The organism is Nostoc sp. CALU 1950 (assembly GCF_051172895.1).
Taxonomy (GTDB): Bacteria; Cyanobacteriota; Cyanobacteriia; order Cyanobacteriales; family Nostocaceae; genus Nostoc; species Nostoc edaphicum_A.
The window spans coordinates 1-57,671 of record NZ_JBDNJQ010000031.1; the positions used below are offsets into that span (position 1 = coordinate 1).

At 41.1% G+C, this 57,671-nt stretch carries 42 protein-coding genes and 1 pseudogene (1 of these 43 running past the window's edge); 21 read left to right on the forward strand and 22 right to left on the reverse strand.

The genetic code is table 11. The annotated features are described in order from the left end of the window. Positions 1-1,139: 1,139 nt before the first annotated feature. Entirely contained in the window at positions 1,140-1,319 is a 180-nt protein-coding gene (locus ABF638_RS11280) for a CopG family transcriptional regulator (RefSeq protein WP_435022820.1), read from the reverse strand. A gap of 442 nt (positions 1,320-1,761) precedes the next feature. Between ABF638_RS11280 and ABF638_RS11285 the strand changes: the two genes are divergently transcribed. After that, entirely contained in the window at positions 1,762-5,304 is a 3,543-nt protein-coding gene (locus ABF638_RS11285; protein ID WP_435022821.1) for an NB-ARC domain-containing protein, read from the forward strand. Between the two features lie 36 nt (positions 5,305-5,340). Here the strand turns inward: ABF638_RS11285 and ABF638_RS11290 are convergent, their stop codons facing one another. Genes ABF638_RS11290 through ABF638_RS11300 form a run of 3 tightly spaced genes read right to left on the reverse strand, consistent with a single transcriptional unit; the run spans position 5,341 to position 9,283 of the window. Further along, on the reverse strand, positions 5,341-6,318 hold the full coding sequence (locus ABF638_RS11290) for an SGNH/GDSL hydrolase family protein (RefSeq protein WP_435022822.1): 978 nt from the start codon (positions 6,316-6,318) through the stop codon (positions 5,341-5,343). Between the two features lie 54 nt (positions 6,319-6,372). Continuing rightward, complete coding sequence (locus ABF638_RS11295) at positions 6,373-7,512, reverse strand: 3-oxoacyl-ACP synthase III family protein (protein ID WP_435022823.1); 1,140 nt, start codon at positions 7,510-7,512, stop codon at positions 6,373-6,375. A gap of 13 nt (positions 7,513-7,525) precedes the next feature. Further along, a complete protein-coding gene (locus ABF638_RS11300; protein ID WP_435022824.1) occupies positions 7,526-9,283 on the reverse strand; it encodes a ScyA-related TPP-binding enzyme in 1,758 nt (585 codons plus the stop codon). Between the two features lie 380 nt (positions 9,284-9,663). On the opposite strand from ABF638_RS11300, the gene ABF638_RS11305 reads away from it, so the two are divergent. After that, entirely contained in the window at positions 9,664-10,368 is a 705-nt protein-coding gene (locus tag ABF638_RS11305) for a haloacid dehalogenase type II (RefSeq protein WP_435022825.1), read from the forward strand. A gap of 255 nt (positions 10,369-10,623) precedes the next feature. Beyond that, a complete protein-coding gene (locus ABF638_RS11310; protein ID WP_181928190.1) occupies positions 10,624-11,493 on the forward strand; it encodes a DUF5895 domain-containing protein in 870 nt (289 codons plus the stop codon). Positions 11,494-11,623: 130 nt separating this feature from the next. Here ABF638_RS11310 and mltA read toward each other — a convergent pair whose 3' ends face one another. After that, a complete protein-coding gene (gene mltA / locus ABF638_RS11315) occupies positions 11,624-12,874 on the reverse strand; it encodes a murein transglycosylase A (protein ID WP_435022856.1) in 1,251 nt (416 codons plus the stop codon). Positions 12,875-12,877: 3 nt separating this feature from the next. Next, positions 12,878-13,132, reverse strand: coding sequence for a hypothetical protein (locus ABF638_RS11320; protein ID WP_181928189.1), 255 nt, complete (start codon positions 13,130-13,132; stop codon positions 12,878-12,880). Between the two features lie 334 nt (positions 13,133-13,466). Between ABF638_RS11320 and ABF638_RS11325 the strand changes: the two genes are divergently transcribed. Beyond that, entirely contained in the window at positions 13,467-13,793 is a 327-nt protein-coding gene (locus ABF638_RS11325; RefSeq protein WP_435022826.1) for a DUF4278 domain-containing protein, read from the forward strand. Between the two features lie 164 nt (positions 13,794-13,957). Then, entirely contained in the window at positions 13,958-15,337 is a 1,380-nt protein-coding gene (locus ABF638_RS11330) for a protein kinase domain-containing protein (protein ID WP_435022827.1), read from the forward strand. A 44-nt stretch (positions 15,338-15,381) separates the two neighbouring features. On the opposite strand, the gene ABF638_RS11335 is transcribed toward ABF638_RS11330, so the two are convergent. Continuing rightward, complete coding sequence (locus tag ABF638_RS11335; RefSeq protein WP_435022828.1) at positions 15,382-16,296, reverse strand: c-type heme family protein; 915 nt, start codon at positions 16,294-16,296, stop codon at positions 15,382-15,384. A gap of 180 nt (positions 16,297-16,476) precedes the next feature. Between ABF638_RS11335 and ABF638_RS11340 the strand changes: the two genes are divergently transcribed. Beyond that, positions 16,477-17,331 carry a phosphate/phosphite/phosphonate ABC transporter substrate-binding protein gene (locus ABF638_RS11340; protein WP_435022829.1) on the forward strand — a complete coding sequence of 285 codons (855 nt, stop codon included), beginning with the start codon at positions 16,477-16,479 and terminating at the stop codon, positions 17,329-17,331. Positions 17,332-17,448: 117 nt separating this feature from the next. On the opposite strand, the gene ABF638_RS11345 is transcribed toward ABF638_RS11340, so the two are convergent. Next, on the reverse strand, positions 17,449-18,219 hold the full coding sequence (locus ABF638_RS11345; RefSeq protein ID WP_435022830.1) for a hypothetical protein: 771 nt from the start codon (positions 18,217-18,219) through the stop codon (positions 17,449-17,451). Between the two features lie 1,046 nt (positions 18,220-19,265). Between ABF638_RS11345 and ABF638_RS11350 the strand changes: the two genes are divergently transcribed. The 4 genes from ABF638_RS11350 to ABF638_RS11365 all read left to right on the forward strand — a co-directional run bounded on the left by ABF638_RS11350 (position 19,266) and on the right by ABF638_RS11365 (position 24,390). Further along, positions 19,266-20,447 (forward strand): aldo/keto reductase, encoded by a 1,182-nt coding sequence (locus ABF638_RS11350; RefSeq protein ID WP_435022831.1) that lies wholly within the window; start codon positions 19,266-19,268, stop codon positions 20,445-20,447. Positions 20,448-20,779: 332 nt separating this feature from the next. Further along, positions 20,780-22,381, forward strand: a complete 1,602-nt coding sequence (locus ABF638_RS11355; RefSeq protein ID WP_435022832.1) for an alkaline phosphatase D family protein — start codon at positions 20,780-20,782, stop codon at positions 22,379-22,381. A gap of 192 nt (positions 22,382-22,573) precedes the next feature. Continuing rightward, positions 22,574-23,857, forward strand: coding sequence for an AAA family ATPase (locus tag ABF638_RS11360; protein ID WP_435022833.1), 1,284 nt, complete (start codon positions 22,574-22,576; stop codon positions 23,855-23,857). 8 nt (positions 23,858-23,865) lie between these two features. Then, positions 23,866-24,390: a hypothetical protein gene (locus tag ABF638_RS11365; protein WP_435022834.1), complete on the forward strand. Its 525-nt coding sequence runs from the start codon at positions 23,866-23,868 to the stop codon at positions 24,388-24,390. Positions 24,391-24,473: 83 nt separating this feature from the next. On the opposite strand, the gene ABF638_RS11370 is transcribed toward ABF638_RS11365, so the two are convergent. Continuing rightward, positions 24,474-25,874, reverse strand: coding sequence for an ATP-binding protein (locus ABF638_RS11370; RefSeq protein ID WP_435022835.1), 1,401 nt, complete (start codon positions 25,872-25,874; stop codon positions 24,474-24,476). Between the two features lie 348 nt (positions 25,875-26,222). After that, complete coding sequence (locus ABF638_RS11375) at positions 26,223-27,446, reverse strand: sensor histidine kinase (RefSeq protein ID WP_435022836.1); 1,224 nt, start codon at positions 27,444-27,446, stop codon at positions 26,223-26,225. A 568-nt stretch (positions 27,447-28,014) separates the two neighbouring features. Between ABF638_RS11375 and mutS the strand changes: the two genes are divergently transcribed. Then, a complete protein-coding gene (mutS, locus tag ABF638_RS11380; RefSeq protein ID WP_435022837.1) occupies positions 28,015-30,609 on the forward strand; it encodes a DNA mismatch repair protein MutS in 2,595 nt (864 codons plus the stop codon). 72 nt (positions 30,610-30,681) lie between these two features. On the opposite strand, the gene ABF638_RS11385 is transcribed toward mutS, so the two are convergent. From ABF638_RS11385 to ABF638_RS11430, 10 genes are all read right to left on the reverse strand, one after another. Next, positions 30,682-31,251, reverse strand: a complete 570-nt coding sequence (locus ABF638_RS11385) for a peptidylprolyl isomerase (protein WP_435022838.1) — start codon at positions 31,249-31,251, stop codon at positions 30,682-30,684. Between the two features lie 119 nt (positions 31,252-31,370). Further along, positions 31,371-33,353: a primary-amine oxidase gene (locus ABF638_RS11390; protein WP_435022839.1), complete on the reverse strand. Its 1,983-nt coding sequence runs from the start codon at positions 33,351-33,353 to the stop codon at positions 31,371-31,373. A 161-nt stretch (positions 33,354-33,514) separates the two neighbouring features. Beyond that, positions 33,515-34,039 carry a tetratricopeptide repeat protein gene (locus tag ABF638_RS11395; protein ID WP_420760135.1) on the reverse strand — a complete coding sequence of 175 codons (525 nt, stop codon included), beginning with the start codon at positions 34,037-34,039 and terminating at the stop codon, positions 33,515-33,517. Between the two features lie 90 nt (positions 34,040-34,129). Further along, positions 34,130-34,945 (reverse strand): transporter substrate-binding domain-containing protein, encoded by an 816-nt coding sequence (locus ABF638_RS11400; RefSeq protein ID WP_435022840.1) that lies wholly within the window; start codon positions 34,943-34,945, stop codon positions 34,130-34,132. Positions 34,946-34,957: 12 nt separating this feature from the next. Then, the gene (rplT, locus tag ABF638_RS11405) at positions 34,958-35,314 is read right to left on the reverse strand and encodes a 50S ribosomal protein L20 (protein WP_069069781.1); all 357 of its coding nucleotides are present in this window, start codon (positions 35,312-35,314) and stop codon (positions 34,958-34,960) included. A 19-nt stretch (positions 35,315-35,333) separates the two neighbouring features. Continuing rightward, positions 35,334-35,531, reverse strand: a complete 198-nt coding sequence (gene rpmI, locus ABF638_RS11410) for a 50S ribosomal protein L35 (RefSeq protein ID WP_069069782.1) — start codon at positions 35,529-35,531, stop codon at positions 35,334-35,336. A gap of 348 nt (positions 35,532-35,879) precedes the next feature. Continuing rightward, positions 35,880-36,614, reverse strand: coding sequence for a hypothetical protein (locus ABF638_RS11415; protein ID WP_435022841.1), 735 nt, complete (start codon positions 36,612-36,614; stop codon positions 35,880-35,882). Positions 36,615-36,744: 130 nt separating this feature from the next. After that, positions 36,745-39,198, reverse strand: coding sequence for an ATP-dependent helicase (locus tag ABF638_RS11420; RefSeq protein WP_435022842.1), 2,454 nt, complete (start codon positions 39,196-39,198; stop codon positions 36,745-36,747). A gap of 258 nt (positions 39,199-39,456) precedes the next feature. Further along, complete coding sequence (gene aqpZ, locus ABF638_RS11425) at positions 39,457-40,230, reverse strand: aquaporin Z (protein ID WP_435022843.1); 774 nt, start codon at positions 40,228-40,230, stop codon at positions 39,457-39,459. 772 nt (positions 40,231-41,002) lie between these two features. Next, on the reverse strand, positions 41,003-42,091 hold the full coding sequence (locus ABF638_RS11430) for a RuBisCO accumulation factor 1 (protein WP_435022844.1): 1,089 nt from the start codon (positions 42,089-42,091) through the stop codon (positions 41,003-41,005). 341 nt (positions 42,092-42,432) lie between these two features. On the opposite strand from ABF638_RS11430, the gene ABF638_RS11435 reads away from it, so the two are divergent. The 4 genes and pseudogenes from ABF638_RS11435 to ABF638_RS11450 form a co-directional block, all read left to right on the forward strand. Further along, positions 42,433-43,389, forward strand: a complete 957-nt coding sequence (locus tag ABF638_RS11435) for a response regulator (RefSeq protein WP_435022845.1) — start codon at positions 42,433-42,435, stop codon at positions 43,387-43,389. Positions 43,390-43,473: 84 nt separating this feature from the next. Then, positions 43,474-44,166, forward strand: coding sequence for a bifunctional demethylmenaquinone methyltransferase/2-methoxy-6-polyprenyl-1,4-benzoquinol methylase UbiE (ubiE, locus tag ABF638_RS11440; RefSeq protein ID WP_435022846.1), 693 nt, complete (start codon positions 43,474-43,476; stop codon positions 44,164-44,166). 164 nt (positions 44,167-44,330) lie between these two features. After that, the gene (locus tag ABF638_RS11445) at positions 44,331-45,566 is read left to right on the forward strand and encodes a DUF445 domain-containing protein (RefSeq protein WP_435022847.1); all 1,236 of its coding nucleotides are present in this window, start codon (positions 44,331-44,333) and stop codon (positions 45,564-45,566) included. Between the two features lie 160 nt (positions 45,567-45,726). Then, positions 45,727-45,960, forward strand: a pseudogene (locus ABF638_RS11450) (transposase); the annotation flags it as partial. A gap of 86 nt (positions 45,961-46,046) precedes the next feature. Here the strand turns inward: ABF638_RS11450 and ABF638_RS11455 are convergent. Beyond that, entirely contained in the window at positions 46,047-47,048 is a 1,002-nt protein-coding gene (locus ABF638_RS11455) for a cyanophycin synthetase (protein WP_435022848.1), read from the reverse strand. 625 nt (positions 47,049-47,673) lie between these two features. Here ABF638_RS11455 and ABF638_RS11460 point away from each other — a divergent pair. The 3 genes from ABF638_RS11460 (at position 47,674) to ABF638_RS11470 (ending at position 53,908) form a co-directional block, all read left to right on the forward strand. After that, positions 47,674-47,910, forward strand: coding sequence for a hypothetical protein (locus ABF638_RS11460; protein ID WP_435022849.1), 237 nt, complete (start codon positions 47,674-47,676; stop codon positions 47,908-47,910). Between the two features lie 722 nt (positions 47,911-48,632). Further along, positions 48,633-52,943, forward strand: a complete 4,311-nt coding sequence (locus ABF638_RS11465; protein ID WP_435022850.1) for a PAS domain S-box protein — start codon at positions 48,633-48,635, stop codon at positions 52,941-52,943. Beyond that, on the forward strand, positions 52,940-53,908 hold the full coding sequence (locus tag ABF638_RS11470; protein ID WP_435022851.1) for a GGDEF domain-containing protein: 969 nt from the start codon (positions 52,940-52,942) through the stop codon (positions 53,906-53,908). Before ABF638_RS11465 ends, ABF638_RS11470 begins: the two co-directional genes overlap by 4 nt. A 41-nt stretch (positions 53,909-53,949) precedes the next feature. On the opposite strand, the gene ABF638_RS11475 is transcribed toward ABF638_RS11470, so the two are convergent. Further along, complete coding sequence (locus ABF638_RS11475; RefSeq protein WP_069068662.1) at positions 53,950-55,086, reverse strand: cob(I)yrinic acid a,c-diamide adenosyltransferase; 1,137 nt, start codon at positions 55,084-55,086, stop codon at positions 53,950-53,952. A gap of 236 nt (positions 55,087-55,322) precedes the next feature. Between ABF638_RS11475 and fraC the strand changes: the two genes are divergently transcribed. The 3 genes from fraC to ABF638_RS11490 form a co-directional block, all read left to right on the forward strand. Further along, complete coding sequence (gene fraC, locus ABF638_RS11480; RefSeq protein ID WP_435022852.1) at positions 55,323-55,865, forward strand: filament integrity protein FraC; 543 nt, start codon at positions 55,323-55,325, stop codon at positions 55,863-55,865. 63 nt (positions 55,866-55,928) lie between these two features. After that, positions 55,929-56,936 carry a septal junction protein FraD gene (fraD, locus tag ABF638_RS11485; protein ID WP_435022853.1) on the forward strand — a complete coding sequence of 336 codons (1,008 nt, stop codon included), beginning with the start codon at positions 55,929-55,931 and terminating at the stop codon, positions 56,934-56,936. Between the two features lie 150 nt (positions 56,937-57,086). Continuing rightward, on the forward strand, positions 57,087-57,671 hold the 5' portion of the coding sequence (locus ABF638_RS11490; RefSeq protein WP_435022854.1) for an ABC transporter permease. 195 nt of this gene lie beyond the right edge of the window; only the first 585 of its 780 coding nucleotides appear in the window; the start codon lies at positions 57,087-57,089; its stop codon lies beyond the right edge, outside the window.

Here is a 57,671-nt window from a genome sequence, read left to right on the forward strand (position 1 = left end):
GAGTTAGTGTAACTAGATATGTAAAGTTTTGTATTAGGATTCAACATTTCTGGTAATTAAGCTTCAATTATGAATTTAATCAGAAGGATATAAATGGGCAGTGGACTGAGCGATTGAAGTGAATAAAGCGGGATTCAATTAAATTAATAGGCAGTACAATTTGGAGTATCTAGAATTAACTAGATACCATTGGTACTTTTCGTTAATATAGCAAGAATGTAGATTTTCGCTTGATCATTTATTAACAAGTTAGGAACTTAGTAAAGCACATCTGCAATATTTACTTATAACGTATTCCAATACTTTTCTGTTAATGGGGAAAGGTTAAAGAGAAAGAGTTTGATTTTACCTTTATCTCTTACCCTTTAACCTTTAATTTGAGAACTCATTTGAGCCTTACCACCGACGAAATAAAAGTAGATTTGTGAACTATTTCACCTTTATTCATTCTCAATATCTAAAACATTGGTTTAATTAATGAAAACTTTTTCAGATAAAAGCCTTGCTGGATAAAGATTTTAGGCTCAGTATATTCTCACCATTCAAGTTGGATTCCTATACAAGCATTAGAATTTGATTGAATTGGAGGTGCTAAATTAACTGGTGATAATTGAGAGAGATATAGCAATCCGATTTGATTCCTGAACTTACTTGCTTAGGAAGGGAACAGGGAATAGAGTACAGGGTACAGAAAGAAGGGAATAGATGCGTACTGAGTTTTATTTAAAAATCAAATAGGAGTCTTATACCAGAATTTAGTGAAGGCGTGCTACGCCCCTAGTAAACGAGTGCAGCACGCCGGAAAAAGATGATATAATTACCTCTTATTGAGTTGCACAATAATGAGGAGTAAGAGACTATTTCTTTGGTTTGGCGACCATCCTTCTTCTGTCGCCACTTTGGTCAAAGATTAATTTCTAACCCTTGTTTTTTAGTATTTTCGCAACAAACAACAGTATAGAAATAGCAAATATCTAATCGTGACGATCTAATATATAGAGTCTAATCTATGATTACCACTCTGAAATTACTCTCGTCAAAGTAAAGTTGAAAACATTTGTCCAAATCTGCAATACTTTCTAATTTTAGCTATGACTCTTCCGGACTGATGCTTTTCACCCTTGGGAGGAAAAGTTAGGTCAAGGCAAGGCTTGAATGAGTTCCCGAATCACATCTATTGCTGGTCTGCCTGTCTGTTCACAATACTTTTCAAGGTTCTGAGCTTCATCTGATGTCAAGTTTAAAGTAATTCGCTTAAGCGCCCTTCTTTTACTGGAGGTTGCCAAACGAGGAAATTTAAGTGCAGCAGTTTTATTCATTGATTGATAGGCTAGATATATACAAACTTTCTTTATCAAGATTGCCAATTAATAACTGTCTTTACCAGTGAAAATCGAGATTTTAAGATTGAACTTAAGCTTTACACCCCAAATAGATTACTGAAATATTAAAGTATAAAATATACTAAGTTTTGCGTGATAGCTCTGCCATTACGTAAGTGCAAGAAGGTTGCGGCTAAAAAGATGATGTTAACAATGCTCTCACAGACCAGATTGTTTATTGAATAAGCGGTGTGGAATTACTGAGATGAGTAGATTGCCAAAGGTGGTTTTCATCTGTGAATATTTTGGTAATATACCTGCTTTAAATCCTTTGCAATATGAGATTATTCGTTTGTTATGGCTATCACCTCATATCTATAGCAACCTAGTAGATAATTCCTTTTAGTCAAAGGTGATTACACGAACAGTGAGTTAATACATGACTTTACAGAATTGGAGACGCAAGCGTGGCGTTGCACTTACTACCAAGGGTTTACAAAAAATTAAGGAAGCAAAGCATCAGTCAGAAGCAAAGGAAAATTTTGGAAACAGATACACTCTTGAAGACATGAGTGCACGCTCTGGTTTATATTCCGCTACTATCTCGAAAGTATTAAATCGAGAAGGTGGAGTTGACAAACAGACTATTGAAAAGCTTTTTTTAGCTTTTCACTTAAAAATAGATAAAAGTGACTATTCAAGCTCTAATACTCGTCTAAATTGGGGAGAAGCTATCTTTAACTCAGCTTTTTATGGACGTACAGAAGAAATTACTACCCTAGAGCAATGGATTCTCAATGAGCACTGCCAATTAGTCGCACTATTGGGAATAGGAGGTATTGGGAAAACGACACTGTCTGTAAAGCTTGCTCAAAAAATTCAGGACAACTTTGAGTATGTGATCTGGCGATCGCTACGAGAAGCTCCACCTGTTAAAATTATTCTAGGTAATCTAATCCAATTTTTATCTGACGAACAGGAAACAGAAGGTAACTTACCAGAAAGCTTTAGCGATCGGGTATCGCGACTACTCTATTATTTACAAAATTATCGCTGTTTAGTGATCCTTGATAATGCAGAATCAATTCTCCGTAGTGGTAGCCGCGCCGGACTTTATCGAGAAGGATATGAAGAATATGGTGAGCTTTTAAGACGGGTGGGAGAAGCAACTCACCAAAGCTGCTTAGTGCTCACCAGTCGTGAAAAACCTAAAGAAGTGGCATTACTGGAAGGACAAGCACTACCAGTTCGCTCATTACTACTGAGTGGTTTGAAGATGCTGGAAGGGCAAGAAATCTTGAAAATCAAAGGGTTATCAGCAGCACAGGATGAATGGAAAGTAATGATTGAGCGCTATGCAGGCAATCCTTTAGCCTTGAAGATAGTTGCTACGACCGTTCAAGATATCTTTGATGGTAATGTGACTGCTTTTTTGCAACAAGATACATCTGTTTTTGGAGACATTCGCGATATTTTAGAGCAGCAGTTTGAGCGCTTGTCAGATTTAGAAAAGGATATTATGTACTGGCTAGCGATTAATCGGGAGTCGATGACACTCTCAGAATTGCGAGATGATATTATATCACCAGTACCACAAGCGAAATTATTAGAGGCGATAGAATCGTTGGGGAGGCGATCGCTAATCGAGAAAGCTACCCCTACACTCATTGAGAAAACTGGATCACTTTTTACCCTCCAGCCTGTAGTTATGGAGTATGTAACTAGTAGCTTGATAGAATACGTCTGTGAAGAGATTGTCACTCAGAATATTTATTTATTCAGGTGTCATGCTCTGATCAAGGCGACGGGTAAAGACTATGTTAAAGATACTCAAGTTCGTCTCATCATCAAACCAGTTATAGATGGGTTACTTAATGTTTTAAGAAGTAAAAGAAACATTGAAAATCAATTAACTCAAATTCTAACAAAACTCCGAGAGACATCGCCCTTAGAACCAGGGTATACGGCTGGTAATATTCTGAATATGCTTTGTTATTTAGAAACAGATTTAAGTGGCTATGATTTTTCTCATATGACTGTGTGGCAAGGAGATATGCGGAGTATGAATTTGCACAATGCAAATTTTGCTCATGCTGATTTAGGTAAGTGTGTTTTTACTGAAACACTAGGAGGTATTCATTCAGTAGCATTTAGCCCAAATGGAAAATTAATAGCTACTGGGGATAGCTATGGTGAACTTCGCCTTTATCAGGTTGCAGATGGAAAGCAATTGCTTGTTTGCACTGGACACAGAGATTGGCTCTGGTCTGTTGCCTTCAGTCCTAATGGAAATATCCTTGCTAGTAGTGGTAAGGATCAAACAATCAAACTGTGGGACGTGAATACCGGGCAATGTCTGGCAAACTTACAGGGACATAGTGGTGGAATTTGGTCTGTTGCCTTTAGCCCTGAAGGCCACATTCTAGCCAGTGGAAGTGAAGACCAAACAGTAAAACTGTGGGATGCTAATACAGGTATTTGCCTCAACACTTTGCAGGGACATAATAGTCGAGTCTCATCAATTGTTTTTAGCCCAGATGGTCAAACTTTGGTTAGTAGCTGTCATGACCGAACATTGAAATTGTGGGCTATTAGCACTGGTGAATGCCTAAAGACTTTACAAGGGCATAACGGTGGTATTTGGTCAGTTAGCTTCAGCCCAGATAGTCAAACCTTGGCTAGTGGCAGCTATGACCAAACAGTTAAGTTGTGGGATATCAGCACTGGTGAATGCCTTAAAACTTTACAGGAGCACACTGACTGTGTGTATTCAGTTTTTTTCAGCCCAGATGGGAATACACTAGCAAGTAGTAGTGATGACAAAACAGTAAAGCTGTGGGATGTTACTACAGGTCTTTGTACAGCAACATTTTGGGGACATAGTAGCAGAGTATGGTCAGTTGTTTTTAATTCAAACAATCATATAGTTGCTAGCGGCAGTAGTGACCAAACGGTAAGGTTATGGGATGTCAGGACTGGTCAATGCCTTAAGACCTTGCAGGGTTACAGTAGTGGAATATGGTCAGTAACGTTCAGTGCTGATGGCAACATACTTGTGAGTGGGAGTGGCAATAAAATCGTTAAGCTGTGGGATACTAATACTGGTCAGTGCGTTAAGACTTTACGTGGGCATAGTCATAGAGTAACATCAGTAGCCCTGAGTTCAAATAATTCACTCCTTGCCAGTGGAAGTGAGGATCAAACAGCGAAACTGTGGGACGTTAATACTGGTCAATGTCTTAAAACTTTGCGAGGACATAGTAATTGGCTCACATCGGTTGCCTTTAGTCCAAACTGTCAGATAATTGCGAGTGGTAGTGATGACCATACAGTAAAACTGTGGGATGTGAACACTGGGCAATGCATTCAGACTTTGAAGGGGCATATTGATAAGGTATGGTCTGTTGCTTTCAATCTCAATGGTCAGACCCTGGCAAGTGGTAGTAGTGACCAAACGGTAAAGTTGTGGGATGTTAATACTGGTCAATGCATTCAGACCTTGACAGGACACGATGATTTAGTGTGGTCAATCACTTACAGTCCGAATGGTCGTATGCTAGCCAGTGCTAGCAGTGACCAAACAATAAAGCTATGGGATGCCAGTAGTGGGCAATGCATTCAGACCTTAAAAGGACATAGTAGTTCTGTATATTCAGCTACCTTTAGTCCTGATGGTTGTATACTTGCAAGTAGTAGTGAAGATAAAACGGTGAAGTTGTGGGATCTCAGCACTGGTCAATGCCTTAAAAGTTTGGAGGGACATACACAATTAGTTTGGTCTGTTGTCTTCAGTGCCAACGGTCAAACTTTAGCCAGTGGTAGTCAGGATGATACTATTAAAATCTGGGATATAAACATTGGTAAGTGCATCAAAACCTTGAGAAATGAAAGACCCTATGAAGGTGTAAATATCACAGGTGTTATAGGTATAACTCAGGCTCAGAGAGCTTCTTTGAAGGATTTAGGAGCACTTAACCTATAGAGAAAATTAAGCCCACAGTGTTGTCTTGCACCATACCTATAGCTTCTTACCTTTCATTAGTGAAACTTGACCTAATGCACCAAACAATAATACACCTAGTACAGTAGAAGATTCAGGAACAGATGCGGACTGTAGCGCTGAAAATGCTAATTCTCCAACTAGCTTATGAGTGGCGGTCGTTGGATGGATTTGATCCCAAAATAAAAACTGATCTGGAGTACAGGTGATTGACTGTGTGGGAAGATTTATGCGTATCACCGATAAGTCTCCAATACAAGAATTGGTCACATTTGTGAACCCAAATTCCTTTGGGTGGGCAATAACTCTATTGAATAGGGAATTAACATCAAGAGGAATAATATTTATATCGGGACTGAGTTGCTGCTTCAAAAAGCTCAGGTTGGCGGACAAGCTGGAGTTGTGTGTACTTGTAAAAGTGCTAAGTAAGCTGGAAATTTGACTACTGCCTTTTGTAACCGGAAATTTGCCCAAATCCGGCTGGTTAACCACCATAATATCTTTTGCGCCCACCGCAGCCAGTGATTTTACCACCACTAATAAATTTGTGACTACTTGGGTAGGTTCAGGAACGGCATTAAAAAAGTAATTGACATAATCATTAGTACCTGCCCATATGATGTAGAGGGAGTTTGGGTCGGCAGACCTATTGGCTGCCGTAAAGCTGTTAATCTGTTGTTGTAATCCTGGCAAACTACCTAATCCAATGTTTTCAAATCCAGTGGTTGCACCACCAAAGGCAAAGTTAGTTTTTGAATTGAAAGTTAATCCTAGATCAGATGCAAGATACTCCACCCAGACTGGACCGTTGGAAAAACGCCCATTAAAGTATGGTGGACTTGGGGGAATAACATTATTTGTCGCATTAAATACATTACTCGTATCGGAAAAGCTGTCTCCAAAGACATAAATCTTGTCATAATTCTTTGCCAAGACTTTGAGGGGAAGCATCAGAGATAAAATAAAAATTACTGCTGCTAGAATTTGTTTTTGCATCACCAGCTTTTACTTTTAAATATTATTGTCTTCAATCTATTTACATGGAGAATCTTAACAAGAAAGAAAGCTCCTGTTTTCACTACCTTTGATTGTTGAGTCGATTTCCTTGAGGGAATCAAGACCTAGCGCCACTTTGCCCCAGCGCATTACACTTGCAGAGGCAGCACCTGCTGCACCAAATCCATAGATCAGAACCAAGTTGTTTTCACTAATTTTGCCCAACTGTGCAGCATGGTACATATTAGCTACGGTGATTACTGGGCCAATGTTTGCATATTGTGGATAGAGGTTGATTGTGCGCTCTGCTTCAATGCCCAATACACGCGTACAGAAGCTTGCAAACCAAGCACTAGTTGTATGAAAAAGAAAAAAGTCAATTTGGTTAAGGGTTACATCAGCAGCAGCGACAGCACCCTGACAACAGGTACGGAGCAAATCCACGGATGTTTCGCGAAATAGCTTGTTTGCACTTTTGTCAATCTGCATACGAACCAGGAGATTGCCCCGCTCATCCTCTGTGATTTTAGAAAATAAAGTGTCACACAATATACTTGTATCGATTGTTTTGGTTCCGAGAACTCCTTGCTTAGGTTCAAGTGAGCCAACCACAAAAGCTCCTGCACCGTCGCTGATACACCACGACAGGGTGTCGTTTTCATCAAAAAAGCGAGAGTAAGTGCATGATATGACTACTAGCACGTTTTTGTACTCTCCCGATCGCACCAGAGCGCAGGCAGTTTGCAGTGCAACTGGAGTAACGCCGCACGCTGCATCAACATTCCAAGCAGCACCTTGCAAACCTAGTTTACGAGCAAGGAAGGCAGCATTGCCAAATCCGATTTGTTCAGGCCAGACTGAGGCAACAATCATGAGTTCAACTTCATTAGGAGAAAGATTTGCTGCTTTGAGGGCATCCCTTGCTGCCTGCTCTTCTAGGGTCAGCGACGACTCGTCTGTACCTAGAACTCGTCGCTCAACAGCACCGCGAAAAGGGTCTGAGAGGTAGGGCATCATCTCCAAGTCAAATTCGTTACTAGGAGCAGACCCAGCAAGGGAAAACAACTTTGCAAAACTTTTTTGTTCAGCCTGTGCAAACATCTCAGGATATTTTTCTATGTAATAGTCATTTGTGCGTCTGATACTTGGAAGACTCAAAGCAAGTGAGCGAATACCTACTGGAGAATAAACCATATATAATTCCCTCTTAATAATTTGTAGCGCCTTGTAAAATCAAACTCTGATTGCGACTCTCAGATGGTGGTATCTGGGTGGGGTCAATGATTACGTCAACCACAAATGGACCGTTTGCTGCGATCGCTTTTTCTAGTGCTGCCTGAACGTCAGACTCCCTTTCAACCCGAATCCCTTCTGCTCCCATCCCCTGAGCAATCTTGACGAAATCTGCCTGGGGAATCGTTGCATCCACCTGATTGAACCCTAGATACGCCATTCCCTGTTGGCATATGTTGTAGCGCCCATCATTGAGTACAATCCAGACGGCAGGAACTTGATATTTTACAGCCGTGTTTACCTCGCTGTTCATCAGCATGGCACCATCTCCGACAATGGCAACAGCCTTGCCATTCCGCGCCAAAGCAGCACCCACTACGCCTGTGACAAAATGCCCCATAGAACCAAATCCGTTGCTGATCCGATAACGATTTGGTGTGGTAAATCGCAGCAGGTGAATTACCCAAGCAAATGAGTTACCTGACTCTGCCATTACTACTGCATCGCTTCCATCAACAATTACTTGTTGAATCACATTCATGAGCAGTTCTGGTCGCACTCGACCGGCCGCGCGTGGCTTGATGACATCGCGTTCAAATCGAGGCAGCACTATTGTCCTGGAGCGACCAGTACTTTCTGTTAAGTTCTTCAGCAGGTTCTTCAGGAATATTTCCACGTCGGAATGGATAGCAAAAGTCTCAGTGGATGGATATGCAGTTCCCGGTATTTCCGGGTCGATGTCAACATGCAAAAAGCCCCGCGTGGGGATCATCGCAGGACTCCAGAATGAGGTAGGTTCGCCGAGGCGTGTTCCCAGCACTAGCACGCGTCTTGGGTGTTGCTCTTGCATATACTTGAAAACTGACTTATGTCCGCCAAAGCCAGTGACACCTACGAACTGAGGATGATTCTCAGGAAAAATACCTTTACCCCGTGGTGAACACATCACCGCAGCTCCTGTTCTCTCGGCAAGCTGGCGAATCTCTTTTGCAGCACCCCGTGCGCCGAAACCGACCCAGATAGCAAAGTGTCCCTCAGAAAGTAACCGGACACATTTGGCGATTGTTTCCTCACTTGCCGTTGCCACACTATGAGATACAGTTACTCGTGGCAATGATGTCTTTAATGAACTTGTCTGAATATTTGTAGGAATACTTATATGAGCTACGAATCCTCCTGGTTGCCCTAGTCCAAGAGCAAGCCTTCGAGACACCTCTGTGAGTTCATCGCTGGATTCGAGAGTGGTTGCATAATGGAATATTTGCCCGGAAGTAAAAATACCTGCGCTAGGCATAGTGTAAGTGCTAGTTTCTTGACAAGCCCAACGTCCCCGCTGTGGTGCTGAGGTTGAAGCTGACACAAGGATCACTTTAGCTCCCTCCCAACGGGCAGCTAACAATCCTGTCAAAGCGTTGGTGATCCCCGGCCCTGTGGTAGTGAATACCACAACCGGGCGATCGCTAGCAAAGTGCGCCTCAATGGCTGCAAAAGCTGCTCCGGCTTCATGCCGAAAGTGCAGCACCTGGATGGAACTTTGGTGTAACGCTGCCCATACTGGGGCGATCGCGCCTCCCGAAACACCAAAGGCATACTGCACTCCCATATCTCCCAGGATTTTTACTACTGCCTCTGCTACCGAAAAAGTCACGGTTGGCTTGCTATCAAATAGCTGTTTAGTTGAGTTTAATTTTTCAGTGGTATTCGCTTGTGTATCCTGAAATTTAACATCCATACAAACTATACTTAGGAATAATTTCCTCTGTGGGATAACATTATCCCACACTGAAAGTAGGCCAGTGTAAATATTCGTCGTTATAAATAAGGTAGCAACCAGCTATGCTGAAAGCAAGAAACTACAGGGTTTTAGCCTACTTTATCTTTGATTGAGATACCTTAATTTTATTGTGCCAATTTACCTGCTTATCTTCACACAGTTTGGTACTTTATTGTCTACATACTTCAACTCTGCTTTAATACCGAAGAAATGTTTATAGACTTTAAAAGTAGCAAATGTGGCGATGCCTGCGGCGGGCTGTGCCAATGCAAATGCGTTAACCCATATTTTGATTTATGAAAACTGAACACCATTGATCCAGTTCTGGAGTATAAAAGGTGATTGAATTAAATCAGTATAAGACTTTAACTTTCGATTGTTATGGAACCTTGATTGATTGGGAAAATGGTATTTTAGGGGTGCTAAAGCCACTTCTGCTGGTACATAACACTAATCTGGATGACGAAGAAATTATCAAAATTTTTGCGGAATTTGAAGCAGAACTGGAAACAGGAGAATATCTCAAATATCGAGAAGTTTTAAAGAGAGTAGTCCAGAAATTTGGTGAGCGATTTGGCTTTGAGCCAACTACTGACGAACTAAATTCACTGGCTGATTCGATTCAGCATTGGCTGCCTTTCCCCGATACAGTTGAGGCACTTAGAGCTTTAAGCCAAAAGTTTAAGTTGGTAATTATCTCAAATGTAGATGACGATCTCTTTGCTTTCTCGGCGAAGCACTTACAGGTAGAATTTGACCAGATAATCACAGCAGAACAGGCAAAAAGCTATAAACCCTCCTTAAACAACTTCAGACTGGCTATTCAAAGAATTAATTTGCCGCTAGAGCAGATATTACACGTTGCTGCTAGCGTATATCACGATATCGTTACAGCCAAATCTCTGGGACTATCAACAGTTTGGGTAAACCGTCGAGCAGACAAAAACAAAACTTCCACCACATATTCGCAAATAAGTCAACCTAACCTAGAAGTGCCTGATTTAAAGACTCTCGCTGCTATGAGTTCACCGAATCCCCAGTGAGTAATAAGTGCTAGATACTCAGTACTGTTTCGATGAGGATATGTTGTTACAAAACGAAACAGGAATTGCAACATAGATTGATTCTGCCTTAATCTGGAAAAACTACTACACCAGTTTGACGGCACTTTCGCCCTTCTTTTGAGAGCGACGCGCAAGGGACGGGTAACGCTCGTACCAACGCTCTGCTTCTGGTTCTCCAGGATCAGCGCCTTGCCGATAAACTTGTTCAATAAAACACTTTGATAGCCTAAAACGATGAAAGCATCTGCTAATTTCGACTTTGAAGACGAGAAATTTAATGCACCGCCTTCTCAAGTCATCCCTTGGTGTCAGATGATTAATCCTCGGTATGGCACAGATGGGATGCAATCCCACGGTTTGGCGATTAAGCTAGATAATGCTAATGCTGTCGGCTTTGTGCCAGATGATAATTGGCAGCAGGTAGAGCATGAATTTAGTTCTGGAGTCGAAACAGTCTTTATTAGCAATACTCCAAACTTGGTGTTAGTGCGTCGGGGGCCATTGTCTGTTAAAGACCGGGAAAGTGGTCTAAAACTGGGTACGCTCAAAGAGAATTATGATGCTTTTTTAGCCGACAAACTTAAATTTAAAACCTTTACTCGCTATCTAATTTTTATAGTGGGTGAGAATAAAAAGTTTTTACATGAATCACCACTACAACTAACTCTTAATGGTGCTGCCGGAGCGAGTTTCAGCAAAACCTACTGCGAATATCAACAAGGCAAAGTAGTTAGTGGATTCGTTGCTGAACTCGAAAAAGCTTATGCTGTCTACCGCAAGCAACCTTTGACACCAAAAGGCCCTTTGTTCCATGCCCACGGGATTTTTTGCCCGATAATTGAGTGTGAAGAAAGAGGTATTGAACCAAATACAGTTCTGGTAGCTTCAACTGTGGATTACAAACATCCCACCGTAGGAACTTTAACACAATACTTAATTGCTTCTGATTCTCTTGAGTCTGCAATGATTTGTAAGACTTTTGAAGAATACAAAGATTTTGGAAAGGAACCTGTAAAATCAGAAACGCCTAAATTGGCAATGGCAGGAGTTTCCAACTCTTACGTTTATGCTGATGAAGATGATTTTGCTTATCCGCCGTATTAGCTGGGGATTGGGGATTGGTGACTGGGGACTGGGGACTGGGGAAGAAGGAAGGGAGCAGGGAGCAAGGGAGAAAAATTTTCCCCTCTGCACCCTACACCCCGCCCTTCTGCTTCTTCTCCATACCCAATATCTATTTTTTGAGCAGTAAATAATATAGTGAACCATTACCGCCTGTGATACCAGCGCGATCGCCTGCTAGCTTACCAGAACCCATGAAATAATCCACCCGGCCTGGGCCTTTGATGGCGCTTCCTGTATCCTGGTCAAGTACATAGCGGCTGACAGTACGCCTCTCTAGTTTGCCACCAGTGGTGGGATAGGGAAACGAGTTGTAAATCAGCGCTAGCGCTCCCGGTGGCATGAGAGACTTATCTGTAGCAATGGAACGTTCTGCTGTTACTGGCACATGAATACTACCAGTAGCCGCTCTACCGCTTGTTTCTTGGAAGAAAACAAATCGTTCCCAGCGTGGCAGATAATTGCTCAACTCTTGGGGCTTTCCTTTGAAATAACTAATTAGACGTGGCATTGTCAATCCTTCCAGGGGAAGTTTGCCATCTTTGGCTAGTTCTTTGCCGATACTAGTCCAGGGATAATCAGTTCCACCTGCATAGCCAATTGATGTTGTCTTGCCATTAGTTAATTTAATTTGGGCAGAGCCTTGGATATGTACCATGTATGCGTCTAGGCGATCGCGAAACCAAAGCATTTCTAAACCGCGTAACTGGCTCTTATTCCCTTGTAAACCATCCTTCCCTTCCAACTCAATTCGTTTTGGGTGGGGTTTCGGCCATTGGCTGAAATCAGGTGGTAGCCGATAGAGGGGATACTTATATGTTGCAGTCTTGACACGGCTAGCAGTGTAAATAGGTTCGTAGTAAGCAGTGAATTTAACAGTACCCTTACCATCGTTGCCTACGGACTGGTAGAAGACAAACTCACGGCGGACAGCGGCTTGTAATTGCGCTGCTGACTTAGAACTGACAACCAGTTGGCGAAAACGTACCAAACTCCGGCGGACGCGATCAAGGGTAATTCCCTGAACTGGATAATTTTGATATGCTGCGATCGCCCCACTCTTAGTTAGGTAAAGCAGACTGTTGTCAATAGAAGCTAACAGCGCTTTGCGATCGCCCTTTTGACCCCAAAGTTGCTCATCCCAACCCAAGCAAGCGTGCTGGGGCTTACAATCGCTTCCTATGGCTATCGGTTTTAGTGGCGGCGTTATCTCAGGAGTGATTGGTATTGGTATCGGCGAGAGATTAGGAGTAGTCGGCACTGGCAACGGCAGTACATTAGGAACCTGAGCAACAGCCAACCAGAGAGGATTTACAAAGGCAATTCCCAGACTCAGGGAAAGCAAAGCAAGGGTTTTTCTCATCATTTAGTTGAATCTTTCAACACTGGAACTAAAAACGGGTTCTACCCGGATTGCCACGATCCGAGAAGGTCTTACTACCATATACTCCCCTTGAATATTTTTTATCGGCACGCTGATAAAGTCATTAGAAGCAGACTTTGGCACAAGTTCGCCGCTATACCACTTCTGAAACTCTTGAATAGTAGGAAAACGTACTTCTTCCCGGTGGCCGCTTTCCAGTAGGAGGTATACGGCATATTCATTTGGAGTTCTAGCCATAAGGTTGAATCATTAAAAAAAACATTCAACCCATTGTTAACCACGTAACCCCCGAATGAAAAGAGTAAGCATACGGGAGGTGGGGAGCAGAGGAGTAGGGAAGAAGGGGGAAAGAAGGAAGATGAGGGGGACAAAGGAGAATTGAACAGGTTTTTTCCCAATGCCCAATGCCCCATTCCCAATGCCCTATTCCCAATGACTCTTCACTCTAGACGCCTAATCCTTTAAGCAGTTCCTTAAAAAGTGTAAGTTTACATTAGCTCTTGCATAACTCTCCAATCAACCTCTGATAAGTCATTGGCATTGTTAAACAACAGTTATTCAGGAAGCGAAAATGATGAAACTTTACTATCGTGGTCTGAGCTATGAATACGACCCAAACAAAGTTGGCAGCAAAAAAACAGAACAGTCGTTTCAACCAGTTCCTCTAAGTGGGTCAGCTTATAATCTGATGTACCGTGGCGTTAACTATAGTGTTAATCCAAATTCAAAATCAGCCACACCTCTTTTAGCACCAGTAGCCTATAAATTGAGCTTTCGGGGAATCACCTACTTTGTAAATAAAACTCCATTAGGAGAAGTTAGTGTAGTCTCTCAACCAATAACTACTTCAAGAGTTGAGGAACTGATGATTTCTGACGAATTAAAGCTTCAAAAATAATATCGCTGCCAGCCGATCTGGAATCTAAGAAGTCATGAACTTGTAGTAAAATCCTTAAAAACCTTGAAATTTCAGCACTACTTACCTACTTGCTCTCTCCAAAAACCTTACTAAAGCTGGTAGTTGTGCCAAGATGAATTTGAGGACTTGAGGCTTGTGACACAATGTTAGGACAATTATTAGACGGACGTTACCAAGTTCTCCAGATTTTAGGTGGAGGTGGATTTGGTCAAACCTACATAGCCCAAGATACTCATCGGCCAGGTTTTCCAAAATGCGTTGTCAAACACCTTAAGCCCGTCACTCGTAGCCCTGAATTTCTCGAAACTGCTAGACGGCTATTTAGCAGTGAAGCAGAAACACTAGAAAAACTGGGTAACCATGACCAGATTCCTCGGCTTTTAGCCTATTTTGAAGATAAACAAGAGTTTTTCTTGGTACAAGAGTTCATTGAAGGGCAAACTCTGAAAGCAGAACTGTTCCCCAATCAACATTGGACAGAAGATCGAGTAATTCAACTTCTCCAACAGGTTTTGGGTATTCTGCAATTTATTCACAGCCACAATGTTATCCATCGAGATATCAAGCCGGACAATATAATCAGGCGGCAACAAGACGGCAAGTTAGTACTGATTGACTTTGGCGCAGTAAAACAAGTCCAAACTCAACTGCTCACAGTTCCAGGGCGCACGGGGGCTACTATTATCATTGGCACCCCAGGATATATGTCTACAGAACAAGGGCAAGGTAAGCCCCGCCCCAACAGTGATATTTATTCCTTGGGTATTATTGCTATTCAATCGCTGACGGGGTTACATCCTATAAACTTTGAGGAAGACTCAGATACAGGAGAAATTTCTTGGCAGCATCAGGCTAACGTCAGTTCTGAGTTGGCATCTGTGCTATCTAAGATGGTGCTACACCACTTCAAACAGCGCTATCAGTCTGCGGCTGAAGTTCTACAGGTGCTTAAACATCTCGATACGAAAGTAGAAGCGCCATTACCTCAACCAGCATTTTTTACACAACCGCCTCAAGCTTCACTTTCTCAAGAAAACTCAATTGGGTATCAGCCTGCTTCTATCTTGTCTGCGGAAAATTACAACCGCTTAGAAACAATTCTTTTAGAATTTGTTGGCCCAGTTGCCTCAAGATTACTACGACAAGTTGCGGCATCAGCGCCTAACCTTGAAGAATTAATTAATCAATTGGGTTCTCATCTCAGAGGAAATCAACAAATTGATTTTAAGAAAAAAACAACATTCCTTCTAGAGAAACCTACTCTACTACAAGAACTTACTGTTATATCTGAAATTAAGTCAAATAATTTACCAAGCCAAGAACCTCAATTAATCAGCGACAGCTTTGTGAATCAGTGTGAGCGAGAGTTAGCTGATTTAATTGGCCCAATAGCTAAGTTTTTAGTGCAAAAAGCTGTTAAATCTTCTGGACAAATATCTCGTACAGAATTTGTGAAACTTTTAGCATCACAAATTCCAGAACATCAAAAAGCTTTACAATTTCAGCAACGCCTACTTTCTTGAATTTTAACTTATAACTCTTTCATAATCCAAAATATAAAATTGTATCAGTTCTGGTTATTCAGCATCTCCATAGCTATTTTTAAGCTAGCTTTCATCCGATTAAATGCTTCTGCTAACCCACCAATTTCATCATTAGAGGTTTCTTCAAAATCAGCGCTCATATCACCAATGCTAACCTTTTGGGCTATTTTCTCTATTCTTCTGATGCGCTGAATTACATATTTTTTGATTAAGAAATTAATTAAGAAAACTACGATCGCAAAGATCGTAATTAAAAGTCCCATTATCAATATCCAAGTCCGTTTGGCATTGGCAAAAATTTCTTCAGAGGGAACAGAGATGATTTGAGCAGAAACAATCTGATTGAGTTGCCAGCCAAAACCATTTTCTGAGCCATAAGTTGCCAACTGACTCTTAGGAGCCTGATCTGGTGTAGAATGACATCGCAGACATTGCTGCTGTGTAATTTTTAGTGGTCGTGCAATATAAAATACTTCGTTTTCTGACAAGTTACGAAAGCCGGTAATTTCTAGAGTGTTGGGTTCGTTGCGGAAACGCTCTACAAGTTGAGTTTCAAAACTATCAGCTTTATCCGCTAAGTTAGTGGGATTAAGTGTTGCATCCTTATGAAAAAAGTTTTTATATTCAGGCTTTTTCCGAAAATTTTCAAAAACCTCTTTAGAGGAAAAAGTTGGTACTACTTCAGGTATGAACGTTGGATTACTATCTAGTCTAGGCGATAATAAGGGATCTATGCGATCTTGTGTATAGTTTCTAACTGCGTTCACCATTTGGATGAGAATCTGCGCTTGAGAAACCACTTCATTTTGCGCTCTCCCTTGAAGTACACTGGATAAGGCAACGCCACTTCCCAAAATACTGACTATGAAAACTAATATTAAAAGTAAGTTAAATTTAGCACCTATTTTCAAGTTTTTCAACGTAATGTTGTTCAACATAACCTAAGCAACAAAGGTGGTATCTGAGTTTGTCTGATATTTATTTATACCTGTTAGAAAGCATCTTAACAAGATTTAAATAAATATTAATTTTTTGCCGTAATATAAGCTAGTTAGGCAGTATTCAAACTTATCTAAATTAGTCCTGAAAGCCAATTTATTTTCTTACCATAATTAGTGATGTTTTTGCGATTTCCTCGTCGTTTCTTTCTGTTTAATCTGCTAGGCTTGACATTTACTGCCTGCCAATCACCAAAGAAGTTTGAGGGTGCGTTAACTGTTGGTGTTATCAATTATGGTGGTGGCGAACAGATAATTAACCAATATGCTAGATTTAATAGTTACTTAGGTGAAAAAACAAAGTCATATATTCAGCTAGAGCCTGTTTTTAATGAAAATAAAGCGGTTGAGCGCCTTGAAGCTCGTGCTTGGTCATTGGTATTTGCACCACCGGGTTTAGCGGCTATTGCGATCGCACGGTATCAATATCTTCCTCTATTTCCTTTAATAGGTATTAATAATTTGCGCTCAATTTTCGTTGTTCGCAAAGAGAGTCCGATCACCGAGTTGAAACAGTTACAAGGTCAAATAGTAGCTTTAGGGCAGTTAGGTTCAGCAACAGGATACTATTTTCCACTTTACAATCTTTATGGTACAACACTAGCTGACATACTATTTGCACCCACACCCAAAGCTGCGCTGGAATTGGTGGCTCAAGGAAAAGCGATCGCCTGTGCTGTCTCGGAGGCGGAATTGAGTCTCCATGCTTCGCAGTTGGCCCCAACCGAATTCCGCATACTATTTAAAGACCCTCACTATGTACCATTAGGTGTAGTCTTGATTGGGCCAAATATAGAGCGGAACCGTCAAGAGTTTATTCGCAAAGTGATGAGTGATGCGCCTTCAGATTTAGCTCAAGAAGTGGGGTATGTACCCAATGGACAAGTACCAGATTACAGATACATGATTTCTGTGGTTGATCGAGTAAGTTCGATTACTTCTCAGCTAGAAAAAAAGCCTGTGCGTTTATTTTAAGATTTGTCATTTGTCATTTGTCATTTGTCATTCGTCATTTGTCATTCGTCATTCGTCATTTGCCCCATGCCCAATGCCCCATGCCCCATGCCCAATGCCCAATGCCTATCACCTTGCTCAAAAAAACAATTTAAATCGTGCTAGCTGGCTTTCAATTGTCCCTGTCAGGATTTTATTCAGTTCTGTGGTGTCTTGGAATTGCAAAATCTGCTGTGTGGGTAAGTCGAAGGGAAATTGCCCTTCAAAGTCGGGACGTTGCATTTGTGCTAGTAGAATCTGTTCAGAACGCTTACTTTGGATGGCATAGCCAATTTCAATACAGACATTCGGACTGGGAATTAATTGGGGGGTTTCTTTGCCATCAATACTAGCAATGGGCGTGGTGTCAGCGATAAATAATAAACTCTTACGGATTTTTCGCATGATTGTGCGGTTAATTCGGAAAGTAGCACCGCTGGGACGAGATGATTCTACTAATCTTAAGGGAAGGCGCGATCGCAAGTTTAAACTTTCCAAACTTTCTCGCAGTTCTTCTCTAAGAACATTTGTCGCTGCGGCATACTCAGTTTGACAGGATAAAAAAATCGTTGGTTCTAACTGAGCCAACACCGCCTGCTTGGTAAAATAAATTTCATGACTAATTAAGTCAATATTAGAGACGCAATAGCCACCACTACCTTCTACATAAAATTCAATATTTTCCCCTTCCAGATAGCGCCCAAACCAAGTTGATTTTTTAACTTCGTCACTTTCTTCCAAAAAGTCTGCTCGCAATGCTGATTTCAGCAGGCTTTTTTTGCTTAAGCGAATGTCTGGCGGACGTTTTTCCAGTTCTGGAATCGGCTCATAATCCTGTAGATACCACGCTCTGAGCGCAATAATTGACATAAGGCGCTATTTAAACTGTTTCTATTATTAAACTTAGTATAATCTTACACCAAGAGTAGTCACTATTTCAGACTTCTCTTTAAACACAACAACACCCAAACCTCTACTCGCTGAACCATCTCCTCTCGTTGTTTATCATAGCCAGGGATGTACTAACTTTCACCGCTTGTGTAAACAAGTTATGAAAACTAGTTACAGCGCCCCCTAATCTTCCATATTTGAGGAAATAGCAGTTTTCGCGTTGGGTGTTGCTGTTTTTTGACGAGACAGATGTAAGTTAAACAGCGTCTTTTACCTCTTATTACATTCCATACGCAGCTGTTATATCTGCCAGGGAAGCTTATTTAGTAAGCTTCAATTATTAATTTATCACTTATGGATGGGAGGGATTCTTTTTGCAACTAAACTTTACGATGGGTGAGGAAGTTAAGAAGGCAGAAGACAGAAGGCAGGAGGCAGAAGGAATCCCCATAAATAAATTTAGGGGATTTAATAAGGACGTATTTTTCCTTGCGCTGCGCGTCTCGGAAAAAATATTTTTATTTTTTTTCATAAATAAATTTAGGGGCTTTAAACCCTTTTGGCAGAGGGCAAAAATTGTATTTTCTTCCTTCTGCCTTCTGCCTTCTGCCTTCTGCCTCCTGCCCTCTGCCTTTCTTCGGTAAGTTCACTAGAACCCCTTTGATTCAAGAATCCGACGGCTTTTTCTTTAAATGAGCGCTTGCGCTATATTTGGGCAGTCGTGGGAATGTCAATTGTGTAAATTCTAGCTAAGAACTTGGTTGTGATTGTTGAACAAAGGAGGTTGACCTATCCCCTCTTCACTGCCTACGCAAGTAAATTCAGGAATTATTATAAGATGAGATAATGACTCTGTGGAACTGGAATACTGGTCACAGTCGAATAACCAAAAAACTTGACCGATTTGATGATGCGATAAATCTTGCTTGTGTCACAGATTGAACAGAGGTAATTATTGTGCCACTAAAAGCTCGAATGACTGTCGTTTTTAGATTTGAAGTTGATAAGCAATCCACAATCCACTGATGTTATATAGACGATTTGGACGTACAGAATTACAGATGCCAGTGTTTTCCTGCGGTGGCATGAGATATCAGTTTAAATGGCAGGATGTTCCCAATGATGAAATTCCTGCTGATAATCAGGCGAATCTCGAAGCGACTATTAGAAGGGCTGTCGAGGTTGGGATTAATCATATTGAAACTGCTCGTGGTTATGGCACTTCCGAAATGCAATTGGGAAGAGTTCTACCCCAATTTCCTCGCGAAAAGTTGATTGTTCAGACTAAAATCAGCCCAACGGCAGATGCGAAAGAATTCCGCAAGACATTTGAACAATCATTGAAAAATCTCCAGCTAGATTATGTTGACCTTTTAGGGTTGCACGGCATCAATCATGCGGAGTCGTTAGATGACAGCATTCGTCCCGGTGGCTGTTTAGAAGTAGCACAGCAGTTGCAAGCTGAGGGAAAAGTCAGATTTATTGGCTTTTCTACACATGGTTCAACAGAGTTAATTGTGGAGACAATTAATACCAATCTATTTGATTACGTGAACCTGCACTGGTACTACATTAATCAATGGAATTGGGCGGCAATTGAAGCAGCCAGACGCCACGACATGGGGGTGTTTATCATTAGCCCATCTAATAAAGGAGGTTTGTTGTATGAACCTCCACAAAAATTAGTAAATCTTTGTGCGCCTTTGAGTCCAATGGTGTTTAATGATTTGTTTTGTTTGAGTCATCAAAAGGTTCATACTCTAAGTTTGGGAGCAGCCAAACCACAAGATTTTGATGAACATCTGAAGACTTTAGAATTAATAGATCAGGCATCGTCAATTTTGCCACCCATTTTAGCAAGGTTGGAGTCAGAAGCGATCGCTACTTTGGGAGAAGATTGGGTAAAATCCTGGGAGACAAATCTACCAACCTTTAAGGAAACCCCTGGCGAGATAAATATTCGGGTGATTTTGTGGCTACGGAATCTAGCGATCGCTTATGACCTGGTAGATTATGCTAAAATGCGCTACAACCTGCTTGGCAACGGCAATCACTGGTTTCCTGGCAATAAAGCTGAAGGTCTAGACGAATTAGACTTGCGGCAATCTCTCGCCCGCAATCCCCACGCTGATAAAATACCAAAAGTTTTGGCACAAGCCCATCAAATGTTAGTGGGTGAAGAAGTGCGGCGTTTATCTCAGCAGTAAGTGTGAAGTTAGGGACTTTGAATGTTTTTATGCAATTCTATTTCTAACTTGACGGCTCATTACTATACCTATCAATTCAATTGAGATGGTAGGTGGATTTACATCAATTATGCAAGAAAAACACATCTAGAGTTAGATGTGTTTTTCTTATTGGCAAAGCTTATAAATTATGCAGTTGAGAAGAAACCAGACTAAGCAAAGTTTGATAAAAATTTTCTAAGGTTAAATTGTTTTATTAACCCTTAGATAACTCAATCTTTACTTATTACCATAACAAAATATGGTAAACACTTATCCTGTAATACTTTAGTTTAAGCTTGCTATTATTTAGTATGGAATCTCATCACCCATTAAAGCTAAACCGTCGTCAGTTTTTGCTACGTTCGGCTATCACAGCCGGTGGAATTATTTCCACAAATCTTGTATCAAAATCACCAGTTTTTGCCCAAGCGCCTGCAATTATCACTTCTGATAAAATGCGTCCTGCCATACCTTATGGCGTAGCTAGCGGAGATATATCTAAGGATAGCATCGTCATTTGGAGTAGGAGCGATCGCCCCGCAAAAATGATCGTAGAATATTCTAGCAGCGAGTCTTTTCGCAACGTGCAGCGAGTTGTGGGGCCCAATGCTTTAAAAAATAGCGACTTTACAGCACGACTTTATCTGAAGAATCTACCCCCAGACCAAAAATTATTTTATCGGGTGATTTTCCAAGATTTAGATTATCAAGGTACTTACAGCGCACCTTTTTATGGCACTTTCCGAACTCCCCCCAAATATGGACGAGATATATTCTTTACTTGGGGTGGCGACACCGCCGGTCAAGGATGGGGGATTAATCCTGATTTTGGTGGGATGAAAATTTATGAAACTATGCGCCAACTTAATCCCGACTTTTTTATCCATTCTGGCGATAATATTTATGCCGATGGCCCAATTCAATCAGAAGTTATCCTAGACGACGGCACTATTTGGAGAAATATCACCACACCAGAAAAATCAAAAGTAGCAGAAACTCTCACAGAATTTCGTGGAAACTATATTTACAATTTGCTGGATGAAAACATCAAGCGTTTCAACGCTGAAGTTCCCATATTGGCACAGTGGGACGACCACGAAACCACAAATAACTGGTATCCTGGTGAATTTCTTTTAAACGATAATCGCTACACAGTTAAGGATGTTAACTTGCTAGCCCAAAGAGGAAGACAAGCATTTTTGGAATATTTACCTATTGGGTATCCAACCAATAATCCAGAGCAAGCAAGAATTTATCGCTCTTTCAACTATGGCCCATTATTAGACATTTTCATGCTCGATGAGCGCACCTATCGGGGGCCAAATACTCCCAATCGTCAGCCAGTACCAAGTGAAGAAACAGAATTTTTAAGCAGAAAACAATTGCAATGGTTGAAAAGACAATTGCTGTCATCAAAAGCAACATGGAAAGTGATTGCTAGTGATATGCCTTTGGGTTTGATAATTCGAGACGGTAGCACTGATTTTGAAGCTTGGGCAAATGGAGACGGCCCGGCTTTAGGAAGAGAATTAGAACTTGCCGATTTATTACGATTTATCAAAAACAAAAATATCCAGAATGTTGTTTGGTTAACTGCTGATGTACATTACGCAGCAGCCCACTATTACAACCCCGCCAAAGCACAGTTTACCGACTTCAAGCCTTTTTGGGAGTTCGTCGCTGGGCCTCTAAACTCTGGCACATTTGGCCCCAACCAATTGGAAAATACTTTTGGCCCACAATTAGTATTTCAAAGCCTTCCTCCAGGTACGAAAGCAAATCGTCCCCCAAGTGAAGGTTTGCAATTCTTTGGAGGAGTCAAAATTGATGGAAATACAAAGGTGATGACTGTAACATTGCGTAACTTGGCAGGTGAAATTGTTTACAGCCTAGATTTGCCACCAGAAAAATAAATCGTCAAAATCACAGCAAAATATAGCCAGTTGGATAGAGTAATTACGCAATTTTTTACTCTGTCTGCTGGCTTTGCTGTTTTTTTTCGGACATATTGAGGGATGAAAAGACTTTGTGCGATGCCTGCGGCGGGCTTTGCCAACGCTACTGTTAGGAGCTAAATTTAAGTAGGTAGAGTTTTGGAGTTGATCATGCTTAAGCAACTCATCTTAGAAAATTGGAAAAGTTTCCGTTATGCGGAGCTTCCACTTGACCCATTGACTGTTCTGATTGGTACAAATGCAAGTGGTAAATCTAATGTAGTTGAGGCTTTGGAATTTTTACAAAGAATAGCTAGAGGTGAGAATATCGAGACAGCTTTAGCAGGAGATAAAACACTTACATCCATTCGCGGTGGTGTGGAATGGGCTGCAATTAAGCCAGAAACTGAATTTACATTAAAGGTGCTGGTTCAAGGGGAGAATGATAAAACAGATTATTTTTACAGTATCACACTACAAACAATACCAGTTGTTCGGATTTTAAAAGAATGTATAAATATTGATGAATATCACAATAAAGATTCTCGCAATCAAAAATTATTTATTATAAATGTGGATGATAAAACAGCTAAAAGCCATTTGAGTAATTATGGTGGATTTAGTGTTGACATTTCTGATTTATTTGAAAATTTTTCTTTCCAAGAATTCCATGAGGTAATCAAAGAAGAAATTAAACAAAAAATGAGATATGAAATTAAACAGAAAATGGAATTTGCTCAGAATAATCTAGACCATTTAATTAATTATGTAATTTTGCCGATCATTAAAAATATTTTGATTTTAAATCCTATTCCCTCTAAAATGCGTGATTATTCACGACTTTCTGACACCTTGGAAGGTGATGCATCTAACATTGCTGGTGTATTAGCAGGATTAACCGAAGAACAAAAAGCTGAAGTTGAATTAGCTCTATCTGAATACATCAAAGATTTTCCAGAAGGCGATATTCAAAAAGTATGGGCAGAAAAAGTTGGTAGATTCGGCACTGATGCCATGCTTTACTGTCAGGAAGAATGGAAAGCTGGTCATATCACAGAGATTGATGCTAGAACTATGTCCGATGGGACTTTACGTTTTCTAGCAATTCTCACAGCACTACTCACTAGGCCAGAAGGCAGTCAACTAGTAATTGAAGAAATAGATAATGGTCTTCATCCCTCGCGTGCAGAATTACTGGTAAGAATACTGCGAGAGATTGGCAGCCAAAGAAAAATTGATATTTTACTAACTACCCATAATCCAGCTTTGCTTGATGCTTTAGGCCCGGAGATAGTTCCTTTTGTGGTTGTCGCACACCGCGATTCTGAAAGTGGAGAAAGCAAACTTACTCTTTTGGAAGATATTGAAAATCTTCCTCTTTTGTTAGCATCAGGTACTTTAGGCAAACTAGCAACTAAAGGTGCAATTGAAAAGAGCCTTTCTGATAATAAGTAAAATTAAATATGAGAAAGGTTTTGATTATTGATACATCCATCCTTTGCGTTTATTTAGGTGTACCTGGTAAAGAGACTTGTGGTTCTGATAATGATAAATGGGATAAAAAAAGAGTTGAAGCCCGTTTTCAGGCAGAAGAAAAACAAGGTGCAAAATTTATACTACCAATAGCAACAATTATAGAAACTGGTAATCATATCGCCCAAGCTAACTCTAAACGATATGAAATTGCTCAAGCTTTCGGTAATATTTTAGTGAAAGTAGCAGATGGAGTTATACCTTGGGGAGTTTTTGAAACTCAAGTGGGTGAACTTTGGAATTCAGAACAATTAAAACAGTTAGCTAATGAATGGCCTACTTTAGCATCTAGAAAGATTTCCATTGGAGATGCGACAATAAAAACTGTGGCTGAATATTACGCCAAAACCAGTAGCACCTTTCAAGTAGAAATTTTTACAGGCGATGGGGGACTTAAAGCTTATGAACCAGCAACTCCAGCACCTACACGCCGAAGCAGTCGCACAAAAGGGTAAAATATCCTTAAGTGTAGGTGTAGGCGTAGTCCGCCGCAGGCATCGCTATTCACCTCTATTTACCCAATCAAAATAGAGCTTTTTCAACTAACTTGTGATAAATTAATTTGGACAGGAATTGTGATAATAAACTCCGTTCCTTCTTTTACATTAGATATGAATTGCAGTTGACCGCAATGTTTTTCCACAACAATTTGATAGCTGATAGATAGCCCCAATCCAGTACCTTTACCGACGGGTTTAGTGGTGAAGAAAGGGTCAAATAATCGCTTTTGTATATCCTTGGGAATTCCCATACCGTTATCGGCAATGCGAATAACTACTTGCTGATTATCTGTGACTTCAGTCTGAATACGAATTAGGGGTAATTTGAGAGTTGAAGAAGTTGATTCAAAACTCAATTTTGACTCATCATCGCTCTCAAATATAGCATCAATCGCATTTGCTAAAATATTCATAAATACTTGATTTATTAACCCAGCGTAGCATTCTACTAGTGGGAGATTTCCATATTCTTTAGAAATAGTAATTCTTTGACCTGTTTGCTGATTTATTAGACGGCTTTGTAATATTATTAGAGTACTATCAATACCTTCATGAATATCAACTATTTTTTTCTCAGATTCATCAAGGCGAGAGAAATTGCGTAAAGAAAGAACTATCTCTTGGATACGCTCAGTGCCAAACTTCATAGAATTAAGAAGATTGAGGAAATCAGTAGTTAAAAAATCTAGTTCGATTTCTGCGATCGCAGCTTTAATTTCTGCTACTGGTGCAGGATAATGGTATTGGTATAGGCTAACTAATTTCAGTAAATCTTTAGTGTAGTTGATTGCATAAACAAGATTGCCAGCGATAAAATTGACAGGGTTGTTGATTTCGTGTGCAATGCCAGCAACGAGTTGTCCCAAAGCAGCCATTTTTTCATTTTGAATTAATCGAGTATAGTTATTCTTAAGGTTCCGAAAACCTCTTTTAGCGATTCTAGATTGTTCTTCTACTTGCTCTAGTTGAGCTAGTGTTAAAATATGAATTTGGGAGTGGGCTAAAAGTAAGTGATGGAAATCTAGGAGCTTATAGCTACCTAACTGAGTTTTTATTAAAATCGGCTCATATACAAATTGAGGTTCTCGTTGCAAGGCTACCTTATTTGCTTCTATAATGAGCGTATCTTCAGAAATTACACACACATCTGACTGAAGAAAGTTAATCAGATTGATCACAGGTCGTTTAGAAAATAGTGGAAAACTATAGGGGCGACTCATGTGTTCAAAAAATCTTTGCCGGGAAATCATCCCTACATAGTTATGATTTTTCACCAGGATAATTCCTGGTAGTAAAGGCTCTTGCTTAAAAAGTTTATTCAAATCATTTGCTGGACTATCTGCATCGAAGTAAACAGACCAAAGTGGTAATTCTTGCAAAGTAGACTCTAATCGCAAGTTCAGATTATTAGCGTTTGTGATGCTATGTATAGCCAACATATTTTCAATCCTTTACCTTTAAATAACCTTTCTGCTAACACCCCGAACAAGCATTGCGATAATTACAAAGTCAATCAAACTTATATTTCCCTGATTACTGCTTAAAATCACAGTTTTGCTGTAAAAATATTGGTATTAGGGCATCCCATAGTTTTCTAGACTGCAGAGGTGATACCAATTAAGAATTATGTAAAAATTGCCAAAAAGCTTTATTTATCAGCTTGGAAGGAAGCTTATGCACAGTTCAAGGAGATTACAGAGGATAAACATTAAGTCACAAGCCTAGAAAAAAATATCCCACAGGATCTTTTATTTTGTACAATAGGCATTATTACAATAATTGCTATTTTATACTTGTTTAATCGGAAGTCTAATATCGATTTTAGTTTCCTGGTTTACAACGGAAGTACATTTGATAGAGCCACCATGTTGCTCAACGATAATTTGATAGCTAATAGACAAACCTAAACCAGTTCCTTGACCAACGGGCTTAGTAGTAAAAAAAGGTTTGAAAATACTCCGGCAAATCTCTTCACTCATGCCACAACCATTATCAACAATTGAGATAGTGATTTGATTTTCCTGAGAATGAAATGTACGAATCAGAATAGTTGGTATTTCATCTGTAGTTTGACTGAGAGTAGCTGCTTTTTTAATCAATGCATCAATTGCATTATTAATTAAATTTAGAAATACTTGATTTAAAGAGCGAGGATTACAAAAAATCTTAGGAATATTTCCGTACTCTTTAATCACTGAAATAGGTTTGCTATTACTAGCAAAAGTATTAAGCCGATGCTGCAAAATGACTAGTGTACTATCAATCCCCTGATGAATGTCAGCTTTTTTATAGTCAGCTTCATTCAAACGTGAGAAATTTGAGAGCAATTCTACAATCTCCCCAATACGAGTAGTGCCAACCTGCATCGAGTTCAGTAGCTTTGGCAAGTCACTCTGGATAAAGTTCAGGTCGCTGTTAGCAAGAGCCTTGACTATTTTGACATCTGGATTTGGATACACAGAAGCATAAGTTGCTAGAAGGTTTAGTAAGTCATGGCTATACTGATGTAGATATTGTAAATTCCCATGAATAAAACTCACTGGATTATTAATTTCATGGGCAACTCCAGCAACCATTGTTCCCAAAGCTAACATAGTTTCGCGTTGAATTAATTGCATTTGAGCTTGCTGAGTTTCTTGTAATTTAAATAAAGCTGACTCTGCATTTTCTTTTGCTGTGCGGTATTTTTCCTGTATTAGAAACAATCGTTGCAGTGTGAGGTAGTAGATAGTAACGCTAAAAAAGACGAATAATGATCCGAAAAAGAAAACCATGCCAGTGAGCAATGGTATCCATTCAATCAGCCTCTCAATTATTAAATAGATGCATAACAAATAACCACCAAGAAAAAAAATCATTAGTAAAAACATGATTCTCCAACTCAGCTTCTCTGGTTCTGTCTTAAATAATTGGAGAATCTTTTGAGTTCTGTGAATTGATAATCCCATTATCCAAGCGCCAAGAGTAATCAGGATGATAATCAAAGATAGAACAATTGGAGAACTTAACATGGTATTGAGCCAAAATAGACGTAAAAGCTGATAAATGGTCTATAAAATGTTGCTATATCTACGTTTTACCATTTTTTGTGTCAAAATTATTTTGTGCATTCATGCACTGCCTCTTTTCACTCCATAATTGCTTTTTGTCTAGAAAACAGAAGTCAACATACTGTTGAGTTGAATGTCTTATAGTGTTAGGGCATACCATGCTTTTCTAGACTGGGTAAGTGATAGAAATTAAAAATTATGCAAAATTGCCAAAAAGCTTAATTTATCAATTCGTAAAGTGTGCATAAATCTTATACAAATTCTTTATGAACACCCTTAGAAAGAACCCCACCGCCTGCGACATCCCCCTTACCAAGGAGAGATTGGGAAAGGTCAAAATAATGTACAGCTTCACATAGAATTGGTATTAGTTCTAGCAATGTTACGCAAATATCTCAGCACCATTTTTCAGATAAAGGTAAAATATCCTTGAGCGTAGGCGTAGCCCACCGCAGGCATCGCCATTCAACTTTCACATCACGTTATCATCGGATATTGTGGAATTTTCGTGCGTAACCCAATAGCATCTATGACCGCTTCTCACTCTGAAACTCCATCTACCAAACCCGACGCGAGTACTTTTATTTCTGACCATCGACAAGTAGACCGCAGTAAGCTAAGTCAAATGTACCTGCACTATGTCGAGACGAAGGATAAATATCCTCACGCCGTATTGCTGTATCGGGTAGGAGATTTCTTTGAATGCTATTTCCAAGATGCTGTAAAACTAGCGCAAGAATTAGAATTAGTTCTCACTAGCAAGCAAGCTGGAGAACAGGGACGAGTGGCGATGTCTGGTGTTCCGCATCATGCTTGGGAACGCTACGCGACGCTGCTGGTAGAAAAAGGCTACGCGGTGGTAATTTGCGACCAAGTAGAAGATGCTTCTGAAGCTGCTGGGAGATTGGTGCGACGAGAAGTAACGCGCATTCTTACACCCGGCACTTTGCTGGAAGAAGGAATGCTTAAATCCAGTCGCAATAATTACTTAGCAGCAGTAGTAATTGCCGCAAATCATTGGGGTTTAGCTTATGCAGACATATCTACAGGCGAATTCCTTACTACTCAAAGTAGTGATTTAGAACATTTGACACAAGAATTAATGCGTTTGCAACCTTCAGAAGTGCTGGTTCCGACAAATGCGCCTGATTTAGGTAGTTTGCTGCGTCCGGGAGAAACTTCGCCACATCTACCAGAGTGTTTGCCACCATCATTTTGTTATAGTTTGCGATCGCAACTACCCTTTTCTCAAGGTGAAGCTAGACCTAGATTATTGCAGAAATTTAAGGTGCGATCGCTCGAAGGACTCGGTTGTGATCATCTTCCTCTCGCTGTCCGCGCGGCTGGTGGGCTTCTAGAATACTTGGAAGATACTCAAAAAGAAAACCCTGTCACCCTTCAAAGACTCCGCAGTTACACTGTCACCGACTACTTAATTGTTGACAATCAAACCCGCCGTAACCTGGAAATTACCCAAACCGTCCGGGATGGCACTTTTCACGGTTCCCTACTCTGGGCGTTAGATAAAACTAGTACAGCGATGGGTGGGCGTGCTCTGCGGCGGTGGTTGTTGCAACCGCTACTTGATATTAAAGGTATTCGGGCGCGGCAAGATACCATCCAAGAATTGATGGAAAATACGCCCCTGCGTCAAGATTTGCGGCATTTGTTAAAGCAAATTTATGATTTGGAACGCCTCACCGGAAGGGCGGGTTCTGGTACAGCGAATGCTAGAGATTTAGTAGCTTTGGCAGATTCCCTCTCACGCTTACCGGAATTATCCAACTTAGTAGTTGAAACGCGTTCTCCTTTCCTGAAAGCTTTGCAGAAAGTCCCAAGTGTGTTGGAAGAATTGGCACAAAAGTTACACGCACATCTTGTAGAGTCGCCACCCATATTAATTAAAGAAGGCGGATTAATTCGCCCTAGTGTAAATCCCCTGTTGGATGAAAGAAAGGCGACTGTAGAAGCAGACCAGCAATGGATTGCCAACTTGGAAGTTGATGAAAGAGCTAAGACGGGAATTTCCACACTGAAGGTAGGATTTAATAAAACTTTTGGTTATTATATCAGTATTTCCCGCAGCAAAGCTGACCAAGTACCCGCTAACTATATCCGCAAGCAAACCCTGACCAATGAGGAACGTTACATCACCCCAGATTTAAAGGAACGAGAAGCCCGGATTTTGACGGCGCGAGATGATTTAAATCAGTTGGAATATGAGATTTTTACGGCGTTGCGGGAAGAGGTAGCACAAGAGGCGGAAGTAATTCGCAATCTGTCTCGTGCAGTGGCAGCGGCGGACGTGTTGTGTGGTTTGGCTGAGTTGGCGGTGCATCAAGGTTATTGTCGTCCCGAAATGTTGTCAGGAAGGGAGATAAACATTGTTGATGGTCGTCATCCAGTAGTGGAACAGTCTTTACCTGCGGGTTTCTTTGTGCCGAATTCGACTCAATTGGGTCAAGAGTCATTAGCAGATGACAAAGGACAAATGACAAATGACAATCCCGATTTAATTATTCTTACCGGGCCAAATGCCAGTGGCAAAAGTTGTTATTTGCGTCAGGTGGGATTGATTCAGTTAATGGCGCAGATTGGTAGTTTTGTACCAGCGAGGTTTGCAAAATTGGGAATATGCGATCGCATTTTCACCCGTGTCGGTGCAGTAGATGATCTTGCAACTGGTCAATCGACCTTCATGGTGGAAATGAATGAAACGGCAAATATTCTCAACCATGCCACATCTAGGTCGTTAGTATTATTAGATGAAATTGGCCGCGGCACAGCGACATTTGATGGTCTTTCCATAGCTTGGGCGGTGGCGGAATATATAGCAGTTGATATTCGGTCACGCACAATTTTTGCTACCCACTACCACGAGTTAAATGAATTGGCTAGCATTATACCGAATGTGGCTAACTATCAGGTGACGGTGAAAGAATTACCTGACCAAATTATCTTTTTGCACCAAGTTCAACCAGGAGGTGCTGATAAGTCCTATGGAATTGAAGCGGGAAGATTGGCGGGTTTACCAGCCGTAGTTATTCAACGCGCCAAACAAGTCATGGGGCAAATTGAAAAACACAGCAAGATTGCGATGGGACTGCAAAATCTTGATGGGTAAGCAAGTTCGTAGTAAGGACTTTAGTCCTTATTTTCTAAGCACTAAAGTGCTTACTACAAACCGAGGTGTTAATTACTGCCGAAAAATTTCTACTTTTTGTAACACAACCTCTTGATTCGGACGATCTCTAGTTGTACGCACATTAGCGATCTTCTTGACTATATCTAGACCTTCGACAACTTCACCAAAAACACTGTGTTTGTTGTCAAGGTGAGGCGTTGCTGCTTCTGTAATGAACCATTGCGAACCATTAGTACCGCGTCCGGCATTAGCCATCGACAGGATACCTGCACCAGTATGTCTCAATTCAGGATGAAACTCATCCTCAAATTGATATCCTGGGCCACCAGTACCCCATCGGCTGGCTGTATCTAGATAACGACTCAGAGGATCGCCACACTGAATCATAAAATCAGGGATGACGCGGTGAAAGCGAACCCCATCGTAAGCTGGAGTTCCCTTAGCAGATTCACCAGTTTTAGGGTCTTTCCAGTCGATTGTTCCGGTTGCTAGACCGACAAAATTTTTGACGGTGTTGGGGGTTCGCTCTTCTTCCAAACGAACTACAATTTCACCCAAGGAAGTAATTAAGCGAGCGTGCAGCTTGCCATCACCGGGAATATTAATTTCTGGAAAGTTCATTAGATATCCTATTTAACAAGTGCCAGTATTTGAACTATATAAGTTTATCAGCATTCAAGTTACCCCCTTTAGACATGACAAAAAACCTGAAGGAAGGAAACTTGAGCCAACAAATTATTTTATTCAGGCAAATTTATCGCTGGATTCCGGCTAAAGAATCCTCTAGGGACTAGCTTAAAGCCAACTCGGTGAACAGGCATCACAGGCCAATCTTCCGATCGCGGAATATGAGTTACACCCATTGTGTACCACAGTACGATATCTTCACCCATCAAGGCTTCATCGTCTGCAATATATTTTGGTAAACCTTGTCCTGGTTGAGTTTGGTTGGGATAATCTCCTCCAGCATAAAGTTCAGTTGGATTATATTTGGTTACCCAAACGTGATGAGTCGCAAATTCTGCCCTTTCCCGGATTTTCGAGCCTTCCACAGGGAAAAATATCGAATTTCCTTCAGGCATCAGCATATATCCAGGTGTAGCATCCAGAACATTCTTTTTGTCTGCACTAACAATCATCCATTCTCGACTGCTTTTCATATCCAAATCGCGCACAGCAGCCGTTTCTTTGGCTAATGGGGTTTCTGTAACTGCGATCGCATTTCCTAAAGGATTTTTCTCATCCATCGGCAAAGCTTTCACATTCATTTCCATCACAGAATTAGCCTGACCATCGACATCGAAATCTAGCCGATAATTGAAAAAATGCTGGTGATTTACTCCGAAGATATTCTTTGCAATTAGCCGACCAGATGAATCATCCTCAGATTGCTTTTGGGAAGCCGTTCCCTGCGCCAGTACGATACCTGTTAACTCATTTTGGACTTCCAAAGTCCCATCCTGGTGAAAGATCCAATTGATGCTGTAATCATAGTTGTCAATGGCCGCATTCATCGTCATGATTAATTCTCGACTGCGACGGACATCATTACGCTGCGTGCCATAGTCATAGTGCTTCCAGAGCATACCGTTATTTCGCTCGTATATGCCGATAACTCCTGGCATCACATAAGGTTCTCCGTCGCCATTAGCAAACACAGCATCTAGCAAAAGACCATTTTCCGGAATTTCCTTACCTAACTGCATCGTGGTTGCTAGGGAACCAAAATTGTATTCCCCAACATCAAAGGCATTTCTGAATGACCAAGTGGGATTTGGATCGCCGTAAGGCACTACCGTCTCTGATAGGCTAGCGCGGTACAGCACTGGTCGGATATTTTCCCCGTCGCTGTGTGTCACTTGGTACAGCACCAATCCACTGCGGGGATGCATTACATAGCGAAATTGCCAACCTTGCCAGCTAATTTCATTGCCTTTAATCTGGAAACTTGCACCATTTGGTTGGAGAATTTTTAATGCTTTAAGTGGTGAAAGTAATTTACCCAAGGACTTTACATCGTAGTTCCAGTTTTCTTTAGAAAAAGGAACTATCCCTCTATCCACGAAACTAGAAATTTTACCTGTATTCAAATTAACAGTTGCCAGTATTCCTTCAATTGGACTGCCGTAAGAATTCCAGTGTTCGCCCTTGTAATAAAATAAGCCCCGACAAAGACGATTTCCTGCTGCTTCTTCTTGTTTACTCAGGATTCCTGGGGCCCAACAACTTATTTTGACTTGGTTGAGGTCTGTAATTCCCCGCTTTTGCATCGCTGTTTGCCATCGGGGATCGGATTTGAAAGCTTCAATTGCCAATTGATATTCTGAAGCGACGATCGCAGGTTGGACAGACGGTATTTCTTTCCAAGAACTTAAGGTTTTGCTTGTCAGGTCAACGACACCCTCATAAGTTTTGTTTTGCGATCGCTCATAGATTACCAAAAAAGCTTTTCGCCCAAAAGCTTTACCAGGTGTAAAATTTAGAACTTCTTTTTTATCTGGTTCTTGTAAAGCAATAAGTGGAAAAGCTGCCATTTCGCTCAAAGTTTTTTCTCTTTGGATGACCGAAACAGCGGTGCTAATTTCTGACTCGGTTAGCGAAGTGAGAGGATGGGAAATAGAAGGCTGTTGAGCCGTCAATGTTTCTATTAATCCGATTGAAATAGAAATGATGGAAATGATCGCAATAGATAGCCATAAAAAACGCTTTAGCCGCTTAATCATCTTTTACATTTTTACAAAAGACTTATAGTTATCTATTTCCAAGCCTAAGATTGAAAACCGATAAATTAAGAGGCTAAAGCTAAATTAATTTGTTAATCGTTGGGGGTTGGGAACTGGGGAAGAGTTTTTCTAAAATCCCATCCTCATCCCCAATCTCCAATTTACGCAGAAACCAAACGGCGTAAAGACTCAGCACGACGTTTAGCAATAGGGTTATTTGGAGCTAATTTGAGTGCTTCTTCGTAACTTTGTAACGCCTGAGTAGTTAATTTTTTCTTTTCGTAGGCGTGACCGAGATTATTCAATCCTGTTACGTAGTCAGGTTTAGCTTTTAGAGCTTCTTTATACTGACGAATTGCTAAGTCATATTGCTCTTGGGTAAAATAAATATAGCCCAGCCCGTTGTAAATGGGGGCAATATCTTCTTCTTCCTCTTCTTCAGCAGCTTTGAGAGCTTTTTGAAATAGCGCGGTCGCTTGGGAATACATTTTTTTTTCTGAATAAATACTGGCTAACTCATAATATTCTTGAGTCGTACCCTTTTCTTTCTCTAACTTCTTTCGCAACCTTGCAAAAGCGCCTTCAATCTTGCGAGTTTTGAAAATCTGGCGAAAAACACTCACGGCTGCAATTGTGAGTATAACCACCAAAATTGAGAGATAAACAACGGCTAGACTGTTATCCATTGCTGCAAATACAAATATTATAAAGTTTGTTATTTGTTATTTGTCATTTGTCATTTGTTATTCGTTAATGACCAATGACCAATGACTAATTTATGGTAAACCCCAGTATTGAGAGCGTTGCTGGAGCCAACCTTCTTCTAAATAACGAGCGATCGCTTGATTGATGCTTCGTCTTAACTCATCATATTGCAATCCCTTGGGCGTTACTACAGACAAGGGTTCAGTTGATAGCTTGGTTGGTAGTAGCCGATATTGGGGATATTCTTGCACCCAACCGCTTAGAACACTAGCATCTGCGGCAAAGGCGGCGACGGCATTATTTTCTATTTCGTCTCGCGCTTCTTGATATGAATTCACCCCTACTAACTCGGCATTTGGCACATAGTACCGCACTTGAGCAATAGTGCTGGAGTTGTTGAGTACAGCAATTTTTTGTTTTGCCAAATCACTCAACTTCTGCACAGAGGTATCTTTTGTAACTAATACAGTGCCATCCAAATAGTAGGGAACACTGAAACTAACTATGCGGCTGCGAGATTCGGTTGCTGTGATTCTAGCGATCGCAAAATCAACTTTCTTGTCTAAGACTACAGATAGGCGATCGCGATTCGCTACAGGTTTAAATCTGATAGCCTCGGCTTTACCAACCAAGTCAGTTGCTAAACGCTTTGCCAAGTCAATTTCTAAGCCTTGTAAGTTACCCTCAGCATCTTTAAATCCCAAGGGACGCAAGTTATCTTTAACGGCAATATTTAAATAGCCCCGCTGCTGAATTTCTGACATTTCGGCAGCAGATGCAGTTAATCCTGTCCCCACTATGGAAAAGCAAAAAATCCAAAAAATAGTGGCGGATAATACCAGATGTAACCGAGTAATTACTTGCCATCTGTTACATCTGTTATACATCCCTTACCACCTTTATCCTTTAGCTTGATTTGCCAATTCAGCAACTTTGCCGAAGCTAGCTGGATCGAGGACTGCCAATTGCGCCAACATCTTGCGATTTAGTTGGATATCAGCTTTTTTCAAGTTACCGATCAACTGGCTGTAGCTCAAGCCGTGTTGCCTGGAAGCAGCGTTGATGCGGGTGATCCAGAGGCGACGAAAATCGCGCTTTTTCTTTTTGCGATCGCGGTAGGCACTCCGTAGCGCCTTCATCACTTGTTGGTTAGCAGTTCTAAACAGAGTTGAATGGGAACCGCGAAAACCTTTAGCTAGTTTGAGAATTTTATTGCGGCGCTTCCGAGCTACATTACCGCGTTTTACCCGAGTCATAACTTATTTCCTAAAATACTTACAAATATGGGAGCATCAAGCGAACGTTAAGTTCATCACGTTCATGTACAAGCGCACTTTGGCGCATACCACGCTTTTTGTCAGAAGATTTGTGTTCTAAAAGGTGGCTTTTGAACGCTTTACGACGGACGATTTTGCCGGTGCCGGTGGCACGGAATCGCTTTGCCGCTGCTTTACGAGTCTTTAGTTTAGGCATGGGTCTAGCTTTGATTCGACACGATCCATTATTATATACTATTAAAATTGCTATAACTGCAATTAAATAAAGGATTTAACCAATCGCGATCGCTATTCAGGAGTCAGAATTCAGAATTCTGTACAAATGGTGGATACCGTAGCAGAAAGCCTCTCTTCTCCTTTGGAGACGCTAGGGCGAACGCTTAGAGGATATTTGAAAAGTATTTTTGGTAACTTCTAAGCCTCAGAAACATAACCCCCCTAGCCCCCATTCCCTACAAGGGAATGGGGGTTTCAAAGCCTCTCCCCGAAGCGGAGAGAGGTTTGGAGAGGGGTTTATTCAGAATTTAGAATTCAGAATTCTTCTTCAATAACTTTTTCCAGTGGCGCTGACTTTAGGATCTAAAACTATTTGCGAACCGGATTTATTCACATGATAAGTCCAAGATTGCTCTTTAACCTTGACAATCACTTCCCAGCCTTCAACGGGGTCGTACTGCTGGGTGCATACTTCGCCAAAATTGAATTGGCAGGGGTTTCCAAAGGTTTTTGATGTAGCTTGAGTAATTTTTAAATCAGCAATTCTTACCCCAGAACGCTTTGAGGCATCGTTTAAAACTGCATCTGCGATCGCTTTCGGCAATGTCTGTAAAGCACTCACTTGCGGATCTAAAACGATTTGCTTTCCAGATTTATCTACACGGTAAGTCCACGAATCTTTGCGGACTCTGACAACTACTTCCCAACCTTCAACAGGGTTATATTCCCTAGTACAAATTTCTCCAAAATTGAACTCACAAGGATTACCAAAAGTTTTCGATGTGACTTGAGTAATCCGTAATTGCCGTTTAGGTATGCCGGAACGCTTAGACGCATCCTGTAAAATTTGATTAGCGATCGCCTTCGGTAACTTATTTCCTTGCGATTGGGGTCTTTGGGACAATTGAGTGCTGTCTGGGCGAGGAATAGCCCCAGCGAAGTTGTTTTCAGCAAGTCCAAATCCACAAGAGAGCAAGCTTGTCAACGCCAATGTCAATAAAACTCCTCTGGGTGACTGAAAGGTGCTTTTGAGTAAAGCAGATGCTTGGATGATTGATTTCATATATGTTTTTAAATTGAATAGTTTGTTTGACGTTGCACTCTCAATTCAGTTTCTTTGTAACAAGTGTGGACAAGGGGAACAACAAAAATTTCTTCCCAATGCCCAATGCCCAATGTCCCATGCCCAATCCCTATTTGATCATTGCCGCTAAATTCATCACACATTCAGGAAACTGGCGTTTTAATGCCGGAAACACAGGACAAGGCGCTTGTTCTTGTAAATTATCTGGTTTACTCCAAGTAAAGGGCGCTTTCTGCGCCGCAGACATCCATAACAAAAGCTTCGCTCGTGTCATGGCAACATAGAGTAAACGATATTCTTCAGATGTTTTCAAATTCTTTGCCACCTCCCATGCTTGACTAACATCCGGTATGGTAGATTCTTCGTGGAGAGTCGCACGAATTTGGGCGCGGGCTACTTCTGATAAGGTAAAGTCGCCTAAAAATTGGCTTTGGGGAGGAACCCAAAATCTGCCAGGAATCAAGTTTTCGTGGAGAAAGGGAAGAAACACATAGTCCCAATCCAGCCCTTTGGCTTTGTGCATGGTAATAATCGTCAGTTGACCGCGACGAGTGTAACGTTCTTCCGAATCCTCGGTTTCCACTGGTTCAAACCGTTCAGAACTGACGATTTCACTTAAAGCTGAAAGCATCCCACTCATTGAACTATTGCCAGCTATCTGTTGGTTAACCCGTTCTGCGAGTTTGTCAGCAGTTGCCAATTCTGCTTGGTCGTAATTTAAGGTCAAGGCGAGAAAGGAAATTAGCTGATAAAGAGGCAGTTCTAAGCGAGCGCGAAGTAAATTGCGACACAAACGAGCAGCTTTTTGTACTGTTTCTGATTGGGATGCTGCTAGTGGACTAGGATATAAAAACTCTTCTGGCAGACTAGCAAGGGCGTTGAGGTCTTGGGTAGGAATTAACTGACGCTGTACTAAAGCTTCTAGGGCGGCTTTGAGATAATCGGGGGAGTGGGGGCGATCGCAAAATTGCAATAATGCCAAAATTTCTTGGGGGACATGGGAACGGCGATCGCGTTCTCCCACATCGTAAAGTGTAATATTATGCTCTTTGCAAACAGGTGCTAAAGCTTCTCCTAGCCAGCGTCCTTGGCGATTTTCTCTGACTAAAATCGCTGCACTATTTTTTGTTGGGTCTTCGCCAAATAACTCAATCACCCTTTGAGATAACAATTCAACGGTCTGATGAATATCACGCGGTGTATAAAGTTCTAAACCTCGTCCTACTGGTGCGGGGTTGGCGTTAGTTTGCGGATCACCAGCATTAACAGGGCGAATTGTCTGCAAGCGAAATGGGACTTGTCGGTTGTCAGGAATCTGTTGTCCGTTATTGGTTTTTGCTAACCACTGATTATTGATCCATGTGAGGGCAAAGTTAGCAGCTTCAATGATAATTCTAGTACTGCGACCAGCTTGATCCATCGTTGCCAATCGCTCAATGCGATCGCACTCTTCGCAAAATTGCCGGAAATAAATCGGATCGGCTGGAGTAAAGGTTGAGTTAATCGCCTGGTTAGGGTCGCCAACTCGGACTAAGTTGAGTGGGGAGTTAGGAGAGACGCGATGAATCGCGTCTGTACAAGAGTCAGCAGTAGAGACGCGATTCATCGCGTCTGTTAGGAGTGAGGAGTTATCCCCATCACTCGCCAAAATTTCTAATAACTGCGTCTGAAGCGGGCTAGAATCTTGGGCTTCGTCCTCAAAGACGGCGAATACTTGATTTTGCTCGATGCGACGGGCGCTGTCATTTTCTAAAACCCGCAGTGCGGCTAAAATCATATCGTCGTAGTCAATGAAGTCACGCGATCGCATTAAGTTTTGATATTGCTCATACAATCCCGCCGCTACACTCAAAATTGCATATTCGTCTGTGGTTTGTTGACTCCACTCCCGTAACAATTCTGGCGATATTCCAGAACTTTTGGCTTCATGAATTACCGTATTAGCTAATTCTGGCAAGACTTCTGTTCGCAGCACCGATTGGCGACGTAACCTTTCTGTCTCTTCTCCATCAAATTGATGACCTTCTAATAACCGCAAATATCTATCTTGATTATTTCCAATCCATTGTTCTACAGCAGTTCTGATAAAGCGGTGACTTTGGGTTGGTGTAATTAATGTGACATTTTCTAACTGCAAACCCGACAAATCAGAATGGCGGCTGGCAATGTTTAACGCTAGACCATGTAAGGTATAGACAAAAAAGCCCATCTGAGGCAGAGATAAATCATCTCGTAAAAATTTACGAATCTTAGCTTTAATATTGGCAGCAGCAGAGCGAGTAAAAGTAACGACTACCAACTGACGGCGCGAGGATGAACGTTCATACTGACGGGCGATCGCGATCGCCGCCGCCGCCGCCATACCCGTAGATTTTCCTGCACCAGGAACGGCGGAAATCGCCAAAGGGCCAGATTGCCAGTCAGCCATTTGCTGCTGTCCTGGGCGTAAACTGTTGCGGATTGCGAGAATTTTCTCTTGTAAAGAAGGAAAAGGCGATCGCTCCAACAATTTTGAGTGGAGTAATTCTTGAGCCACAGGAGCAGTAAATTTAGAGTCAGACATATAAAATTTTAGATTTAGGATTTAATTCTAAAACCGCAGATATGAATAATTTTAGGTGATTTATGAATTCCAAATTACTAGATTGCTGATATAGCAATCCTAAATGAGTTATGAACAAAAAGATCCCCGACTTCTTTAAGAAGTCGGGGATCTGAGCCTCTTGATGGAGAGTAGTCTGTCAAGTTTGATTTGATAGGTTTGTAGTGTGCGCTGTCTTTGCTAAAGTGCAAACTACAAACAATTACTAGAAAATGAATCTTAGACTAGCTCTTTGATAGTTTGCCGTTCTTCCACAGTTGATTCACTAAAGACGCCTACATACAACCATCCTGCTAAAATAGCTCCTAAAATCGGAGCTATCCAGAACAGCCAGACTTGGGAAAAGAGTCCTGCACCTGCAAATATAGCAACTCCCGTACTACGGGCGGGATTAACCGAGGTGTTGGTTACAGGAATGCTAATTAGGTGAATCAAGGTGAGTCCAAAACCAATTGCCAATGGTGCAAATCCTTTAGGAGCGCGGCTATCAGTCACACCCAGAATAATCAGCAGAAACATGAAAGTCATCACAACTTCACTAAGAAAGCAAGCAAACAGCGTGTAACCACCTGGAGAATGAGTACCATAGCCGTTGGTAGCCAATGGGTTGGAGCCAGTCAGGGCAAATCCAGTTTTGCCACTAGCAATCAGATAAATAATGCCCGCACCAACAACTGCACCGATTACTTGAGAGGCAATGTAAGGTAATAAGTCAGACCCCGGAAAGCGCTTACCTGCCCACAATCCAAAGGAAACAGCTGGATTGAAATGCCCACCAGAAATATGACCAAGAGCATAAGCCCCTGTGAGGACGGTAAGCCCGAATGCCAAAGATACACCAACCAATCCAATACCCAATGGAAAGGAGGTACTTTCGCTGATTTTTGCAGCATCAGCTGTGTAGGCTGCGGCTATAACAGCACTACCACAACCACCTAAAACAAGCCAGAATGTGCCAATAAATTCGGCCAAACAACGTTTAGTTAGAGACATTTTTGGAAAACTCCTTGTTCAGCTACAAATGAGCGATCGCTATGTTGGACAATGCTTGAGTCATGAGATAGTCAACAGGGAATCTTTGGGTTTGTTTCATGCCCATCAAATTTCCCCTGAATCCCTGACTAATTGATTCTGACTTCTGAATTCTTTAAGAAACTAAATCGAAAAAAATAGGAATTTGTTTTTTACTCAATAATTGTGGTAATAAAAGAAGATACAGGAAAAGTTAAAATAACAAAAAAAATACTTAATTTCTTAAGTATTTTGCTCGAATAATGCATTTTTGAGCAATTAAAATGGTTTTTAAATTTATTTAAATTTTGCAATATAAATTATAGTTTATCCATTTTAAGCTGAAAAAATGAGAATTTTTTCTCTTAAGGTTGTTACTTAGTAACTGTTCAGAGCATGTGATCATCCCTCAAAATCTGGACTTACACAAATTAATAGATCAATGAAAAATAAAGAGTTCAAGCAGGGCATTGGGGAGCCAGTGGCTTGCTCTAGTTAATAGAGTTAAAGCAACTGGCGACATTGGCCAAAGATAAAATTCAACTAATGCCCTATTTCCTATGCGCTATTGGAGGATATCAACTCCTCGCCGCTCCGGTACTGGGTAATGGGTATCAGGAATTGTTTTTTAAAATTTGGTGGTGGGTAAGAGCAAGCACCATAATTTTTCGATTTTACACCCAGTCCCCAATCCCTAATCCCCAGTCCCTTTTGCCAAATCACATCACGGAGTTAGTCCTCTTGAAAATTGAAATTATTCATCAATCTGCCAAGAATCCTTAGTTAATTCTTCATCCAGAATTTTCTTAGGACGAACAATAATGATAATTTGTCCTAATAAGGGAATTTCTGGTTCAGTTTCAAACCACTGAAAATCTAATTCATCACCATTTTCAACAACAAAGTAGCTGGAGGCATCCCATTCTCGTTGGGCACGATCTATCACTACTACAACTGGCCCTATTTGGCTTTGGGTTTGGATGGGGAAGCGATCGCTATTCGCTAAAATCACTACTGGATCTTCTGCCGCTAACAGCACTTGCCAACCTGGTAAAGGTATCCAAGCTTGTTCTCCAGAAAACTTGACTAGGCGAAATGGTTCAATTTCTGTGAGTATAGGCACAGCTTGCAAGTCTTGCCGTGACAAAGGCAACTCACCGACTACGGGCAAAATTCGGGGTAATTGTTCTTCAAACTCCAGTCGGTAAAAGGGTAATATTGGCGCTGGACGCTGGGGAACAGTAGTAAAATCAGTCAGTAGTTGTTCAATTTTTTGCCTTGCTGCTGGTGTGTGAGCAAAACGCAAACCTTTGGCGATCAGGCGCGATCGCTGTTGTAAATCTGCATTTTGGCGTGCTAGTTTCCAAACTTGGTGAGCAACGGCATCCCCAGGATGGGCAGAAAACCCTTCCGGCAAAGTGCGGAAATATGAGAACTCTTTAATTGCTTTTGCTACTTCCTTCACCTCATCGGCATCGAGTTTGTGAACAAAGATCAGTTCAGCTGCGGCAGCGCGTTCTTCTTGGGTGAGCAAACGCAGTTCGTATAAAACATCACTTCCACGTGTGGTGTAGTGCGATCGCGTTGCTTCCGATACTCCAAACTTTTCCAAAGAATTGTAAACTTGAGAACCAACAACCACCTGATTTTGTTGAATCGGCTCAAATCCAGTTGCCTCAAAAATTTCTTGGGGGTTATAACCGATTTTTAGCAACGAGGCGATCGCGCCTCCCCATTCCACCCAGTTGCCTTGTTTTTGCCTCAGCCTTCGCAGTAATTCTTGTGCTACATCGTTAGTAACATTGTCTTCGGGATTCTGAGCGTTGGGTGGTAGATCAGTCATAATCGGAGTGCAAGCTTCAACTTGAGAGGTTGGTTAATACCTCATGAGCAAGTCTTATTCTAATCTATGAACTACCCAGACAGACTGCCTTAAGTTCATCTGTGGAAACTTACAGCAGTTTTCTTTGACATGAAGTACAAAGTTACGGGTTTTGAGGCAGGAGGTGGGAGGCAGGAAGCAGAAGGAAAAAATTCCGCAGCAAATTCACTCTGTAGCGCTCACTATTAGCGTTTTAAAATATGCAAAATAACTCCGTATAAACCCTTGGCAATTTTCGGCTATTCTCAACTAAACTTGGTATGGAATATAACAAGAGTGTGAATATTTAAAGGAAATATCTTATGGATAATCCCAGTGTCGAAATTGATAAAGTCCAATATCAAGTAATGACTCTCGAACGACCAAAAAAGCTGAAAATCCTGGTAGTTGACGATGAGCCAGATAATCTCGATCTGCTTTATCGCACATTTCGACGCGATTTTAATGTTCTGAAAGCTGATAGTGGAGTGAACGCCCTACAAGTTTTGGCAGCAGAAGGGGAGGTAGCGGTGATTATCTCCGATCAACGGATGCCAGAAATGAAAGGGACTGAGTTTCTCAGTAAGACTGTACCTCAGTTTCCCGATACAGTGAGAATAATTCTCACTGGATTTACTGATATTGAAGACTTGGTAGAAGCGATTAATGCTGGGCAAGTCTACAAATATATCACCAAGCCTTGGGACCCAGGGGAACTGAAGGCAGTGGTGCAAAGAGCAGCAGAAACTTACGACTTGCTCAAGCAACGTACAGAAGAATTACGCCGTGCTCATGCTCAAATGGCGCTGCTGAGTGTTTTAGTACAGGTAACTCAAGCTGCTTCTAGCTTAGAGGAAACTCTTGCTCCCATTGCTAGGGCTGTGAGTGAGACTTTTGGGGCAGAAGGCTGTATTTTACAACTTACAGATGGAAATACTCTGGTTGCGACTCAAGGAACTTACAGCGAAACAGGTACAATAGAAAATTGGTTATCTGAAGACCCACTAACAAGGGAAGCGATCGCCACTGGGCAAATCCAAGTTTCCTTAAATGTAGTTAAAGACACTAAATTAGTTGATGCTATTCACTACCAAAATACGGGTGTGCAAGCACATTTAGTGATCCCGATTAGCTACCGGAATGAACTTTTGGGCGTATTATCACTACAGTGGAAGCAACCCTGCACTTTGCGGGAAGATGAATTAACCCTAATTAATTTATCAGCGCAACTGGTAGCGATCGCTTTCACTAGTAGCCGCTCTCATCAAACCATTGTGTAGTTGTCCTTTGTCATTTGTCCAAAGTCCATTGGCAAATGACGAATGACAAATCACGAATGACTAATGACCAATGACCAATGACTAATGACTAACGAAATTCAGTCCATTTTTAACCGTATTGCTCCAGTTTATGACCAGTTGAACGATTGGTTGAGTCTGGGACAGCATCGAATCTGGAAGGAAATGGCAGTAAAATGGAGTGCGGCTCAACCGGGTGATACTGCATTAGATTTATGTTGCGGTAGTGGTGATTTAGCCTTACGTTTAGCGAGGCACGTGGGAGCGACAGGACAAGTGTATGGAGTAGACTTTTCCCCAAACCTGCTAGAAACTGCTAAAGAACGTTCCCAAAAGCAGTATCCCCAACCTGCGATCGCCTGGGTAGAAGCCGATGTGCTAAATTTACCCTTTGAAGATAACCAATTTGATGCCGCAACAATGGGCTATGGTTTAAGAAATGTTAAAGATATTCCTCGCAGTCTCCAAGAGTTACACCGCGTTTTGAAGCCGGGTGCTAAAGCCGCAATTTTAGACTTTCATCGACCGAGCAATCCTCAGCTACGTGCTTTTCAGCAGTTGTATCTGGACGGTTTCGTGGTACCAGTTGCCAATTATTTAGGCTTAAAAGAAGAATATGCTTACATCAGTCCCAGCTTAGACCGTTTTCCCATCGGCAAAGAGCAAATAGAGTTAGCTCATCAAGTTGGTTTTGCTATTGCCACACACTACCCCATTGTGAACGGTATGATGGGAATGCTGGTAGTCAGCAAATTTTAGATTTGGGATTTTGGATTGGGGACTGCGGAATCGGTAATGGCTAATGGAAAATCGTTAGTAGTTAGTGGAAAAATAAATCATAACTAATAACCGCCAATTACCAATCCCCAATCCCTAATTTCTAATCTAGAATCCAAAATCCAAAATCCAAAATCCAAAATCCTGTGGACTGGTTTCATCTTTGGTTTTATGTGGCTCCCCCGGTACTGGGTGGAATTATTGGCTATTTCACAAACGATATAGCCATTAAAATGTTGTTCCGTCCTTACCGAGCAATTTATATTGCTGGACGAAGAGTACCCTTCACCCCTGGATTGATTCCCCGCAACCAGGAACGTCTGGCTAAGAACATTTCCAATACAATCATGGGGTCACTGCTGACACCACAAGAGTTGCAAAATCTGGCCCGGCGTTTGTTGCAGACAGAACGCGTGCAAGCAGCAATTATCTGGTTGTTGCGGCTGGCGATTGAACAAATCAAAACAGATAAAAACCAGAAAAGTACCAAAATTGTAGCCGGAATTTTGCGGGATTTACTAGGGGAATCCTTACCACGCTTACTCAAGGTTTTGGCGCGACGTGAAGACTTTTTAGAAGCGCAAATAAATCAGATTTTTGACCAGATATTGCTGGAATTTCAACTGAGTGAAGAACAAGCCACGCGGCTTGTTGATTGGTTGTTGGAGGTAGTTTTACCGCCGGATCTGCTGCGCCAAGCGATAGTTGATTTTTTGACTGATCGCACGATTCAAATTATTGATGAAGGATTCCGCGAAAAAACTAGTGGGACTTATTGGGTAGTAGCAAATTTGTTTGGCTTACGTAATACTCTTACACGGCTACGGACTTTTTGCTTGGATGAAAAAGAGGCTACCAATACTCGCTTGCAGGAATTGACTCAAGATTTGCAGGTGCGCGATCGCATTCGGAAATTCTTGCAAAATTTATCATTACAAAACTTGCCAATTGGTACGGTGCGCCAACTACGAAAAACCACCCGTGAAAGTGTCCGTCATTACCTGCAAAACAGTGGTAGCGATTTTTTACAAGGATTAACTGATTCTGTGGATTGGGAAAATATTGCTGTAGTACTGCTGAATCGTCTTAGTACTTCACCCGTTGTCAGTACTTCTTTAGAAGTGATGAGTCAAGAATTGGCTCTAATTTTAGAGAAATATTTGGAAAAAGATTTAGAAGCAATTGTGGCACAGGTAATTCCAATTTTGTCAATAGATGAAGTGATAGTTGACCGTGTGAAATCAACTTCACCGGCTGACTTAGAAGATGCGATTGAGGGAATTGTCAAAAATGAATTGCAGGCAATTGTCACTTTAGGTGGTGTTCTGGGTTTTGTTATAGGGTTATTGCAGACAGTGTTTTTAATATTAAGTCAATCTTAATTGTTTGTTTTTGCCTGTAAATTTATCAAATGATAGTGAGAAATTACGGTTCTTCAGTACTTGTCATGCTAAATTATTAGTTATGAATCCAAAATAATATTAAAAACTGTATTAAAATATTCCTAAAAGCACCGCAAATATTGGCATATAAGCAATGTTTGTGTTTAAACTATTTATGTGGATATCGAGAGCTAAAAAATATTTTCCCAATATCAACAACACTATTATTCGTTGGTTTGATGAAATTATTGCTTATTTTGATAATGGCACAACTAGTGGCATGGTTGAAGGAATTAATAACAAGCTTAAACTGATTAAACGTTCTGGCTATGGATTTAGAAACTTTGAAAATTTCAAAGTCATATGTTTATTAATTTGGCATTTTATTTATTAATTTAGCATAATAAGTAATGAAGAACCATAGTTTTGCATAAGTCCTATTTCAAAAGAATTCAAGATTGGAGCAACCCCTGCTTTGCTCTAGTCAAAATTTCCGCTTTCAAGTGCTTTTAGAACTTTGAGATATAAATTTTCTACTCTTTTCGTCTGAACTTCACCAAATGAAGCATAATGAGTTAAGCTAGGAGCGCCATTTATTTCAATGATTGTATAATCTACAATTGGTGATGTTATATCACTAGTAAGAATATCCACACCTGCTAATCTCAATTCCATATCTTTTACAATACTTATTGCTAACTTTTGAAAATCAGGATGTATATTTTCAGTGAAGTCTACTGCTTCGCCACCAGTTGATAAATTTGCATTGTCTAAAAGATAAACTATATTATTCTTGGGTATAACAGTATTAAAATTTAGCTTTCGTCTCCGCAAATTTTTTTTGATTCTATAATCTTCAAAATCTATAATTTCTTTTCTACCATTTTTGATAAAAGTCTCCTGTTTTTCTTGCATAAGCTCCAAAACATTAGATTGACCATCTCCCATTATAAATAAAGGAATTCTTTGATACGCCGAAATTACTTCATCATCAAGGACTACAATTCTATAGTCATTGCCACTATAGAATCGCTCAACAATAAATACTGATGTTTTTTGCAAGATTTTCTTAGCTGCTTGATAATATTCTTGTTTGTTATGAACCTTTGTAACAAATACTCCTTTACTGAGATTAACCGGCTTGACAATTACAGGAAATCCCAACTCTTTAGCATAATATAATCCTGTATCTATATTTCTAGTATTAGCTAATTCTTCGCATAATTCTTCACTAAAAAATGTTTGTCCTTCAGTAACTTTATAGCCAAACTTATTCAGGAAAAAACTCGAAACCCCTTTGTCTTTAGCTATTGCTACTGAACCAGAAGAATTAATACTAAACCTGCTACTACGAAAAAAGGTTTTATTACCATTTTTAAACGTAATCAGTCCCACAAAGGTGCATTCTGGGTCTACTAAAACTACTGCTCCTATTTTCCCTGCTACTTTTTGAATAATTGATGTTACAAAGGGTGTTTCCATTATCATGAATATAGATATAATGCGAAAATATTAACTATTCTATGGCAGTTAGTCAAGATATTTGAAATTAAACGATCGCACAATATATTTTGCCTAAAACTCTAGTGAAAGCCTGAGAAGAAATTCATTTTTTAATATCTAAAGAGACTATAAAAATTTAACTATTCTAAACTAACTATAAAAAACGTAAATACCTGCAATATAGCTTTACCGTAGGCATCGCACCATAGAAAAATTAAGAGTGTGTCAGCGACCATTAATTCTAGGCACGTTATTATGCATTTTCTATTGAGTTTTTAATAGTATTTTTTCAAACATTGATATTTGTTTTGTTACTGATGCGGAATTTACTTATGTGTATGCATACAAATTATGCAAACCCAATAATTGCCAAACTTTTTGCTTGAGCATTATTGTGTCCTGCAAACAATTGCAAATTAAGGCTTTGAGATTCATAACCACCTGAAAGTTCCAACTTAGTTGGTCTAAAATATAGCGCTCAGTGTTGACAATCTATAAATAATCGAATAACAAGGTGGCAGCAGCATTAAAAAAAAGCGTTAGTGCATTCCTACCTAGAAACTAATTAACGCCCTTCATTAAACTTCATACGGATAACATAATTATGCCAGAAAATACGGATAACAAAGTTTCCAAATCAGACAATCAGCCTGTTGCTTATAAAGAACGCCTCAATTCTTGGGCGATCGCTCGTCTACTTCCTAATACGCAACGGGAGATTGTTGCCCGCTTCCGCAGCCGTTCTGATGCCGATGGCTATATGCGGCACCTCCCCCAGGAAGTACCAAATGCTTCCTACATGGTTGTTTTTGATTGCCAACGCCAAGAAGCTGTAATTTAAAGTGCAAGTATAGGCAATAAACCTATCTTGAAAATAGGGAAAAGGTTAAGGGGTAAAGATGTATTTAAAACCTTTCCCCTTTGCCCTTTAACCGAACCGTATTGAGCCATAGCCCGCCCTTAGACATCGCTTACAACTCCAGATTCCAATTCACGCTTCACTTAAAAATTCTGGATGTTGCCAAGGAGCATAGCTACTTTCGTATTGCAGCTTTGAAAATCTGAGTTTCCAAGCCACCCTTGCCAATTCAGCAAACTAGTAAGCCTTTATTCGTGTCAGTGGCACATTAGGGAATGCGAGTGCGTCTCACAGAGAAACCAAGTGCGGACAATTTGCGGCTCTCAAAAAAATGCTAATCATAACCAGAAATTATTAAGTTTTTCTGACAATATTAGATATAAATATTCTACTTAAAAATAAATTCGGTAATTATCCCCTTGCTATTGATATTTTAGATTACTTAAAAGTAAAAGTTAGTGCATTCAGGAGGGAGAAGGCAGGAGGCAGAAGTAACTTACGTTTAAAAGCGTGGGATTGAAGCAAGACTGGAGGCGAAATGTCTCGTCTGGGCGCTTTGTATCAAGACGCATAGCACGAGATACAATTCTTCTTTTTAACCTGGGTAATAACCCAGAACTAAAGTTTTCATTCATAATTCTTTCCTCCTACTCTCTGCCTCCTGACTTCTCTGATAAGCCCTGAAAGTGCTGGAGGGTTAATAAGTGATCAAACAGCAGCGATATGACTGGTTCAAAGCTGTGAAATTTTTCCGCAAACGAGAATTACTAGCGCTGTTGCTAGGAATTTTCTTCTCAATCTCTGTAGTCCTACTTTGGCAGAGACTTTTAATCCAAACTCCGTGGTTATTAATACAAGTAGTATTGATTGCGTGCTTATTGGCTGTTATCACACTGATATTATCAATCTATTGTGTCCTGGCAATGAAAGCAAGTAACCAAAAAATAACAGCAATAAATCAGGAATTAACTCATAGGATTTTTGAACAAAAACAGGTAGAAATTGCGCTCCGAACCAGTGAAAATCGTCTGCGGCAGTTGTTGGAAACTGTCAAAGTCATCCCTTGGGAATTAGACTTGAAGACTTGGCGATTTATTTATGTTGGGCCGCAAGCGGTAGACTTGCTAAAATATCCGATCGCAGAGTGGTACGAGGAAAATTTTTGGGTTAATCATCTGCATCCAGATGATAAGGAAAAGTCTGTTCATTTTTGTCAAGAAGCAACTGCTAAGTGCCAGAATCACGAATTAGAATACCGGATGTTAGCAGCCGACGGGCGAGTTATTTGGTTGCGAGACGTTGTTAGCGTAGTTGAGGAAGCAGGAACTCCTACTATGCTGAGAGGGTTTATGTTTGACATTACTGATTTGAAGTTGGTTGAAGAAACCTTGAGACTGAGGGAGAGGGCACTTGCTGCTAACAGTAATGGAATTATTATTGCCGATGCCAGACTCGCTTATACTCCGGTTATTTACGTCAACCACGCCTTTGAGCAAATAACAGGCTACAAGGCTACTGATGTAATTGGTCAAAACTGTCGATTTTTGCAACGCACAGATAACCAGCAAGTAGCACTTAATGAATTGCGATCATCTATTCAAGCTGGAACAAGTTGCAAAGTTGTTCTCCGAAATTATCGCAAAGATGGTACTTTATTTTGGAATGAATTGAGTATTTCTCCTATCCATGACGAAAATGGCAAGTTAAGCCACTTCATTGGCATTCAGACAGATATTAGTTTACGCAAGCAAGCTGAAGCCAGCCTGCGTCGGCAAGCCCTCACCTTTGAAAACATGCATGATGGCGTTATTATCACAGATTTAACCGGAAATATTGTTGACTGGAATCCTGCTGCTGAAAGTATGTTTGGCTATACTAAAGCCGAGGTTTTGGCTAAACATCCTAGTTTTTTGCATCAGCCGGAAGTCGCTGCAACATTAAGCACCAAAATCTTGGAAAAAGTCAACCAGCAAGGACGCTGGTCAGGGGAAATACACTTTATTCGCAAAGATGGCAGTGAGGGAATTTGCGAAACAACCGTAATCTCTTTACAGGATGAACAGGGGGAAACTGTTGCCACTGTTGGCGTCAATCACGACATCACCGAAAACAAACGAGCTAAAGAGGCACTGCAACGGCAATTGCATCGCACCCTACTACTTGAACAAATTACTCAGGAAATTCGTCAAAGTCTTGATGCCAGCAAAATCTTTGAGACGGCTGCTACCCAAATTGGACAAGCATTTGGGGCTGAACGGTGTCTGATTCACTCTTACATTAGTGACCCCACACCCAGAATCCCCTTAGTAGCAGAGTATAATATACTTCCTGGTTACTGCTCCATGTTGAAATTGGAAGTTCCCATGACCAACAATCCTCATGCAGAGCAGATGATGGCACAAGAAATAGCGATCGCTTCTCCAAATGTGTACGTTGATCCTTTACTCCAGGCAGCTGAACCGATCTGCCGAGAAGTTGGGTTGAAGTCTATGCTATCAATCCGCACCTCCTATCAAGGAAAACCCAATGGTGCGATCGGCCTACACCAGTGCAGTTATTTTCGCCAGTGGACACAAGAGGAAATCGAATTACTAGAAGCCGTGGCAGCTCAACTGGGTATTGCTCTAGCACAAGCTCATTTACTGGAACAAGAAACGCGCCGACGTGAAGAACTTACTTTAAAAAACTTTGCCTTGGAGCGGGCAAAACGTCAAGCAGAAGCTGCGAATCGGGCAAAAAGCGAGTTTTTGGCGATGATGAGCCACGAAATTCGGACTCCAATGAATGCTGTGATTGCCATGACAGGTCTATTGCTGGATACTGACCTCACGCCTCAACAGCAAGACTTTGTAGAAACAGTTCGCAGTAGCGGAGATGCTTTACTCACCATCATCAATGACATTCTAGATTTCTCGAAAATTGAATCTGGCAAACTGGAATTAGAAGAACAGCCTTTTAATTTGAGAGCTTGTGTCGAGCAGGCTATTTCTCTATTAGCCCCTAAAGCTGCCCAAAAGGATATCGAGTTAGCTTACCTGATCCAGCCGCAAGTTCCGACTCAAATCATTGGCGATATGACACGTCTGCGCCAAGTCTTGATGAATCTTCTCAACAATGCCATTAAGTTCACTGAAAACGGAGAAGTGGTACTCTCTGTTGAAATAGGGACTGGAGATCGGGGATTAGGGACTGGGGATCGGGGATTGGGGATTAGGGGTAATGAGGAGGATCAAGAAACTTCTTCCCAGTCCCCAATCCCTAGTACCCAGTCCCCAGTCCCTAGTACCCAGTCCCCAATCCAAATTCAATTTGCCATCAAAGATACAGGTATTGGCATCGCACCAGAGAAGATAGAGCGGTTATTTCAACCCTTCGCTCAGGCTGATGTCTCCATGACTCGACGATATGGGGGCACAGGGCTAGGACTGGTCATCAGCAAGCGGCTCAGTAAGATGATGGGTGGCACTCTTTGGGTAGAAAGTCAGGGGTTTGTCGGTGGCAATCCTAGCCCTAGATGGGAAAATGGACAATTCTCAAGAAAGGCAGGAGGCAGAGAGCTGGAGACAGAAGGAATGTCTGACGCTCTCGACGAGACGCTGCGCGAACGTGGACTCGCTAACGCTGCGCTATCCTGCTTCCTGCCTTCTTCAACATCTGTTGCTTCTTTCCAAGGTTCAACATTTTACTTCACCATTACTACCAAAGTAGCTGCTCAGTCAGAACAAGCTGAATTAAGCACTTCGCCAGTACAGCTTGCATCCAAGCGGCTGTTGATTGTGGATGACAATTTCACTAATCGCCAAATTCTCAGATTGCAAGCTGAGTCTTGGAAAATGGAAACTTATACTGCCAAATCTGGTAAAGAAGCTTTAGCTGAACTTGCCAAGGGAACGCAGTTTGATATTGGCATTTTAGATATGCAGATGCCGGAAATGGATGGCATCACCCTAGCTCGTCAAATCCGCAAGCAATCTGGTTGTCAAAATTTACCTTTGGTGATTCTGACCTCTTTGGGTAGAGTAGAAACTTTTTCTGACTTTCATGATGTCCAGTTTGCTGCCTCTTTGAGCAAACCCATCAAACAGTCTCAACTCTACGATGTAATTACCCGTATTTTGGGTAATCAGCCGATCCAAGCCAGTATTTCTCATTCTCCCTTGGTTGATCAGCATTTGGCCCATCGACTGCCACTGCGAATTCTTCTGGCAGAGGATACGGTTGTCAATCAGAAAGTTGCTCTACTGATGCTACAGAAAATGGGTTATGGGGCAGATGTTGTCACCAATGGACTAGAAGTGCTCAAGGCTTTGCAAAAAAAGTCCTATGACTTAGTGTTGATGGATGTCCACATGCCTGAAATGGATGGGTTAGAAGCAACTCGGAGAATTTGTCAAGAATGGGAAGTAGGTTTTCGTCCTCATATCATTGCCATAACTGCCAATGCAATGCGGGGCGATCGCGAAGTTTGTCTTGCCGCTGGTATGGATGACTACCTTAGCAAACCTATTCAGCTGCAAGAATTGGCTGAGGCACTCAGCAAATGCCGATCCCAAAGAAGTTCTGAATTCACTTCCATAGGAACACAAGGGAAAGTGATGTCTTTAGAATTGCAACCTTCGCCAAATTTTCTACAGGAAGGGCAAAACCAGACATTAAAAATCGCCAAAATTGATGCCAAAATTCTCCAATCGTTGCGGAATATCGTCAGAGGAGATCGTGTGGCATTTGTTGAACTAATTGAGTGTTATCTTACAGAAACACCGAGACTGGTGCAAGATATTAGCACAGCTATCACAACTCAGGATACGAAGACTATATGGAAAACAGCCCACAAACTCAAGTCCAGCAGTGCTTCTGTTGGAGCGATGGACTTAGCGCAGCTTTGCAAGGTGTTAGAAGTACAGGGACGCAGCAGTAACTTAGAAAACAGTCGAGAATTGCTCTCACAACTATACCAGGAATATGAACAAGTTAAAACTGCCTTACAAAAAGAACTTGCGAAGGAAGTACCATGAAAGCCAATGCTCAAGAAAGTCAATCTTTAGTTCTGATTGTTGATGATGAACCTTTTATTCGCTTGATATTGCGGCATTTCTTAGAGCGGGAAGGGTATAAAATAGCAGAAGCTCAAAATGGCATAGAGGCTTTAACCGCTTTTAAGCAACTGCACCCTGATATCGTACTCCTTGATGCCATAATGCCGGATATGGATGGGTTTGAGTGTTGCACTCAATTGGAGCTTCTTGATCGTAGCAAGCACACTCCGGTTTTAATGATTACAGGACTTGAAGATCAAGAGTCAGTTGACCGTGCCTTTGAAGTGGGGGCAATGGATTATGTTACCAAACCGATTCACTGGCCAGTTTTGCGACAACGGGTAAAACGTTTGATTCAGCAATCTCAGTTACAGCAAAAACTGGAAGCCGTTAATCTGGAATTGCAGCGATTAGTTACTATCGATGGATTAACTCAAGTAGCTAACCGCCGGCGGTTTGAAGAGTATTTTAACCAAGAGTGGCAGCGGATGAAACGGGAGCAACGGCCGCTTTCCCTGATTCTTTGCGATGTTGATTTCTTTAAATCATATAACGATACTTATGGTCATCGAGTAGGCGATCGCTGTCTTCAGAAAATTGCTCAAGCCATCAAAGATATTATTAAACGTCCAGGGGACCTCCTTGCCCGTTATGGTGGAGAAGAATTTGCTGTGATCTTACCTAACACAGATACGGAGGGGGCGACTTATGTTGCTGATAAAATTTGCCATACTATCCGAACACTAGCAATTCCTCATCAAAATTCCCAAGTTAGTCCTCATGTAACTATTAGTGTGGGGTTTACGACAGAAATTCCTCAGTCAGATTCTGGCTTGGAAGAAATGATTGCTGTAGCGGATCGGGCGTTGTATCAAGCAAAGGCCGCAGGACGCGATCGCTTTGTGCAAGATATTCTACTACCCACAAGTAAAAATTCCCGCTAATGCGCCAAAATTTAGTTATCAGCCCAATGCCCTATTCCCATTTAAAAATCTACCCCTCGTTTCAGTTCTACACCTTGATTAGCATAGTGTTTGTGGCAATAAACCTCTGAGTGGACGCTAGCCAAGTCGAAGTATGCGGGTGGATTTTGGCAGCGACCAGTGATAATGATTTCGGTATCGCGGGGTTTGCGGAGTAAAGCTTGAACAATGGGTTCAACGGGGAGTAATTCTAAGTCAACGGTGGGATTGAGTTCATCGAGAATAATAGTTTTATACAACCCAGAGGCGATCGCAACTTTGGCGATTTCCCAACCCCGTTCGGCTTCTACATAGTCTAATTCTTGCCGGGAATTTCGCCAGACGATGGCATCTCCACCGCAGCGCTGATGATCCACCACTTCTGGATATGACTGCTGTAAGGCGGCGATCGCAGCGTCTTCTGTGTAGCCACTACCACCTTTAAGCCACTGCATAATTAACACACGGGTAGACCCAGGATGATTAATTCCCCTACCAATAGCCTGTAAGGCTTTGCCCAAAGCACTAGTAGACTTGCCTTTACCAGCACCAGTATAAATTTCAATCCCTTCCAGGAAGAGGGCTTTAGCTGTTGGGTGGTGATGAGGTTTCATTTCTGAGTGCAAATCTGCAATATCGAGCAACTTTTGCGGTGCAGCGCGTCCGGTGGCGATGATTTCCAACTCTTGGGGTTTGGATTTTAATGTCTTTACCACTTCATCCACAGGTAGCAAACCTAAATCCAGAACCGGGTTAATTTCATCCAAGACGACAACTGAATATAAACCGCTGGCGATCGCACCTTTGGCGACATCCCAACCCCGCATCGCTTCATCTCGGTCAAATGTGGTAATTTCTTCTGGGCCAAAAAATTCGGCTCTCCCAGTGCGAACCTGGTCAATTAAATGGGGAAACCCGCGCTGCAAAGCTGCGATCGCCCCATCTTCGTCATAATCACGTTCTGGCCCTTTTAAAAACCGCAGTAGTAAAACGCGGTTAGAATTGCTAGGCGTATTTATCCCCAAGCCAATGGAGCGCAAAACCACCCCTAAAGCCGCTTGGGACTTACCTTTACCCAAGCCATCATAGACGTGAATTTGTCCAATGAGCCGTTCCTGACGCACTTGCGCCGTGCGAATACCGATACCGTTCCTTGTCATCTCTCGAAAAGCTATAACTATGGCAGTCTTTAATCTTACCTAACCTCTTGTACTCTCATCTTAGAAACTGCCCCTCTAGCGCATTCGTACATAATCAGCTTGATGTACTAAAAATATCAATAAATGACTACTGACACACCAGCATAGTAAAGGACAAGAACAATGCGATAATTTCCCCCATCACCCTCACTATCCCAGTTATACTCTCAACAGTTAACCCTTACCTTTGACCATTTATGCCTGAAAATTGGATGCTTCCCAGGATTTTTCCCATTGGTGGAATTCTGTTTGACTTTTTATTTGTACTGATTGCCATCCCCATCGAAGCGTATGTTTTGCACTTTCGACTAAAATTTGACAAAAAGTCCAGTACTTTTTATGCGATTTCTATCAATCTGTTTTCTAGTGTAATTGGTTGGTTCATATTTTTTGTATCAGAACCAATGTTGCCAATCCAGGTGAAATCAGAATTAATTAATTATATGTTTTTTAATAATTTTAAATCGCCCAATACCCAACCTTTAATTATCTTAACGGCCTGTATAATTTTCTTTACTACTTTTCTGATGAAATTTTTTATTCTCAAGGTTTTGCTACTATCATTATTAAATGAACCACTAGCTAAAAAAGAAGAGGAGCCGAAAACATCTCAGCGGCAGCGATGGCGTCGGTTTAGCAGCCTTAAATTACAAAATACTAATTTAGTTACTACTATATTGATAGCCAATTCTCTGAGCTATACTGCGATAACCATTATTTTATTATTTCGCTCAAAATAGCAAGAATTTACTTGTTTAATTCAGAGGAAGATTAGTGATTTATTAATCAGGTGTGGGGAGAAAATGAATACGCTACTTAAAGATGTATTTGGTGTTTTTAAATTTGCTGAAGGGCTTTATGCAGGAATTAGAAAGGTATTAGTTCCACCCAAAGCTTATTCTTGGCAGACATTTATTTATATGAGTGTTTTTTCTTGGGTACTTTCATATTTTGCCACAGGTTATATCAAAGATATAATTGCATTTTTTGGTTGGTTATTTTTAATTGCCGGCACAGCTTGGTATACAACAGAAGATCCTTTGAGAGTTCCTGGTACTTTTATGCCAGTCGGGGCGGTAATCACTGGATTCTTAGTGAGTGTTTTTGCTTTTGGAAGTCAAGAGGATGTAATTACACCCAGAACAATCATTTTTTGGCCGACAATTTCAGCACTAATTACGGCAATACCAGAATTTATTGAAGGAACTGACACCGATGCTAAAGCTCGCATTCCTAAGCCAGAAGACCGCCAAAAAATCATAGTTTTAGTTGCTAGTAGTATGCTACTAAGTTGCTGGATTCAGTTTTATTTTGTGATGGATAATTGGTTACAACAATATCCCAGTTTGCAGGCAGATACTTTTAAACGTAGTACCTTTGTTGTCAGAACAGAAGAACAAGCAAAAATCCCCAGAAATGGCGTTGTAATTCTAGAGGAACTTCAACCAATAGTAGTAGAACAGATAGCTGAAACACCTTGGTCGGAAGTAGAGAAATGGTTGCTAGATGCGAGACAGCGGGTAGGAACTCTGGGTAGGGGAGTAATTCAAAAAAACCTAGCTAAATATGAAGAGAAGGAACTATGGCGTGTTGAACCGCGTGTAGCTAATACTAAGTCTGGATATATATTAGATTTATTAAGTATTTGGATAGGCCCAAGTTCTAACCCACGAGGATATTACTTGAAGAAATCTTGTCGGATTGAACCAGTTGCAGTAGGCAATAATTCAGAGAATAAGATTACAGTTGCAGAAATTGAATGCGATCGCGCCAGTAAACTTATTGCTGGAACACCACCTCCGCAGCAGTGAAGAATGGGGCAGAGGGGCAGGGGAGCAGGGGGAAGAATAATAAAATTACTTTTTTACCCTCTGTCTCTTCCCAATGGCCAATGACCAATGACCAATGACAAATGACCAATGACAAATGACCAATGACAAATGACAAATGACAAATGACCAATGACTAACAACAGAATTTTTGTATTGGCAAAGAATGTATTTCAGGAAGTGGTACGCGATCGCATTCTATATATTATTGGTTTTTATGCGTTAATACTCGCCACTGCCTTCCGCGTCCTTCCTGAATTTGCAGCTACGACTGAAGACAAAATGTTTTTAGACTTTGGGATGGCGGCGATGAATGCCATCGGGTTAATTATCACGATATTTATTGGTACAGGACTCATTAATAAAGAAATTGAAAAACGCACTATCTTGGTGTTAATTGCTAAACCTGTCAGTCGTAGCGAAATTATCGTCGGCAAATACTTGGGTTTATCCGCAGTCCTAGCTGTACTTGTCGCCATGATGACAGCAATTTATCTGGTATTTCTGCAATTTGGTAATATTCCTCATCCTACGGCGAGTATTCTAATTGCAGCCATTTTCTTATTTTTGCAGTTGTCATTAATCACCGCTGTGGCGATTACCTTCGGTGTTTTTACTGCTTCTCTGCTAGCGACTGTTTTAACCTTTGCGGTATATCTAATCGGAAATATTACTCAAGATTTAGTACAACTTGGTCGTCTTAGCCGTAACCCTGGT

Bases quoted from the DNA above. Each gene is read 5' to 3' on its own strand.
- ABF638_RS11280 (WP_435022820.1), bottom strand. From the start codon at position 1,319: ATGAATAAAACTGCTGCACTTAAATTTCCTCGTTTGGCAACCTCCAGT.
- ABF638_RS11285 (WP_435022821.1), top strand. From the start codon at position 1,762: ATGACTTTACAGAATTGGAGACGCAAGCGTGGCGTTGCACTTACTACC.
- ABF638_RS11290 (WP_435022822.1), bottom strand. From the start codon at position 6,318: ATGCAAAAACAAATTCTAGCAGCAGTAATTTTTATTTTATCTCTGATG.
- ABF638_RS11295 (WP_435022823.1), bottom strand. From the start codon at position 7,512: ATGGTTTATTCTCCAGTAGGTATTCGCTCACTTGCTTTGAGTCTTCCA.
- ABF638_RS11300 (WP_435022824.1), bottom strand. From the start codon at position 9,283: ATGGATGTTAAATTTCAGGATACACAAGCGAATACCACTGAAAAATTA.
- ABF638_RS11310 (WP_181928190.1), top strand. From the start codon at position 10,624: ATGAAAGCATCTGCTAATTTCGACTTTGAAGACGAGAAATTTAATGCA.
- mltA (WP_435022856.1), bottom strand. From the start codon at position 12,874: ATGAGAAAAACCCTTGCTTTGCTTTCCCTGAGTCTGGGAATTGCCTTT.
- ABF638_RS11320 (WP_181928189.1), bottom strand. From the start codon at position 13,132: ATGGCTAGAACTCCAAATGAATATGCCGTATACCTCCTACTGGAAAGC.
- ABF638_RS11325 (WP_435022826.1), top strand. From the start codon at position 13,467: ATGATGAAACTTTACTATCGTGGTCTGAGCTATGAATACGACCCAAAC.
- ABF638_RS11330 (WP_435022827.1), top strand. From the start codon at position 13,958: ATGTTAGGACAATTATTAGACGGACGTTACCAAGTTCTCCAGATTTTA.
- ABF638_RS11335 (WP_435022828.1), bottom strand. From the start codon at position 16,296: ATGTTGAACAACATTACGTTGAAAAACTTGAAAATAGGTGCTAAATTT.
- ABF638_RS11340 (WP_435022829.1), top strand. From the start codon at position 16,477: ATGTTTTTGCGATTTCCTCGTCGTTTCTTTCTGTTTAATCTGCTAGGC.
- ABF638_RS11345 (WP_435022830.1), bottom strand. From the start codon at position 18,219: ATGTCAATTATTGCGCTCAGAGCGTGGTATCTACAGGATTATGAGCCG.
- ABF638_RS11350 (WP_435022831.1), top strand. From the start codon at position 19,266: ATGTTATATAGACGATTTGGACGTACAGAATTACAGATGCCAGTGTTT.
- ABF638_RS11355 (WP_435022832.1), top strand. From the start codon at position 20,780: ATGGAATCTCATCACCCATTAAAGCTAAACCGTCGTCAGTTTTTGCTA.
- ABF638_RS11360 (WP_435022833.1), top strand. From the start codon at position 22,574: ATGCTTAAGCAACTCATCTTAGAAAATTGGAAAAGTTTCCGTTATGCG.
- ABF638_RS11365 (WP_435022834.1), top strand. From the start codon at position 23,866: ATGAGAAAGGTTTTGATTATTGATACATCCATCCTTTGCGTTTATTTA.
- ABF638_RS11370 (WP_435022835.1), bottom strand. From the start codon at position 25,874: ATGTTGGCTATACATAGCATCACAAACGCTAATAATCTGAACTTGCGA.
- ABF638_RS11375 (WP_435022836.1), bottom strand. From the start codon at position 27,446: ATGTTAAGTTCTCCAATTGTTCTATCTTTGATTATCATCCTGATTACT.
- mutS (WP_435022837.1), top strand. From the start codon at position 28,015: ATGACCGCTTCTCACTCTGAAACTCCATCTACCAAACCCGACGCGAGT.
- ABF638_RS11385 (WP_435022838.1), bottom strand. From the start codon at position 31,251: ATGAACTTTCCAGAAATTAATATTCCCGGTGATGGCAAGCTGCACGCT.
- ABF638_RS11390 (WP_435022839.1), bottom strand. From the start codon at position 33,353: ATGATTAAGCGGCTAAAGCGTTTTTTATGGCTATCTATTGCGATCATT.
- ABF638_RS11395 (WP_420760135.1), bottom strand. From the start codon at position 34,039: ATGGATAACAGTCTAGCCGTTGTTTATCTCTCAATTTTGGTGGTTATA.
- ABF638_RS11400 (WP_435022840.1), bottom strand. From the start codon at position 34,945: ATGTATAACAGATGTAACAGATGGCAAGTAATTACTCGGTTACATCTG.
- rplT (WP_069069781.1), bottom strand. From the start codon at position 35,314: ATGACTCGGGTAAAACGCGGTAATGTAGCTCGGAAGCGCCGCAATAAA.
- rpmI (WP_069069782.1), bottom strand. From the start codon at position 35,531: ATGCCTAAACTAAAGACTCGTAAAGCAGCGGCAAAGCGATTCCGTGCC.
- ABF638_RS11415 (WP_435022841.1), bottom strand. From the start codon at position 36,614: ATGAAATCAATCATCCAAGCATCTGCTTTACTCAAAAGCACCTTTCAG.
- ABF638_RS11420 (WP_435022842.1), bottom strand. From the start codon at position 39,198: ATGTCTGACTCTAAATTTACTGCTCCTGTGGCTCAAGAATTACTCCAC.
- aqpZ (WP_435022843.1), bottom strand. From the start codon at position 40,230: ATGTCTCTAACTAAACGTTGTTTGGCCGAATTTATTGGCACATTCTGG.
- ABF638_RS11430 (WP_435022844.1), bottom strand. From the start codon at position 42,091: ATGACTGATCTACCACCCAACGCTCAGAATCCCGAAGACAATGTTACT.
- ABF638_RS11435 (WP_435022845.1), top strand. From the start codon at position 42,433: ATGGATAATCCCAGTGTCGAAATTGATAAAGTCCAATATCAAGTAATG.
- ubiE (WP_435022846.1), top strand. From the start codon at position 43,474: ATGACTAACGAAATTCAGTCCATTTTTAACCGTATTGCTCCAGTTTAT.
- ABF638_RS11455 (WP_435022848.1), bottom strand. From the start codon at position 47,048: ATGGAAACACCCTTTGTAACATCAATTATTCAAAAAGTAGCAGGGAAA.
- ABF638_RS11460 (WP_435022849.1), top strand. From the start codon at position 47,674: ATGCCAGAAAATACGGATAACAAAGTTTCCAAATCAGACAATCAGCCT.
- ABF638_RS11470 (WP_435022851.1), top strand. From the start codon at position 52,940: ATGAAAGCCAATGCTCAAGAAAGTCAATCTTTAGTTCTGATTGTTGAT.
- ABF638_RS11475 (WP_069068662.1), bottom strand. From the start codon at position 55,086: ATGACAAGGAACGGTATCGGTATTCGCACGGCGCAAGTGCGTCAGGAA.
- fraC (WP_435022852.1), top strand. From the start codon at position 55,323: ATGCCTGAAAATTGGATGCTTCCCAGGATTTTTCCCATTGGTGGAATT.
- fraD (WP_435022853.1), top strand. From the start codon at position 55,929: ATGAATACGCTACTTAAAGATGTATTTGGTGTTTTTAAATTTGCTGAA.